We start from the raw sequence: 56,631 nt of genomic DNA, 5'->3' as shown, positions 1-56,631 counted from the left end.
GGCCGTGGGCGGTGAACGCATGGTACCCGCGCCCGGCCCCGGCAACATGCCTTTTGACACAAGTGCAGTCGCCGCCGGCCGGGTTACCCTCGGGCCCTTGTTTGCCTTACCGGAGCTTCTACCTTGACCACTCGACTTGCCCTTGCCGTGGCCATGTCCCTCGGCCTTGCCCTGCCCGCCTTCTCGGCCGGCGCCGCCACCCCGGCTGCCAGCACCAATGCCCAGCAGGCCAACCCGTTCTTCGCCGAAAGCCCGCTGCCGCTGCACTTCCCGCAGTTCGACAAGATCAAGGACAGCGACTTCGCCCCGGCCTTCGACGCCGGCATGGCGCAGCAACTGAAGGAAGTGGAGGCGATCGCCAACAACAAGGCCAAGCCGACCTTCGACAACACCATCATCGCGCTGGAAAAGAGCGGTGACATCCTCGACCGTGCGACCACCGTGTTCTTCAGCCTGGTCGGCGCCGATACCAACGACACCCGCAAGAAGCTGCAGGCCGACTACTCGGCGAAGTTTGCCGCGCACAGCGATGCGATCGCGCTGAACGGCAAGCTGTTCGCCCGCATCCAGGCGCTGTACGACACCCGCAGCCAGCTGGGCCTGGACGCCGAAGGCGTGCGCCTGGTCGAGAAGTACTACGACAATTACGTGCGCGCCGGCGCCAAGCTGTCCGAGGCCGACAAGGCCACGCTGAAGGACATGAATGCCGAACTGGCCAATCTGGGCACCAAGTTCAGCCAGAACGTGCAGTCGGAAGTGAACGCTTCGGCAATCACTGTCGACGACGTCAAGGAGCTGGCTGGCCTGTCCAAGGAGCAGATCGCCGCCGCCGCCGAAGCCGCCAAGGCCCGTGGCCTGGAAGGCAAGTACGTGATCACCCTGCTCAACACCACCGGCCAGCCGCCGCTGACCAACCTGGCCAACCGCGCCCTGCGCCAGAAGATCTACGAAGCCTCGACCACCCGCGGCAGCCGCGGCGGTGAGTTCGACAACACCGCGCTGGTCTCGCGCATCATGCAGCTGCGTGCCGACAAGGCCAAGCTGATGGGCTTCCCGAACTTCGCCGCCTACAACCTGACCAACCAGACCGCCAAGACCCCCGAAGCGGTCAACGCGATGCTCGGCAAGCTGGCTCCGGCCGCGGTGGCCAATGCCAAGCGCGAAGCCGCCGACCTGCAGGCGATGATCGACAAGGAGCAGAAGGCCGCGCGCAAGCCGACCTTCCAGCTGGAACCGTGGGACTGGGCCTTCTACAGCGAGAAGGTGCGCCAGGCCAAGTACAACTTCGACGAGTCGCAGCTGAAGCCATACTTCGAACTGAAGAACGTGCTGGAGAACGGCGTCTTCTACGCCGCCGGCCAGGAATTCGGCCTGACCTTCAAGCAGCGCACCGACCTGCCGGTCTACCACGATGACGTCACCGTCTACGACGTGTTCGACGCCGATGGCAGCCAGCTGGCGATCTTCATCTTCGATCCGTATGCACGCGCCTCCAAGCGTGGCGGTGCGTGGATGAACTCCTACGTCTCGCAGTCCAAGCTGACCGGCTTCAAGCCGGTGGTAGCCAATCACCTGAACATCCCGAAGCCGCCGGCCGGCCAGCCGACCCTGCTGACCTGGGATGAGGTGAACACCACCTTCCACGAGTTCGGCCACGCCCTGCACGGCATGTTCTCCAACGTGAAGTATCCGTACTTCTCGGGCACCTCGGTGCCGCGCGACTTCGTCGAGTTCCCCTCGCAGGTGAACGAGATGTGGGCCGACAACCCGGTCATCCTGAAGAACTACGCCAAGCACTACCAGAATGGTTCGGCGATGCCGCAGGCCCTGCTGGACAAGGTGATTGCCGCATCGAAGTTCAACCAGGGCTTTGCCACCACCGAATACCTGGGGGCGGCGATGCTGGACCAGAACTGGCACCAGATCGGCCCGGACCAGGTGCCGGCGGCCAAGGACGTGATGGCCTTCGAGCGCGCCGCGCTGGAGAAGGACGGCATCTACTACGCGCCGGTTCCGCCGCGCTACAAGACCCCGTACTTCAGCCACATCATGGGCGGCTACTCGGCCGGCTACTACGCCTACATCTGGTCGGAAGTGCTCGATGCCAACACCCAGAAGTGGTTCAAGGACAACGGCGGCCTGAGCCGCAAGAACGGCGACCACTTCCGCGCCACCCTGCTGTCCAAGGGCGGCAGCGTCGACGCGATGCAGCTGTTCCGCGATTTCGCCGGCCACGAGCCGCAGATCGAACCGCTGCTGGAAAAGCGTGGCCTGACCGGCGCCGGCAACTGATCGCCAGCGCAGTCGCCTGAAACGAAAACCGCCCGGGAGACCGGGCGGTTTTTTGTTGTGGTCGGGGTCAGAGCCCTCTTCTGCGAAAAGGGATCTGACCCCGGGGTCGGATCCCTTTCCGACGGAAAGGGCTCCGACCCCAGCCACGCCATCAACGCGGCGCCACGTACCCACCCGGCACGCCTTCCGGCGACAGCACCAGCTGCCACAGCTGCGCGTGCCGGCAGCGGAAGGTGGCCATCGACCCGGCCAGGTAGAAGCGCCACATGCGCCGGAAGTGCTCGTCGTAGTGCGCATCCAGCCGCGGCCACGCTGCTTCCACGTTGCGCCGCCATGCCTGCAGGGTCAGGTCGTAGTCGGTGCCGAAGTTGTGCCAGTCCTCCAGCACGAAACGGCCTTCGAACGCCTTGGTGATCTGCACCGCCGACGGCAGCATCGAGTTGGGGAAGATGTAGCGTGCAATCCATGGATCGGTGCGATGCCGTGAGACATTGGTGCCGATGGTATGCAACAGCAGCAACCCGCGCGGCGACAGGCAGCGCTTGGCCACTTCGAAGAAACTGGCGTAGTTCTTGTCACCGACGTGCTCGAACATGCCGATCGAGAAGATCGCATCGAATGGTTCGTCCAGTTCACGGTAATCCTGCAGGCGGATTTCGATCGGCAGGCCAGCGCACAACTGCCGCGCGAACTCGGCCTGCTCCTGCGATATGGTCACGCCGACGCCGCTGACACCGTAGCGCTCGGCGGCGAACTTCAGGGCTTCGCCCCAACCGCAGCCAATGTCCAGCACGCGCTGGCCCGGGCGCAGGCCCAGCTTGCGGCAGACCAGGTCGAGCTTGGCCTCCTGTGCGGCGTCGAGGTCGTCGGCGTTGCGCCAATAGCCACAGCTGTAGACCAGGCGCTGGCCGAGCATGGCCTGGTAGAGATCATTGCCGAGGTCGTAATGGCGGCGACCGACTTCGTAACTGCCCTGCCCCGCCTGCAGGTTGAACAGGCGCGCCTTCAGCGCGTCTGCCACTTCGCGCCAGCCGTGCACCCGTTCATCCAGGTGCGCCTGCATCAGGTGGACGAGGAATTCATCCAGGACATTGGCATCCCACCACCCCTCCATGTAGCTCTCGCCCAGGCCGAGCGAGCCGTGGCCCATGACCCGCGCGAAAAAGCGCGGGTCATGCACCTGGATGTCCTGTGGCTGGGTGCCGCCGATGCGGACCCCGGCTTCGTGGAGCAGGCCGGCGACCCGCTCCTGCAACCCTGTATCCACGCCACCTCCTCGACTGCGGTCAACCGCGTGCGAACAGCTCCACGTAGTCCTTGGCCACGTGCGGCAACAGCACCGCTGCCGGTACATCGGCGGTCTGGGTGCCGTCCGAGTATGGACCCACCTGGTACGGCGGGAAAACAAAGCGCAGCGCGGTGATCTGCCCCTTGTCGTCGGTCAGTGGCTGGAACTGGCTGAAATTGTCGGCCTGCGGGCCGGTTCCGTCGGCGATCATGCGCGATGCGTTGCGCAGCGATTCCTGCAGCTGGGCCGGGTCCATGTCCTCGCCACTGAGGCGGGTGGCCACGCGTTCGCGCAACTGGTCGGCGACGAAATCGCTGATCGCCTTCCAGCCCTTGGCATCGGCCACAAGCTTTTCGGCGCTGAGCATCTGCTGCTGCTGCGGCAGCCACACGAAGCGCGCCACCAGCGGTTCGCCGTGGGCGCCACCCGTGTAGCGGCTGCCGTCGGCACTGACCACCACCAGCTGCGGGGTTTCAAGCAGCTTCTCGAAGCTCAGCGACAGCTCGTAGGGCATGGTCGGCTTGTCGTTGCCCAGCCCGTCCAGCGCCTGCTGCAGGTCGCTGCGCGCACTCGTGGCATAGCTCTGCAGCGCGCGGGCCAGGCCCGGATAACGGTCGATACCGGCCGGGTAGCTGATGCCCACCACTTCGCGCTCGTTGTTCTCGATCACGTCGCGCAGATCCAGCGGCGCTTCCGTGGCCGGCGTTTCGCCCGCGGCCGTCGCCTCGGCGGCGGGCGCCGCGTCGGTCGCCGGTGCCGGCTCGCTTTCACGCTGGCAACCGGCCAGCAACAGCACGCCCACCACGCCGGCCAACACGCTGCCGCGCAGTGGCCGGTTGTTTCCAATCTTCATCGGGATCCCCTGTTCATGTTTGTACATCATCGCCTGCCATGGCTGAAGCGTGACCCGCTGGCGTTCAGCCAACGAGCAGGTCGTGGTACTCCTCGTGGCGCTGCAGGAAGGCTTCGGCGTAGGAACATGCCGGCACCACCTTGTATTTCTGCTCGCGCGCGAAACGCAGTGCCACGCGGGTCAGCTCACCGGCGATGCCACGGCCGGCGATCGGCTCGGGCACCTCGGTATGGGTGATGACCATGCGCCTGCGCTTGATCTGGTAATCGAGCACCGCCAGCTGTCCGCGCACACGTGCGGTGAAGCGGTGGTTGGCCAGGTCGTGCTCGACCTCATAGGCCAGACCGGGGGGCGTGACCGAAGCCATGGAACTGTCTCCTGCGGCGACTGCGTGGATGGTGCGCAGCCGGGCGCCATGATCGCGTGAAGCCTGAACAGGGGCAAGTCCAGTCCATTCACGTCAGTTTTCGCCCTCAAGCTGGAGGCGGGCCGGCCGCTATCGCCTATGGAGGGGTACGGCCAGGCTGGCACGACCCTTGCGACCGTTGACCATGCGCACCACCGTGGAGGCTCCCATGCACGCCAGCAATTCCCATTCCGATACCGACCGCGCCCTGCTGGAGGGCCTGCTGCAACTGGCGGTGGAAGGGCAGACCGAGGATCAGGATTTCCAGCGCATCGGCGAGGAAGTGTTCGCCCGCCTGCTGGATACCTACGGCCAGCAGACCGCAGCCTGACCCGGCCGGGGCGGATCGGCCCGATCCGCCCCGCTACCCGCATCAACCGCCGCCGAGGCGGAAGGTCGGGTTGGAGAGTTCGCGCAGGAAGTGGGTGAAGATGCTCGGCTGCATGGCCAGCATGAAGATCACGCCAAACGCCGCACCTGCCAGGTGCGCGCTGTGGTTGATGCGGTCGCCACCGCGCCTGTCCATCCAGATGCTGTAGCCGACGTAGAACGCGGCATAGATGATCGCCGGTGCCGGGATGAAGAACACCAGGATGATCGACCACGGCTTGATCAGGATGAAGGCGAACAGCACCGCCGATACCGCCCCGGACGCCCCGAGGCTGAGGTAGTTCGGGTTCTTCTGGTTCTTCAGGTAGCTGGGCAGGATCGAGACCAGCAGCGCGCCGATGTAGAACGCCGGGTAGGTCAGGTAGCTGCCGGTCAGCTGCACCATCACGCTCTCGATGAATCCCCCGAAGAAGAACAGGGTGATCATGTTGAAGATCAGGTGCGACCAGTCGGCGTGGATGAAGCCATAGGTCACCAGGCGGTCGTACTGGCGGTGACGGTCGATGGCCGGCGGCCACAGGATCAGGCGGTCGGCCAGCTTGCGGTTGTTGAACGCCATCCACGACAGGATGGCGGTGATGGCGATCAACAGCAGATTGACGGGGGTCATGTCAGGCTCAGGCGCTACGGTAGTTGTCGACCATACGATAGCGTTTCGCGTACCAACCGAAGGCCAACGCCGCGACGAAGGCGAAGCCGGCGAAGAAGAACATCAGGAACGCAGCCTCGCTCAGGCCCGTGCCCGCGATCTGGTGGGTGACCGTGTCGTTGCGCACCGCCGCGTTGGACAGCAGCACCCACAGGTTGCCAATGGTGGTGGTCAGGTTCCAGAAGCTCATCACCACGCCCTTCATCGCCTGCGGTGCCTGGCTGTAGGCGAACTCCAGGCCGGTGGCCGAGACCAGCACCTCACCGAAGGTCAGCAGCGCGTACGGCAGCATCTGCCAGAAGATCGACATGGCGTTGCCGCCGTCCATCACCACCTGGATGCCACCCACCACGATCCAGGCCAGGCCACTGAAGGCGATGCCGGCGGTCATGCGGCGCAGCGCGGTCGGTTCGAAGCCGAAGCGGCGCAGGGCCGGATACAGCACCAGGTTGTTGAACGGAATCAGGATCATCACCAGCAGCGGGTTCAGCGCCTGCATCTGCGAGGCGGTGAACCAGCTTGGCATCTGCATCTGCTGGCCCTGCAGGACCCAGGTCGAGGCCTTCTGGTCGAACAGCGAGAAGAACGGCGTGGTCAGCGCGAAGATCACCAGCACGCGCAGTACCGAGCGCACGCCTTCCACGGCTTCGGCCGGATGCTGGCCACGGGCGCGGTCCAGCTGCAGCCAGGTGCCGCCACCGATGCCGGCAAGGATGGCCACCAGCGCCAGGCACAGGCAGATCACGATGCCCAGCGAACCGACCAGGCCGAACGAGGCCACCGCCAGCGCCAGGCCAAGCACGGCGATCACCAGGCCCGGACGGCCCTGGCCAGCCACGCGCGTGGTCAGCGCGGTACGCACCACGTTGGCGAACGAATGCGGGTCCTTCGGCGGCAGCGGCACCAGCACGTAGCGCCTGCGGCCCAGCCAGAACACGAAGGTAGCGATGAACATCAGGATGCCCGGGATGCCGAACGCCCACTGCGGGCCCCAGTTCTTCAGCACCAGCGGGATCAGCAGCGAGGCGAACAGCGAGCCGAAGTTGATGATCCAGTAGAAGGCGTCGAAGACGATCTTGGCCAGGTGCTTGTTGCTCTGGTCGAACTGGTCGCCCATGAACGAGGCCACCAGCGGCTTGATGCCGCCGGCACCGAGCGCGATCAGGCCCAGGCCGAGGAAGAAGCCCTCGCGGCTGTTCTCGAACAGCGCCAGGCACAGGTGGCCGGCGCAGTAGACCAGGCTGAACCAGAGGATGGTGTGGTACTTGCCGAAGAACCGGTCGGCCAGCCAGCCACCGAGCAGCGGGAAGAAATACACGCCGATCATGAAGCTGTGCATGATGTCCTTGGCTTCACCGGCACGGCCTTCGGCAGTGATTTCCTGCAGCAGCAGCGAGGTGATCAGGAACTGCACCAGGATGTTGCGCATCCCGTAGAAACTGAACCGCTCGCAGGCCTCATTGCCGATGATGTACGGAATCTGGCGCGGCATCTTTCCCTGGCCGGCGATGGGGGCGACTGCGTCGTGGCTCATCCTGTAAGGCATTCCTGCAAAGCGAAAGGCGCAAGGTTACCGGAACCGGGGCTTGCGAAGCACGCTGCAGGGCTGCATGACAACGGTGCCAATCCATGGCAGGCAGTGCAGGCCCTGCCGGAAGTCACGGCACCTGCACGACAAAAGCGTAAACTTATCGTTATGCGCCCCCTCGCCCACGCCCGCCTCCTGCTCAGCTGCCTTGCGCTGTTGCTGGCGTTGCAGGCGCAGGCACGACCACAGGCGCCGGCCGCCGTTGCCAGCGAGAGCGACCCCAGGCAGCTGACGGTCGCCGCGCTGGAGCTGCCCAGCCGCGATGACGCGCAATGGAAGCAGCGCCGCGAGCAGGTCGCACAGCTGCTGACCGAGCTGCAGCCGGACGTGATCTCGGTGCAGCAGGTGCTGCAGCAGCAGGGCCGCAACCCGGCCTGCTGGCTGGCCAGCCGGCTGCGCTACAGCTGCGACTTCGTTACCGCCGATCCGCCCAGCCAGCCGCTGCGGCATGGCAACGCCATGCTGACCCGGCTGCCGGTCAGCGAGGACGGCGTGACCCTGCTGCATCCTCCCGGCACCTTCAGCGCGGCCGGCATGATGCGGCTGAGGCTGGGCGAGGCGCTGGTCAACATCTATGTGGCGCGGCTGCGCCCGGACCCGGACGAGGCCAGCGCCCGCCAGCACCAGACCAGCGACCTGATGACCTGGATCGGCGCCACCGCCGAAGGCATGCCGAGCCTGATTGCCGGCGATTTCTCGGCCAGCACGGTGGAACTGGTGCGCAGCACGCCGGGGTTCCAGCCGGCCCGGCGCAATCCCGGCGGCCGTGCCGAGGCGCCGGCGGCCAGTGGGGGCGGCAGCAGCGGCCACGGCCTGGATGTGCTGTTCCAGGTCAAGCATTTCGGCGGCATCCGCCAGCAGCCGATCCTGCTGCCGGCCGACGGCGACCTGCCCGGCCTGCGTCTGGGTGTGATGGCGACCCTGCGCCTGCAGGGCGATACGGCCACTGCGGAATAGGTAGTGCCGGCCGCTGGCCGGCTCCCCCGGTACTGCACGGTTGCCGGCCTGCGGCCGGCACTATCGAACGACTGCTGCAACAGAAAAGGCCGGGGTCTCCCCCGGCCTTCTCATGTCATCCCGTCACGCGATCAGGCGATCGCTTCCTGGTAACGGCGCTCGACTTCGTTCCAGTCGATGACGTTGAAGAACGCGCCGATGTATTCCGGGCGGCGGTTCTGGTACTTCAGGTAGTACGCGTGTTCCCACACGTCCAGGCCGAGGATGGGGGTGTTGCCTTCCATCAGCGGGCTGTCCTGGTTGCCGGTGCTCTCGACCACGACCTTCTTGTCCGGGGTCACGCTCAGCCACGCCCAGCCACTGCCGAAACGGGTCAGCGCGGCCTTGGTGAAGGCATCCTTGAACTTGTCGAAACCGCCCAGGTCCTTGTCGATGGCCTTGGCCACGTCGCCCACCGGGTTGCCGCCGGCATTGGGGGCCATCACGGTCCAGAACAGCGAGTGGTTGGCATGGCCACCACCGTTGTTGCGCACCGGGCCCTGCAGGTTCTCCGGCAGCGACTTGAGCTTCTTCACCAGCTCTTCGACCGGCAGGTCAGCGTACTCGGTGCCTTCCAGCGCCGCGTTGACGTTGTTGATGTAGGTCTGGTGATGCTTGGTGTGATGGATTTCCATCGTCGCCGCATCGATATGCGGTTCCAGCGCGTCGTAGGCGTAGGACAGCTTGGGCAGGGTGTAGGCCATGATGCATCTCCTGATTGCAAGGGCACCCGACGATGTCGGGCGGTGCGCGGTGAATGATGGGGACAGACCGCCAGATTACCAAGGGGGATGTAAAGGAAATTGCGTCCTGCCAGTGAGCACGACGGCAATTGTTACGCAGCAGTGACGCAGCGCGCTCCTCATGCACCGTGCAGCGCACAGGCGCTACAGTGCGTGTACTACCCTCGCCCGCCCCTGCCCATGCGCAACCCCCGGCTGCTGATCACCGCCATCGCCCTGCTGCTGCTCGGCCTGGTCGCCAACCATTTCCTGCAAAGGCCGCCAGCGCCGCAGTTCGCGCCCGACCTGCAGGGCACGCCTGTCGCGCGCGCGCCGGCCACCGCCTCGCCCGGCAAGGACAGCGGACTTCCCGCGTTCCTGCCCGCCGAAGCGCGCGCGACCATCGCCCTGATCCAGCGTGGCGGTCCATTCCCGCACCGCCAGGACGGCAGTACCTTCGGCAACCGCGAGCAGCAGCTGCCGCAGCGCGCGCGCGGCTACTACCGCGAATACACCGTCGACACCCCTGGCGCGCGTACGCGTGGCACGCGTCGCATCGTCACCGGCGGCGATCCGCCGGAAGCGTGGTACTACACCGACGACCATTACGCGTCATTCCGCAGCTTCACCGTACCGGCCCAGGGAGCGCAGTGATGAGCCACGATGATTTCGGCCTTGGCCTGCATGACATCAACAACGCCGGCGTCTACGCCATCGACAGCGACGACATCGGCGCACTGGCCGCGGCGATGCGCGATGCCGGCCTGAAAGTGATCCGCATCGATCTGGAGGGCGTCGCGGACAAGCGCACCCTGCTCGCCCGTTTGGCCGCACAGCTGGATTTCCCGGCCGGTTTCGGCGGCAACTGGGATGCGCTGTCGGACAACCTGCGCGACCTGCAATGGCTGCCGGCCAATGGCTACGCGCTGTTCCTGGCCGACGTGGACGCGCTGCGCGCCGGTCCGCAGAAGGACTTCGACACCCTGCTGGACGTGATGGACGAGACCAGCCGTGACTGGGTCGGCCGCGACGTACCGTTCTGGGTGTTCCTGTCGCAGAGCGCGTAAGGTCACTGCCTTGGCCGGCATGCACTGACGCCTTGGCAGAGGCCGACCTTGGTCGGCGCTTCTGTGCCAACCAAGGTTGGCATCTACCAAAGCGCGGGCCGGCCAGCACGTGGGCACGGCCCCTGTCTAGCGGCTCCCGTTGTCTTCCTGCAGTTCCTTCTTGAACGGGATGTCCGGCGGCGGTCGTGCCACGGCCGGCTGGTCCTGCATGTTGGGGTTGGTCAGGCCACAGCCGCCACCGGCCTGCAGGATCGAAATGACGCAGGAGATCCTTGTGTTGGTGCCCGGCAATGGAATCTCCATCGCCTTGACGCCCTTGCGCACCCATTCGGCCAGCAGCGATTCCTGCGGCACCCAGTATTTGTCGAACGAGGTCGGCGTGTAGTCGTACGGCGGGCGCTTCAGCCAGGTGCCGGACTGCGCAATGCGCTCCTTGCTCCAGCCGTCGTTGGCACCGCCGGGCGCACCGCGCGCGGCATGGCCATCGCCCTCCTGGCCAGGCACGCGCACGCTGCCATCGGCATTGAACAGGCCGCTGCCCTTGCCGGCGGTACTGGCCTGGCGGGTACCGTTGCTGCTGCCGTCGCGGTTGCGGCTGGAAGACCCCCAGTCATCGCCCTTGGCAGGTGTCGCCCAGTTGCCTGGATCAGGCGCCGGGCGCGCTCCCGCGTTTGCGGGTGTGCTGCTGGATGCTGACGGACGCGCGCTGCTGCTCGCCTGCGTCGCGCTGCCCTGGGCCGCAGTCGCGGGCGTCGCCGTGGCACTGCCACTGGAGGATGCCGGCGCTGCCACCGGTGCCGAGGCCACTTCACGTTCCCGCACCTGCACGTCGCGGCCAGTGGGCGCGCGTACGGCGGGCTCACGCCCGGCCACCGCCGCCATCCGCACCTGCGGATCGGCCACGGCCTGCACTTCACGTTCGCGCACCTGCACGTCCTGCTGCGGCACGCGCACCTGCACTTCCGCGCTGCGCAGCGGTTGGGGAGCCACCGGCGCGTCGACCGTACTGACTTCGCGTTCGCGCACCTGGATGTCACGCACCTGCGGCGTGCGCACGGCCAGTTCCGGGGTACGCACCGGGCTTGGTGTCGGCGGCGCCTGCACCGGCTGCACGCTGCGCTCGCGCACGGCGGGTGTGCTGTCACGCGGCACGACGCTGACTTCGGTGCGCGGCACACTGACCGGCGGCACCACGAAATCCGTGCTGGCCTGCGCCACTTCGGTGGCCTGGACGGGCGAAGGCGGCGGCGCGGCCACCGGCGCCGGCTCGGCGTCGGCCGGCGGTGGTGGAACGCTGGCGGTCGGCGCGGATGCCGGGGATGAGGCGGTGGTTTCGGCAGCCACCGGACGTGGCGCAGGGGCCGAGGCAGCGCCCGCCTCCTGGCCCGGCGCAACCCGACCTGCCGCCGCAGCCGCAGCCGCTTCGGCGCCCGGCTGATCGCCACCGCCTTCCTGCGACGCGCGGCCGACGAACTCCACCTGCACGCGCTCGCCCTCGGTGCCCTCTTCGTCCGGCGCGCTGGTACGGATCACCGCCACCCACAGCAACAGCACGAAGAACAGCAGATGCAGCAGTGCACTGACCAGTGCCGAGGTCCAGCGCATCCAGCGCTGGTCGCGCGGCGCGGCGTCCCAGTCCTGCCAGAACAATCGGCGCAGCGCCTGCCACGGCGACAGCCGCGGCGACTGGCCTGGCGGGCCCGGCAGCGGGCGCGGCAGGAAAACTGCGATCACCTCGCGGGCATGGAACGGCCGCAGCAGTGGCCCCAGCGAGCGCAGCCACAGCGCCCAGCCATAGGGCAGGCGCGTGGACTTCTCGAGGACGGCGCGGGGCTGCTGGCGCGCCAGCAGCAGGTCAATGAGTTGCTCGGCCCGGGTCAGAGGCACGCGTCAGCGATCAGGCGACGTTGCCGCGCGGAATGTAGGGCGCGTGGCCGCTGTCATGATCGGTCGCGTCACGCACGGCGGTCACGCCCGGCACGCGGCCCATCAGGGTTTTTTCGATGCCCTGCTTGAGCGTCACGTCGGCCATGCCGCAGCCCTGGCAGCCACCACCGAAGCGCAGCAGCACCACGCCGTCGGACGAGACTTCCTGCACGGCCACCTTGCCGCCATGCGAGGCCAGCTGCGGATTGACTTCGTTCTCCACCACCCAGTGCACGCGTTCGACCAGCGAGGCCGCATCGCCCGGCGCTTCGCCCTTGATGCGCGGCGCCTTGATGGTCAACTGCTGGGCACCGGCGGTGCCGGCAACGATGTCGATCTCGGCGCCATCGAGCCAGCCAACGCTGCCGGCGTCGACATAGAGGGTGAAACCATCGCAATCCACCGCCCACTCGTCACCGAGCAGGTCGGTCGGTTCGGCGAATTCCAGCCGGGCATCGGCGCGCGGCGTACCGGGGTCGACCGCGCTCAGGCGCACGCCCATGCCGGGCACGCCCTCGCGTTCGATCAACTTGCGGAAATGGGTCTGGGCAGTGTCGGAGATCTGGATCATCAGGCTATTCTAGCCAAGTAAGCGTCAGCCGCTCATTCGGTTTATACACCGTCCGGCGCATTGTTCAGTCAACACGAGGTGGAGATTCCCATGGCCGACCTGATTCCACTGGCCCAGGCCCGTTGCGTGCCGCGCAAAGGCAGCGACCACAAGCTCGGCGAGGCCCGCCTGGCCGAACTGCTGCCGCAGGTTCCCGGCTGGGAGCTGAGCGAGGGTGACCAGGCCCTGTCGCGTACCTTCCGCTTCAAGGATTACTACGCCACCATGGCCTTCGTGAACGCGCTGGCCTGGATCGCCCACCGCGAGGACCACCACCCGGACCTGGGCGTGCACTACGACCGCGCGGTCGTGCGCTTCTCCACCCACGATGTGGGCGGGCTGAGCGAGAACGACTTCATCTGCGCGGCCAAGACTTCGGCCCTGACGGAGCAACTGCCATGAACGTACGTTTGCTGAGCCTGTCCCTGATCGCTGCGACCGGCCTGGCCGGCTGTGGCGCGTCCGAACCGCCGTCACCGCCACCGCCGCCGCCGACCGAAGTGGCCGCGGTGAAGACGCCGCCGCCGCAGTACCCGCTGGAACTGGCCTGCATGGGCGTGGGCGGCACCAGCACCTTCAAGGTGACCATCGGCACCGACGGCAAGCCGAGCGAGGTTGCGCTGTTGACCGGGGCAGGCAACCCGCAGCTGGACGAACTGGCCAAGACCGCCGTGCAGGGCTGGCAGTTCAAGGCCGCCACCCGTAACGGCCAACCGGTGCCGGCCACCATCCAGGTTCCTGTCAGCTTCAACCCGCCACAGCCGAAGCCGGACCAGTGCTTCGCCATCGAAGAACGCCTGCGCCGCGGCGGCTGATCGCGCGCACCCCGACGGGGCCTGCCGACGTCCGCCTCGCCCTCGCCGCCCCGGCCCTGCCCGGGGCGGCTGTCTGTTGACCAGGATCGCGTGGGTTGATGCTGCAGATTCCCCCTGAAAACATCTGGATCGCACTGGCGGTCACGCTTGCCGCAGGCCTGGCCACCGCGATCGGCAGCCTGCTGGTGCTGTTCTCGCGCCGCCCCAGCCCGCGCCTGCTGGCGTTCGGCCTGGCCTTTGCCGGTGGCGCGATGGTCTATGTGTCGCTGTCGGAGATCCTCAACAAGTCCATTGCATCGTTTGCACTGGCGTATGGCGAGCGCACCGGCTTCACCTACGGCACCCTGGCCTTCCTGCTGGGCGTGATCGTGATCGTACTGATCGACCACTTCATTCCCAATCCGCATGACAGCTTGGACAAACAGGACCCTGCGTTCCGCGAGAACAGCCGCGAGTACCTGAAGCGGGTCGCGCTGCTGACCTCGGTTGCGATCACCGCACACAATTTCCCGGAAGGGCTGGCGACCTTCTTTGCCACGCTGGAAAGCCCATCGGTGGGCATGCCACTGGCCTTCGCCATCGCCATCCACAACATTCCCGAGGGCATCGCGATCGCGGTGCCGGTGTACTTCGCCACCCAGAACAAGTTCTACGCGTTCAGTGCCAGCCTGCTGTCCGGCCTGGCCGAGCCCGTGGGCGCGGCGCTTGGCTACTGGCTGCTGTCAGGATCGCTGTCGCACGCCACGTTCGGCTGGGTGTTCGGCCTGATCGCCGGCGTGATGGTGTTCCTGGCGCTGGATGAGCTGCTGCCGGCGGCCAAGCGCTATGCCAAGGGCCACGAGACGGTTTACGGACTGGTGGCCGGCATGGGCACGCTGGCGATCAGCCTGGTGCTGTTCAAGTGGTGAGGGGTTCCCGGCTCGCCCTGTAGAGTCCAGCCATGCTCGACTGGCTTTCCGCGCGGCCCGACCGAGGCGCAGTCGAGCGTGACTCGACGCTACAGGAGATCCTTACTTCAGCCGGTCCAGCGCCTCGACCAGCTCATCCGCCAGCGGCGCGTTCAATACGTATGGGCTCTTGCCGTCATCCAGCGCGAACTCCAGCGAGGCCGCATGCAGGAACAAGCGCTTCAGCCCGATCTGCTCACGAAGCCGCTTGTTGACCGCTGGATCGCCGTATTTGTCGTCACCGGCCACCGGATGCCCCAGATGCTGGGCGTGAACGCGGATCTGGTGGGTGCGGCCGGTCTCGATGCGGACTTCGCAGTACGAATGGCCACCGCGGCGTTCCAGCACCCGGAAGTGGCTGATCGATTCCTTGCCGATCGCATTGACCTGCACATGGCGCTCGCCGCCCTGGCGCAGGCCCACGTGCAGCGGGGCGTCGACCGTCATCACGCCGTCGGGCATGCGCCCGGCCAGCAGGGTCAGGTAGCGCTTGCGGATGCCGGCGCCGTGGTCTTCACGCAGCAAGGCCTGCAGTTCGCTCAGCGCCGAGCGCTTCTTGGCCACGATCAGCAGGCCCGAGGTGTCGCGATCCAACCGGTGGACCAGCTCCAGGGTCTGCCCCGGGCGCAGCGCGCGCAGGGTCTCGATGGCGCCGAAGCTGATGCCGCTGCCGCCGTGGCTGGCCACGCCGGTCGGCTTGTTCAGGGCCAGCAGGCGGGCGTCCTCGAAGACGATGGCCTGCTCCAGGCGGCGCATGAACGCCTCCGGCGGACCGGCCTTGTCTCCTTCCTCAGTGAGACGGACCGGCGGCACGCGCACCTCGTCACCGGCCTCGAGCTTGCGTTCGGCCTTGGCGCGGCCACCGTTCACCCGTACCTGGCCACTGCGCACCAGCTTGTAGACCAGGCTGCGCGGGGCGCCCTTCAGCTGGCCGAGCAGGAAGTTGTCCAGGCGCTGGCCGGCGCGGTCGGCGGGAACGGTGATCATGCGCACGGAAGGCTTGTCGCCAGCGGGTTTGGTGGGGTCTTGGACGGTCATCAGGCTGTTTATTCTGTTACACTCGGGGGGCGAGATAAGGGATTGATTTCGTTGGAAGTTACTCAGGGCCAGAAGCCCAGCTTCCGACGAATCCGGCACAGTGCGCGACCACCGCCCGCGGGGCGGCCATGTTAGCGGCTCACCGGCCTTCCCGGCCATCGCCGGATGCCTGACACGCAACCGTGCTGAACATGTCCCGCGTGGCGCTCCAGCCTGGCTGACAGCTGCCTGCGGCCTGTAACACCCCAAAACCCATAAGAGTGAAGCGCTCCCGCGGCCTGCCGTGGTGTCGTAGCGCTGGAAACCCAAGCCGCCCTCCCCGCGCTTGCGCGAATGGGCGGCGAACCGTGTCCAGAGGCGAAACCCCATGGCGTTCCGCGCGGTAGCCGCTTGCGAGGAACGCAACAATGAAGCGAATGCTGATCAACGCCACGCAGGCTGAAGAGCTGCGTGTTGCCATCGTGGATGGCCAGTCGTTGTATGACATCGACATCGAACAGCCGTCGAAGGAACAGAAGAAGTCCAACATCTACAAGGGCCGGATCTTCCGCATCGAGCCCTCGCTGGAAGCCGCCTTCGTCGAGTACGGCGGTGGCCGCCATGGCTTCCTGCCGCTGAAGGAAATCTCCCGCGACTACTTCCAGGCCGGTGTCGACCACAACAAGGCCGGCATCCGCGAGCTGCTGAAGGAAGGCCAGGAGATCGTCGTCCAGGTCGACAAGGAAGAGCGTGGCAACAAGGGCGCCGCCCTGACCACGTTCATCTCGCTGGCCGGCCGCTACATGGTGCTGATGCCGAACTCGCCCAGCGCCGGCGGCGTTTCCCGTCGCATCGAGGGCGAAGACCGGGCCGCGCTGAAGGACGCCCTGGACAAGCTGAACATTCCCGACGACATGGGCGTGATCATCCGTACCGCCGGCGTCGGCCGCGATGCGGAAGAGCTGCAGTGGGACCTGGACTACCTGCTCAATGTCTGGCGCGCCATCGCCGAAGCCGCACTGAGCAAGCCGGCTCCGTTCCTGATCTACCAGGAATCGCGCCTGATCGTGCGCGCCCTGCGTGACTACCTGCGCGCCGACATCGGCGAGATCCTGGTGGACACCGAGGAGATGTACGAGCACGCCCGCGAGTTCATGCAGCAGGTGATGCCGCAGACCCTGCGCAAGCTCAAGCATTACAAGGACGACATCCCGCTGTTCAACCGCTTCCAGATCGAGTCGCAGATCGAGGGCGCCTACGAGCGCAACGTGCGCCTGCCGTCGGGCGGCTCGATCGTGGTCGACCAGACCGAAGCGCTGACCGCGGTCGACGTCAATTCCTCGCGCGCCACCAAGGGCAGCGACATCGAGGACACCGCGTTCCAGACCAACCTGGAAGCGGCCGAGGAAGTGGCCCGCCAGCTGCGCCTGCGCGACCTGGGCGGCCTGGTGGTGATCGACTTCATCGACATGGCCTCCAACAAGCACCAGCGCGAGGTCGAGAACCGCCTGGCCAACGCGCTGAAGTACGACCGTGCGCGCGTCCAGGTTGGCCGCATCTCGCGCTTCGGCCTGCTGGAAATGAGCCGCCAGCGCCTGCGCCCGAGTCTGGGTGAATCCAGCCAGATCGTCTGCCCGCGTTGCGACGGCCACGGCCGCATGCGCAGCGTTGAGTCGCTGTCGCTGTCGATCATCCGCGTTGCCGAAGAGCATGCGATGAAGGAAAACACCGGGCAGGTGCTGGTCCAGGCGCCGGTGGAGATCGCCAATTACCTGCTGAACGAAAAGCGCAGTGCCCTGCGCGAGATCGAGCAGCGCCACGAGGCGCCGATCGTGATCGTCGCCGACGAGCAGCTGCACACCCCGCACTACACCGTCACCCGCCTGCGCGAGAACGAGCTGGGTGAAGAGAGCAACAAGCCCAGTTACCAGCGCGGCACCCCGCGCAAGCTGCCGGTGCATGCCCTGACCAAGGGCCAGCTGAACATCCCGCCGCCGGCGGTGACCCAGGTCAAGCACACCTCCCCCGCCCCGGTGCGCGAGGAAGTGGAGCCGGCCGCAGCGGCACCGGCCCCGGTCGTGGCAGCGCCGGTTGCAGCGGCCCCGAGCGGCGGCGTGATCGGTTGGCTCAAGCGCGTGTTCGGTGGCGAACCGGCGCCGGCACCGGCACCGGCGGCTCCTGTTGCCCGCCAGCAGCAGGACGGCGGCCGCAAGGACCGCAACAAGGATCGCAACAAGGACCGCAAGGATCGCCGCGACGACAACCGTGGCAACGGCAACGCTCAGCAGCAGAAGGATGGCGGCAACCGCAAGGAGCGCGGTGAGCAGCGCAAGGACAGCCGCAACGGCAACAACGGCAATGCCCAGCAGCAGCCGCAGCAGGGCAGGCAGAAGGAGCCTCAGCAGAAGGACGGCCAGCAGCCGCATCAGCAGAACAAGCCGCGCAACGAGCAGCAGGGCCAGAACCAGAACCAGCAGCAGCCGAAGCTGAAGCAGCCCAAGCAGCCGCGCCAGCCGCAGGACGGTGACAAGCCGGCCGAGAAGCCGCAGCGCAGCACCGCCGAGGCACCGGCCGAGGCCGTGACCGCGGCTGCCGCCGTGGCCGCCACGGCGGTCGCCGCCAATGGGGTGACCGCTCAGGAAGCCACTGCGCCGGTGGCGCCGGTTGCGCCGGCCGCCTCCGCTCCTGCGGAAGCCACTGCACCGGCCGACACCACTGCCAACGCCGGCAACGGGGCCGAGGCGATTGCCGTGACCGGTGAAGAGGCTGCTGTCGACGCCAACGGCGAGCAGGCCGGTGAAGGCGCGACCCGCCGCCGCCGTGGCCGTCGTGGTGGCCGTCGCCGCCGTCGTGGTGGCGCCGAGAACGCTGCCGGCGGCGATGGCCTGGGCGATGATCAGGACGACGCGGACGACAGTGATGACACCGATGCCGCTGATGTCGCCGAGCAGAGCAACGACAGCGTCGCCGGGACCACTCCGGTCGCCGCTGCGCAGCCGGCCCGTTCGCAACCGGAATTCGATTTCGATGACGAAGTCGAACCGACCGCTGCCGAATCCGGAAAGCCGGTCCGTGCCGCCGCCGCTGTTGTCGCCGCGCCGGTCGCGGTGGTGAGCGGCGCCGTGGTCGATGCCGCTGCACCGGTGGTGGCCGAGGTACAGGCCCCGATCAATACCGTGGCCAAGGCCGAACCGGCATCTTCGCCGGTGCAGACCAGCATGCTCGATGCCATCGACGCGGCGACCCCGGCCCAGCCGCTGGTGGCTGCAGCACCGGCGGTCGAAGCCAAGCCGGTCGTGGTTGAGGCTGCCCCGGCCGTTGAAGCCACTCCGGTGGTCGAAGTGAAGCCGGTCGTGGTCGAGGCTGCTCCGGTCGTGGAATCGAAGCCGGAGGTTGTTGCAGCGTCCCCGGTGGCTGAAGCCGAGCCGCTGGCCGTTGAGGCCGCCCCGGTGGTGGAGGCCGCTCCCGCGGTTGAAGCCAAGCCGGTTGTCGAGACCGCACCGGTCGCCGAACAGCCAGTCGCTCCGGTGGCAGTTGAAGCCGCACCGGTGGAAGCTGCGGCCCCGGTCGCCGATGCGGTGGTGACGCCGTCGATCGATCCGGTCGCCGATGGTCACGCCGATGCCGCCGCCCAGGCGGCCGAAGCCAAGGCCGACGAAGAAGACGAAGACGCCGCCAAGCGCACACCGCCGGCGAACTGATCGCGATCTGGTCGCGTGAAAAGGAACGGCGGGGATCGATGATCCCCGCCGTTTCTGTTTGTGCGCCGGGCGCGTGCAGCGCTCTGGTAGAGGCCAACCTTGGTTGGCGCCGTTGTTCGAGCGAACGCGGACACGTCCGTGCCAACCAAGGTTGGCACCTACCAGGACATCAGCGCGTCGGCGCGAACTGCAACCGGGTCCACACGCCGTAGTGGTCCGAGGCCCAGCGACCGCTGTCATCGGGCTGGTCGAACAGGAGCTTCGCTTCGCGCGCGACCATCCGGTCCTGCTGGAAGAAGATGTGGTCGATACGCGAAGGTGCCTGGTAATAGTGCCGGTTCAAGGTGCTGACCCCGGCCAGGTCGGTGTTGACGTGCACGCTGCCATAGCTGTCGCCGTAATGGCTGCGCAGCTCGCTCAGGTCACCTGCGTCCACCAGCGCATTGAAGTCGCCCGCGATCACCACCGGCGCGCCGGCCGAGGTAGCGGTGATGAAGCGCAGCAGGTCCTCGACCTGGGTACGGCGGATGCGCTGACCACTCTCGTCGTTGCGCTCGTTGAGATGCGTGGCGTAGACGTTCACCGGCGTGCCGTCGACGTCGATGCGCAGGTGGGCCACCGTGCGGTAGTCGTCCAATGGCAGCAGCAGATGGTCCCCCTGGGCGAGGATCGGCCGCCGGGTCAGCAACGCATTGCCGTAACGCTTCGGCGCACCCACCGGATCGGTGGACACGAATACGTACTTGTAGCCGAGTTGGCTGGCCAGCCACTGCGCCTGGTTGCGCACGTTGCGGCGCTGGATCACCTCCTGCAGCGCGATGGCATCGGGCTGCAGGCGCTTGAGTTCGGCCAGTATGGTACGGCGGCGGCTTGGCCAGTCTTCGCGGTCATGATGGAGGTTGAAGGTGACCATGCTCATGCCTGGCGTGCTGGCGATGTCCACCGCTGGCGATGCGAACTGCGGCACCGCCGCCAGCGTCAGCCCTGGCAATACCAATGCAATGGCCAGCCCCAGGGCGCGCACCGTCGCACGCGCTCCCTCCCCTTGTTGCTTCATCGTTACTGCCCCTTGCGCTCGGCGCGGCGCACCGCGCCCGGTACATCGATCTCGACCCGTGCCGGCAGCTGGTGCACGTGCAGTTCCTTGTTGATCCATTCGGCCGCTTCGCCGTTGATGGTCGCCTCGCCCGGATCACCGGCGTACGGCCACGGCAACACCACGCCACCGACCGGTGGCACCAGGCCCGGCTGCACCTCCAGCACCAGCTGCTTGTCGCTGCGCTGCAGGCGGTAATTGAGCTGGCCCTGCGGCGTGCGAAGGCCCTGCACGGCGATGCCCTCGCCCTGCAGCCAGGCCGTCGGGATGCCGGCGGCCAACACCAGCGCATCGTCCATGTCACGACTGTAGGCGAACATGTCCAGGGCCGAGCGCACGAAGTCCGAGGCGACCCAGGCATGCGGCAGGTCACCGACGAAGAACGGCTTGCGCGGCGTGCGCGAGACCACTTCGGCCCACTGGTTCCAGGCCTGCGGCGCACGGTCCTTGAAGAAGAACTCGGTCGCCTGCCAGGCGCGATCGCGCCAGCCCAGGCGAACGAAGGCGGCCACGTTGCGCCATTCGTACGGCGTGTAGTCCTTCCACTCGCGCTTGCCATCGCGGCGGGCCACGAATTCCTTCCAGTAGCGCTCGAAGGTCGCCTCCAACGCCTGCTGCGGCAGCCGGCCCTGCTCGCCGCCCGGCGCCAGCGCGATGGTGGTCGAGGTCGCGTCGAAATCGCCCAGCTCGGCCGAGCCCGGCAGGTAGTCGATGTTGTGCTGCTGCATCGCCGACAGCAGTGACGCCTGCAGATCATCACGGAACTGGTCACGCGACTCGGCGATCTGCATCGCTTCGACCTTGCCCAGCTGGGCCGCCAGCGATGCTGCGTCCTTGTAGCCGCGCAACGCCCAGAAATTATCCCAGTACGAATGCATCGGCTTGGCCGAATAGCCTTCGTGGCTGATCGAGGCCGGCATCATCCCGTAGAACGCCGGATTGCGCGCACGGTTCTCTTCGGTACGCTCGCTGGCACGCAGCTGCTCCATGTAGCTGTAGGCGCCCTGCACGTGCGGCCACATCAGCTCGGCGAAGGTGCTGTCGCCGGTATAGCGCCCATATTCGGCGATGCTGTAGATCAGCTCACCGTGGCTGTCGTTCTCCGGTACCGGGTCGCTGCCGCGCGCATCGACACAGCACGGCACCTTGCCGTTCTCGAACTGGTAAGGCGCATACCAGTTGATGTAGTCACGCACGGCATCGCTGCGCCCCATGCGCAGCAGGCCTTCGGAAATCATCGCGCCGTCGCGGATCCAGCTGCGCGCGTACGAGCGCGTGCCCGGCTGCAGGCGCGGGCCGACCCGCGAGATCAGCATGTGCGCCACGGCGGTGCGCAGGGTGTCGACCAGGGCCTGGCCTGCCGCCGGCACCTGCAGCGAGACCACGCCCAGCGCGTGCCGCCACTGTTCGGCCACCTGCGCCTGCGCCTTGGCCACGTCCAGCGCCTGCGGCGCCCAGCTCCCGGTCTGCGGCAGCACCACTGCCACTTCGCGGCTCTGCCCGGGTTCCAGCCTGATCGTATACAGCAGCGCACCGGACGCCATGCCGGTACTGTCCTTCACTGCCGTAGTGGCCGGATACTTTCCGGACGCAAGATGCATCGCATCGAGCTTGCCATCGAACGTGCTGGCGAAACGGGCATCGGGCACCTGCAGTGGATAGATGCGCGGCTCGCCGTTGATGCGTACCAGCTGTTCGCCCACGTCCAGCGCATCGATGCGGCTGAAGCCGCCGACGGTGTTGAGGAACTGGGTCGGCGGGTTGACCTGCCAGGGGCGGATCGCCAGCGCCAGGGTGTACTCGTGCGCCACCTTGTCCGGATTGCTCAGCCGGTAGCGGCCGATCAACTGCGCGCGCTCCGGCGTGCCCTGCACGAAGCTGGTCACCGCCAGGCCGGCCTTCTCGTGCACCCAGTCGACGTTGGCGATCGGAAGATAGTGGTCCTGCAGCGACTGGGTAGTGGCCACCTTCGACCAGTCCAGCAGCTTGCCGTCGAGGCGGATGAACGGCTCGATGCTGAAGCTGCCCTTGGCCGGCTCCAGCGCACCGTCCTCGCTGATCAGCGCCTGTTCCTGGCCGCCATCGAGGCCGAGCAGGGTCCAGTACGGCTGTTCGCCCACATACGCACGCGGCAGCGAACCGCGCGGCAGGTCGGCCGCCACCGAGGACAGGAAGGCGTTCGGCGTGGCGGCGAACGCCAGCGGCTTGAGCGTGATGTCACGGATGCCATAGCGCCAGTTCGGGCCATCGAGCAGATCGAAACGCACGTAGCGTGCGTCGGTGTCCGGCAGCGCCAGCCAGTCGCGGCCACCCGCACCGCCGGTCACCTCGCGCACAGTGCGCCAGTCCCGGCCATCTTCGGACGTCCGCACGGTGTAACGATTGGCTTCCAGGTTCGGCAGCCAGTCGATCACCGCACCGCCGATCTCGCGGCTCTTGTGCAGGTCCAGGCTGATGGTCTGCTGCTTGACCCCGCCGCTGATCCAGAACGTATCGCCCTTGCCATCGATCATGCGGTCCTGCAGCGCGGTGGCGGTATCGGCGATGACCGATGGCACCAGTGCCGAATCATCCTGCGGTGGCAGGCCCTGCAGGGTCAGCTTGTCGAAGCACACCGTGCCGCGGCCACCGACCTTGCTGTAGATCGTGAACTCGACCGCGGCGCTGCGCGCCATCTCCTTCTCGGGCGACGGCCCCCACGCCTTGTCGATCTGGCGACGCCGGTATTCGACCGGTGTCCACGCCTTGGGGAAGCTGTAGCCCGGGCGGTTGACCCACCAGACGTTGTCGCCGCTGGCATCGATCAGCTTGAACTGCAGGTCGTTGGCCGGCGAATCACCACGCAGCTGGAAGCCGAAACGGTAGTTGACCGGGTAGTCGATGTTCAGCGCGCGGCGGATGCCGACGTAGCCGGAGACCTTGTGGAAATCATAGTCCAGGCACAGGGCACGGCCGCCGCCGGCGCCGCTGACCGGCCGCAGCGAACCACTGACCTGGTCGGACAGCACCAGTTTCCAGGCGCCGATATCGTCGAAGTCGTCCAGCACCTTCGGCGCCGGCAGTGCCGGTGGTGCGGCGATCGCCAGGGAGGTCCACAACAGTCCCAGTCCAACGGCGATCGCTCGCTTCATCCCTTGACGCTCCCCAGCAACAGACCTTGGATGTAGTACCGCTGCAGCACCAGGAACAGCGCCAGCACCGGAACCACGGTGACCACCGCGCCAGCCATCATCATTTCCACGTCCATGATGTGTTCGCGCGAGAGGGTGGCCAGCGCCACCGGCAAAGTGTAGTGCTCCTGGTCGGTCAACACGATCAGCGGCCACATGAAATCGTTCCATGCGCCCATGAAGGTGAAGATCGCCAGGGTCACCAGCACCGGCTTGAGCATCGGCAGCACGATCTGGAAGAAGATGCGCAGCTCCCCTGCCCCGTCGATGCGCGCCGCTTCCAGCAGTTCGTCCGGGATCGAACGTGCGTACTGGCGTACCAGGAAGATGCCGAACACGCTGGCCAGCGCCGGCACGATCACGCCGCCGAAGCTGTTGACCAGCCCCAGCTGCTTCATCAGCAGGAACAGTGGCAGCATCGCCACCTGCGCTGGAATCACCAGCGCCGCCATCAGTACCTGGAACAGGCGCTCGCGGCCGACGAAGTTGAGCTTGGCGAAAGCGTAACCGGCCATGGTGTTGAGCAGCAGCGAGCCGATCGTGATGCCCAGCGACACCAGCAGGCTGTTGGCGAAGTTGCCGCCCATGCCGGTGCGCGCGAACAGTTCATGGTAGTTGTGCGTGGTGATGCTCGAAGGCAGCAGCGGCGGCGGGAAATGGCTGGCCTCGCCCTGCGGCATGAACGAGACCGAGACCATCCACAGCAGCGGTGCCAGGCTGACCAGGGCCAGCACCAGCAACGCACCATTGATCATCCAGGGGTACCAGCGCGACTGGCCGATTTCACGACTCATACCAACTGCCTCTTGCGGCCGAAACGCAGCATCACGGTGGTCACCGCCAGGATGATCAGGAACAGCAGGAACGCCACGGCGGAGGCGCGTCCCAGGTTCCACCACTTGAAGCCTTCCTCGAACATGAAATACAGCACGCTGACGGTGCTCTGCAGTGGGTCGCCGCGGGTCATCACGTAGGGTTCGGCGAACAGCTGGAAGTAGCCGGACACGGTAATCACCCCGACCACCAGCAGCACCGGCCCGAGCATCGGCAGGGTGATGTGCAGGAACTGCTTCCAGCGCGAGGCACCATCGATGCGCGCCGCTTCGTACAGGTCATGCGGGATCGCCTGCAGGCCGGCCAGGAAGATCACCATGTTGTAGCCGAAGTTCTTCCACACCGCGAACAGCATGATGGTCGGCATCGCCCAGTTGGGATCACCCAGCCAGTCGATCGGGCTGATGCCCAGATGGCCCAGGCCGTAGTTCACCAGGCCATAGCTGGTATGGAACAGGTAGCGCCAGATCACCGCCACCGCCACCAGCGTGGTCACCACCGGCGCGAACAGGGCCGTGCGGAACAGGGCCTTGAAGCGCGCGGCCGGTGCATTGAGCAGCATCGCCGCGCCCAGCGACACGCCGATCGACAACGGCACGCCGATCAGCACGAAGTAGGTGGTGTTCCACAGCGACTTCCAGAACATCGGCGTCTGCAGCAGGTCGATGTAGTTGCCCAGGCCGACGAAGCGCAGGTTGCTGCTATCGGCCAGTGCATAGAGGTCGAAGTCGGTCACGCTCAGTGCAAGCGCCGAGGCGACCGGCAGGCCGAAGAACACGCCCAGCACGATCAGCGAGGGGCCGGCGAAGATCCAGCCGGCCAGCGAAGTACGTTTCATTGCGCCCTCCCGGCAGCCACGGCGCTGCTCGATTGCGGCGACGGCGCGCGCTCCTGCAGGCGTTGTTGTTCATGCATCCAGCGGCGCTTGGCCAGCACCTTGTCCACGCGCTGGTCCAGCTCTTCCACGGCCTTGTCCTGCGGCAGGCCACCGCGCACCACCTTTTCGGTGACGATGCGCATTTCCTGCACGATGCGCTCCCATTCGAGCACCTTCGGCGTCGGCCTGACCCGCTCCAGCTGATCACGGAACGCGGCCGCCAGCGGGTCATTGGCCAGCGACGGCGTGTTCCACGCACTGCGGCGCGGCGGCAGGTCGCCAATGATCGAATGGAAGCGTGCCTGGATTTCCGGCCGCGACAGGAATTCGATCAGCTTCCAGGACGCCTCCTTCTGCTGCGACTTGCGGAAGATCACCAGGCTGGTACCACCGGCGATGCCCGCGCCCGGACCGTCCGGCCCCGGCAGCGCGGCGGTGCCCCACTGCCCTTCCAGTTCCTTCGGCTGCAGCTTCTTGAACTCGCGGATGTTCCAGGGGCCGGAGATGTAGAACACGTTGAAGCCGCGGAAGAATTCGTCCCAGACATTGGAGATCTGCGTCTCGGACATCTTCGGCGCCCAGCCCTGCTCGAACATGTTGGCGTAGAAGCCCAGCGTGCGGCGGAACCCCGGGCTGGAGAAATTGCCCCGGGTGTCGTCGTCACGCAGCAGCGGGTCGGGCTGCTGCAAGGCCAGCGACAGCTGCTGCTCGAACTCGTTGATCGGCATCAGCACCGCGTAGCGGCTCGGGCCCTGCATGCGCTTGATCGCCGCCATCTGCTCTTCCCATTCCTGCCACGTACGCGGCGGGTGGTCGTAACCGGCCTTGGCCAGCAGGTCCTTGCGGTAGTAGATCAGGCGCGTATCGACGTACCACGGCACGCCGACCAGCCCGCCGTGGATCACGTTGGTATCCCAGATGCCCTGGAAGTAGTCCTTCGGGTCGACCACGGTGGAGCGCTGCACGAACGGCTGCAGCGGGGTCAGCGCGTCGAGTTCGGCGAACTCCGGCACCCAGGTGTTGCCAAGCTGGCACACGTCCGGCAGGCCGTCGGCGGCGAACGCGGTCAGCAGCTTCTCATGCGCGGCGGTCCACGGGATGTTCTGCACATCCACCTTGATGCCGGGGTTTTCGGCCTCGAATTCGTGGATCAGCTCGCTGACCACCTCGGCTTCGCGGCCCATCGCCCAGAAGCGCACGGTGGTGGTGCCCGGTTCGGTACGGGCGCAGCCGGCCACGGCCAACGCGGCCAGGGCAGGCAGCGCCCAGCGGCGCAGGCGGTCGATCCAGTTCGGCATCGGGCTACTTGCCCTGGCCTGTGGTGCGGTTGGCATTGTTCTTCTGTTCCTGCGCGGCAGCCGCGCGTGATTCGGCGATACCCACCGCGCGTGCTGCCGCGGCCTTTTCGTCTTTCTGCAGTTCCAGCGGCTGGAACGACCCTTCCGGCGCCAGCCAGCCGCCACTGAACCCGGCCCGCTCCAGGCCCTTGCGGATGTACGGGTTCTTCTTCATCACTTCCCAGACGAAGTCATCGCGGTAGTTGGCGATCATGGTCAGGATCGGGCCCTGGTCGATGGCGATGTAGTCGCTGGCGACCCAGCCGCGATCGGGAACCAGACGACCGGTCTTGATCGGGATGTCGTAGTTGAAGCTGGGGTTGAACGAATCCAGGAAGCCGTAGCTGGAATAGATGTAGTCGCCAAAGCGCTTGTGCATCTCCAGCGTGGCCGGGATCACCTGCTCGGGGGCGAACACCACCGAGGCGATCGCAGCGGTCGGGGCGATGGTGCCATCATCAAAGTTCTCGCGCAGGCCGGCGCCGCGCGAGGAGTAGTGGCGGAACTGGCGCTGCTCGCCGCGGTACTCCTGCGTGGTGTTCTGCGGACCATCGCTGGCGGTCAGGCCCCACACGTTCTCGCCATACTCCTTCCACTGCATCGGGTTGGCGATGGCATATTCGCGCTGGGCCAGCGCGGCCGACCGGCTGTTGAGGAAATAGGTGCTGCCGCGCTCGCGCATGTAAGCGTCCTGGATGTCGCGGAAGTCGATCCAGACGTGGCTGTACTGGTGGCCGAACAGCGGGCCGAAGGACAGGTATTCCTGGCCCTGGTAGACGCCCCAGTCGTTGTCGTAGGTACGCGTCCACACCGTCCACGCGTCCGGGCTGACCGGGTGCGTCGGCGAGCCCAGGGCGAGGATGTACACCATCATCGCCTCGTTGTAGCCCATCCAGTCGTGGTCGATGAAACCGCTCTCCGGGAACCAGCCCATCGAGATCAGCGGTGCACGCTGCTGCAGCCACGGCCAGTCGACCTTCTTGTACAACGTATCGGCGATCTGGCGGATTTCCTTCTCGCGCGGATCATCACCGTCGTAGTACGACTGCGCGAACAGCACGCCCATCATCAGCAGCGCGGTATCCACCGATGACAGCTCGACCCAGCTGTCGTAGCGACGGCCTTCCTGCATGTCCAGGAAGTGGTAGTAGAAGCCCTTGTAACCGGCCTTGCCGGTGCGCTGCGGGCCCATCGGCACGTCGCGGAAGAACTTCAGCGTGGTCAGCGTGCGGTCGATCGCCTGGTTGCGGCTGACCCAGCCGTTCTCGATGCCGATCGGATAGGCGGTCAGCGCGAAGCCGACCGAGGCGATGCTGGCGAACGGCCGCGACGGGTAGCGGTCCGGGGTCAGCCCGTTGACCTCGTTGGTGGTATCCCAGAAGAACTGGAAGGTGCGGCGCTCGATGTCATCGAACAGCGGCGGCAGCTCAGGCTTCATGGGCCGAGGCGGTGCATCGGCCTCGATCAGGATCACCGGCGGGCGCGGTTTGGCAGGTTCCTGCTGGGCCGGCTGGCAGGCGGCCACGGCCAGGCTCAGCGCTGCGGCGGACAACAGATGGCGTGCCTGCATGGCGCGGTTCCTCCGGTGGTCTGATCGATGGGAAAGCATACCGTCCAATGATCTGAAATCGTTTACAAGGTGTGTGCTTAAAAAACCACGAAAAACGTGGCCTGACACCGCGATCATTGCCCACGCCGCTGCCCCCTGGCCGGCAGCGGCGTGGGCAATGGACCGGCACGGGGCCGGCCATTGCCGTTTTCACCGATGCCGCCAGCGAGCCGGCGGCATCGGGTCATGCATCACCGCCCGGGCTTAGAAGCGGAAGCCCACTTCGGCCTTGACCTGGCGCGGAGTACCGATGATGTCGCCGGTCTCGTTGTAGCTGGCCTGCAGCTTGCCGTTGGTCTTGACGTAGTTGTAGGTGGAGAAGTTGTCGAAGTTGAACACGTTGATGATGTCCAGGCGGGCGTACAGCTCAGTGTTGCCCGGCATCTTGAACGTCTTCGTCGCCTGCAGGTCGACCGAACGGTAGCCGAAGATCTTGCCGCCCACCAGGAACTTGCCGGTTGCGTTGGGCACGGCCGCCTGCGGAGTCGGCAGCGTGTAGCCGCTGGCCTGCATCACCGGGTACCAGTCGTTGACGGCGGTCGGGGTGGCCAGGGTGATCTTGCCGCCGAAGGTGATGCCCCAGAAGCCCGCGTACGAACCGGTCACCACCAGGCGGTGGCGCGGCGCGCCGTTGGAACGGATGGTCGGGTAATCACCGATCAGACCGCGATCAAAGGCGTACTTCTCGTTGATGTCACGGTTGTGGCGCGCGGTGGTCCAGGTATAGGCGATCGAGGTGCCCCAACCGCTTTCCTTGGTGAACGGCTTCTGTGCCGACAGCAGGACCTGGGTGGCACGGGTCTTGATGCCCTGCTGGCCGATGATCAGGCTGCCGAAGCCCGGCACGTTGCAGCTCCAAGCCTGGCTCAGGCCCGGGGAGGTGCCACCACACAGGCGCGGATCATCGAAGAACTGGCCGGTCGGGTAGCGGTTGCCCAGGGTGAAGGCGAAGCCGTCGTAGCTCAGGGTTCGAGCGATGGTGGCGTCGGTCAGCCAGTCGCCGATCTGGTTGCTCATGCCCAGGCTGAACTGATCCGAGTACGGCGCCTTCAGCTTGTTGTTCAGCAGGTCCACTTCCAGGCCGGCATTGCTGGTCGCGCCGACCAGTGCCTGCAGGTTGCCGATGCCGTTGAGCAGGTTCGGGTTCCAGTCATAGCAGGCGGCCTGGCCGTTGATGCAGGCGCCGGTGGCCGGGTTGCGGAAGTAGATGGTCGGCTGCGGCAGGGCCAGCTTGGTGGTTTCCAGCTGCAGGTTGTCGAACAGGTCACGGTCGTAGGAACGGCCGGCACCACCATGGATCACGTGCTGCTCGTCGGCATTGATGTCATACGAGAAGCCCAGGCGCGGCTGCCAGGCATCCTTGAATGCCTTGCGGTTGTGACCGTTGCTGATGTAGTCGCTGATGTCCAGGCCGCCCAGTGCCAGCGAATCGGCATAGGTCTGGCCGGCCGGAGCGCGCGGATCCTGCGAATAGATGGCGTCGACCACCTGCTGCGGGGTCACGAAGTCCAAGTAGGACGGGGTCTTTTCGTAGTCCCAGCGCAGGCCGATGTTCAGCTGCAGGTGGTCATTGACCTGCCAGTCGTCCTGGATGAACACGCCGTACTGCTTGGACTTCGAACGCACTTCGCCGGACACGCCGGTCACGCCGGTCACCGGCTTGACGAACTGCGCCTTGTACGGAATGGAATCGGGGAAGTCCGGATCACCCAGCGAGTAGGTGAAGGTCGGGTTGATCTGCGCCGCATCGGACGCGTACAGGTCGATCTGCTTGTACTTCACGCCCATCTTGATGGTGTGGTCGCCCGCCCACTGGATGCCATCCAGGGTCAGGTTGTCTTCGATCGACCAGCCCTTCTGGCCCTTCACCTGCGAATCCAGTGCCGAGGCGCCACCGATCTTCACGATGGTGCGGTCTTCCGGGCCGTCCGGTGCGGTGTAGGTGATGCCGTTGGCCAGCGTCAGCGGGGTCGGATTGTTGAACGAATCTTCGTGGGTGACCATCAACTCGTTGTAGTAGCGCTCACCGCTGTGGTTCCAGCGCAGGGCATAACGACGGTCGGTGTTGACCACTTCACGGCCGGCTTCCGGCGAGGTCTGGCCGCTGAACTGCGACTGGGTTTCGTCGCGGTCCTGGAAGGTCAGCTCGATGCGGTCGTTGTCGGTCGGCTCGAAGTCGATCTTGCCGAAGATCAGATCCTGCTGGAACGGCTGGCTGGCCGGGCCGAGGCCGGCGGCACCGGCGGGCGGCAGCAGGCCGGCAGCGCCGGTGACCGCGCCATCCGGCGCGATGGTGACCGGCAGGTCGAAGCGCTTGGCTTCGTAGGTCACGAAGAAGTGCGCCTTGTCCTGGATGATCGGGCCGCCCAGGGCGAAGCCGTATTCCTTCTCGGCCGAGACCATCTTTTCCTTGCCACCCTGGCGCTCTGCCGGGGTCTTGGCACGCATGTCTTCATCGGTGTAGCGGTAGAACGCCTCGCCCTTGAACTCATTGGTGCCGGACTTGGTCGCAGCCGTCACGGCGGCGCTCGACACCTGGCCGTACTCGGCCTTGTAGTTGCCGCTGATGACCTTGTATTCACCGATGGCGAGCTGCGGGAACGGGTTGCCTGCGCTGCCGGACTGGCCGGCCACGCCGCCGCCCTTGACGTAGCTCTTCTGGCCCACACCGTCAATGTACACGTTGGTGCCGTCGGCGTTGGTCGCACCGCCGCGCAGCGAGGTGTTGCCCTTGGCGTCACGGGTGAAGATCATGCCCGGCACCGCGTCGGCGAACTCCAGGAAGTTGCGCGACACCTGCGGGGTGGTCTGGATCTGCTGCAGGCTGACGGTCTTGCCGACTTCGGAGGTGCGCACTTCCTGCAGCAGGGTCGGCGCGACGACGTTGACGGTGTCCAGGTTGGTGGCCGCGGTCGAACCGGGGGTGCTGCTGGCGGCACCGGCAAAGTTCAGCGTCGCGGTCGAGGCCACGGTGACGGTGACCTTCTGGGTCTGGCCGTTGGCGACCACGTCATAGGTACCCGGGTCCAGGCCCATCAGCGAGTAGCTGCCGTCGGCGCGGATGGTGCCACGGCGGACGGTACCGGTGGCCACGTTGGTGGCGGTCACTTCGGTACCTGCCTGGGCGCCGGCAACCTGGCCGCGCAGGCTGGCGTTGGCCGACTGCGCCATGACGTTGGGGGCGGCGGCCAGCATCAGGCAGCTGACCAGTGCGGTGCTCAGCAGCCGGCGCGCCGGCATGCGGAAGGTGGTATGCATCATCAACTCAATCTCCGGGTGGCGGTAACCGCTTGCGCGGTCCCTGCGATCAGTCAAAAAAAAGAAGGAACGCCTCTGGCTTCAATGGCCGGATGGCGGAGTGGTGGAATCGCGAACTATCAAGCGGGGAACCAGGGTCTGCTTGTCCCCTGTCCCATCCGTGGAGGTGCCGTCCATCAACTGCATCAGACGCGTCATGGCCCGGTCGCCGAGCTCGGCGATGCTGACCTGCATGGTGGTCAGCGACGGGTGGACGAAACGCGCCAGTGGAATGTCATCGAAACCTGCCAGGGCAACATCGGCCGGCACACGGACACCAGCCTGCGTGAACGCATACAGGCAGCCCAGGGCCATCATGTCGTTGGCGGCGAACACGGCATCGGGCAGCGCTCCGGCTGCCAGCAACTCCTGACCGGCGCGATGGCCGGAAGCTTCGTCGAAATCACCGGGCAGCTCGATGCCTTCGGCGCCACTGCCAAACGCCACCAGCGCGTCACGGAAGCCGCGCAGGCGCTCGCGCGCGTCGAAGTTGAGGTCCGGGCCAGAAATGAAGGCAATGTGGCGGTGGCCGGCGTCCAGCAGGTGGCGGGTCATCGCCATCGCACCGGCGTGGTCGTCGATGCTCAGCACCGGATGGTCCTGCCCGGGCAGATAGGTGTTGATCAACACCGTCGGCAGCGACTGCGGCAGGTTGTCGGTCAGGAAGCCCGGGCTCTCGGCATAGGGCGAGAGCACCAGCAGGCCGTCGACGCGGCCGCGCATGGCACGCAGGGCGGCGCCCTGCTGTTCCTGGTCGCCGTGGTAGCTGGACACCAGCAGGTGCTGGCGGCGGTTGCGGGCCACGCCGTCGATGCCGCGCATCAGTTCGGAGAAGAATTCGCCGTACAGGTCAGGCAGCACCACGCCCACCGTATTGGTGCGGCGGCTGCTCAGGCTGCGAGCGGCGGCATGCGGGGTGTAACGCAGCCGTGCGGCCACCTCCAGCACAAGCTGGCGGACCGGTTCGGCGACATTTTCATGCCCGTTGAGCGCGCGGGAAACCGTGGCCACGGAGACCCGGGCTTCGCGTGCGACGTCTTTGATTGTGATAGCTGCCTTGTTCACGAAGCCGCCCTCCACGGCTTGGACCTACCAGCATTGGCGCGGAATGTAAGCGTTTCCATCTGGGCTTGTAAACAGTCCGTTAGGCGAATGTCCCGAAATGGACATGAAAACCTGTCCGTGGCCAGGCCCTTGCGGACCCGCCAGGACAGTGCGGGACAAGGGCTCAGCCCTGTTCTGACGGGGTATGTGCGCGGATGGACAGCGCGTGGATATCGGTGTCCATCATCGACCCCAGCGCGGCATAGACCGCGCGATGCCGGGCCAACGGAGCCAGTCCGGCGAAGCGTTCACTCACCACATGGACGTTGAAATGGCCGCGCCCGTCGCGCGCGCCGGCATGGCCAGCATGGCGATGGCTGTCATCCTCGATCTCGAGCACGCTGGGTGCCAGCGCTTGCTGCAGCGCATCACGGATCCGCTCGATCCGTTCCGCGTTCACGGCAGGACCTTGCGGAACGGGCGTACCTGCACGCGGGTGTAGACGCCGGCAGCCACGTACGGGTCGGCATCGGCCCAGGCCTGGGCCTGCGGCAACGACTCGAACTGCGCGATCACCACCGAGCCGCTGAAACCGGCCGGGCCCGGGTCTTCACTGTCCACCGCCGGGCACGGGCCGGCCAGCAGCAGGCGTCCCTCGTCGCGCAGCGCGTGCAGCCGCGCCAGGTGTTCCGGCCGCGCCTGCAGCCGCTGCGCCAGCACATCCTGGCCGTCATACCCTTCGATCACATACCACACCGGCATTTCCTCGCTTGCGTTGTCGGGTCCGCAGATTCTAGCCAATGCAGCCCCCGCCCCGGTCCGGCTGGACACTGGCGCGGCAAAGGCTTACCCTAGACTCCATTGCACGTGGCTGGATGCAGCGGCCCGTCGGTTTTTGCGGCCAACGCAGCCCCCGACGACCGTCCCGCTGCTTCAAACCGGACCACCCGGCCGGGCCACGTAGACGACCTCCCCGTAGTTCTGTCGCTGCCGTTTACCGCGGCGCGTCCCGCTGTTTGATATGTGTGGAATCGCGCCGATCCCGGCGTGTCTGGCGCCTTGGGGCTCCGTGGCGTTGGCCCGGCGAACCCGGTGCCGCGACTGGTCCGTTGCAATCCTGATCTCCATTAGATGACTTCCGAACTCGCGCTCGACGCGAACCCGCCAACCCGGCCGCCCGCCCCCCAGCAGCAGGAAATGCCGCTGGCCGTGGTGCATGGGCAACCGGTCCTGCAGATTCCGCAGGACCTGTACATCCCGCCGGACGCGCTGGAAGTCATCCTGGATGCCTTTGAAGGCCCGCTGGACCTGCTGCTGTACCTGATCCGCCGCCAGAACCTGGATGTACTGGACATTCCCGTTGCCGAGATCACCCGGCAGTACGTGGAGTACATCACCGTGATGCGCGAGCTGCGCTTCGAGCTGGCGGCCGAATACCTGGTGATGGCCGCGATCCTGGCCGAGGTGAAGTCGCGGATGCTGCTGCCGCGCCCGGTCAGCGAGGAAGGCGATGAAGCCGACCCGCGCGCCGAACTGGTGCGCCGGCTGCAGGAGTACGAACGCTTCAAGCAGGCCGCCGAGAACATCGACGCCCTGCCCCGCCAGGACCGCGATACCACCGTGGCACATGCCTTCATGCCCGAACGTGCCACGGTGAAGCTGCCGCCGCCGGTGGACCTGAAGGAAATGCTGCTGGCCCTGCACGACGTGCTCAAGCGTGCCGAGCTGTTCAGCGGCCACGCCATCAAGCGTGAGGCACTGAGCGTGCGGCAACGCATGGGCGAAGTGCTGGGACGCCTGGAAGATGGCAAGTTCTATCGTTTTGAAGGGCTGTTCACCGCCGAAGAAGGCAAGCTGGGCGTGCTGGTCACGTTCCTGGCGGTGCTGGAGCTGGCCAAGGAACAGCTGCTGGACATCGTCCAGGAAGAACCGCTGGCGCCGATCTACGTGAAGTCGCTGGCGGCCGGCAACACCAATGCCCCGCTGCAGTTCAGCAGCGAGTTCGACGACAACGACGACGACGCCAATGCAGACGAGTGAGCGCTGACTGCCGATGGATCAATCGCTGATCAACCGCATTGTCGAGGGTGCCCTGCTGGCTTCCAGCCAGCCGCTCACCCTGGCCCAGCTGAAGGACCTGTTCCCGGAAGAGGAACCGGCACCGCCGGGCAGCATCGAACGTGCGCTGGAACGCCTGCGCGAGGCCTGCGAAGGCCGCGGCGTGGAACTGGTCGAGGTCGCCTCCGGCTTCCGCTACCAGGTCACCGGCGAAGTGCATGGCTGGATCAGCCGGCTGTGGACCGAACGCAAGACCCGCTACACCCGTGCCACCCTGGAAACCCTGGCGCTGATCGCCTACCGGCAACCGATCACCCGCGGCGAGATCGAACAGGTGCGCGGCGTGGCGGTCAGCAGCAACATCATCCAGGCGCTGGAAGAACGCGAGTGGATCCGCGTGGTCGGCCACCGCGACGTGCCCGGCAAACCGGCGCTGTTCGGCACCACCAAGGGCTTCCTGGACTACTTCGGGCTGAAGCGGCTGGACGAACTGCCGCCGCTGTCGGAGCTGAAGGACCTGGGCGAGCTGGAACCGCAGCTTGCCCTGGACCGCGATGCGCCGGCCGTCGCCGGTGCCGAGGGTCCGGACATCTCGGCCGGCGCCGATGGCGCTGCCGCGAACGATGATGCCAGCCTGGCCGGCAGTGACACCCCCGATTCCGCCAATGCAGCCCCTGCGTCGGCCACCGATGAGCAAGCACCTTCGCCCCTCGATGATGGGCACCCCGATTCCGCGCCGGGCGAGCGCGCGGTGCCCCTGAACGAACGCGAAGACAACGCCGTCGCGATGACGACCGTGGCTGTTGACCAAGCCGATTCCGAACCAGAGGCCGACCTCGAAACCGTCGGCCGGAGCAAAACTGATGAGTGACACCCCCCGTAACAAGCTCTCGCTGAAGCGCGAAGCCACCTCCGAACAGTTCAAGCTGGAAGAACGCCTGCACAAGGTGCTCGCCCAGGCCGGCCTCGGCTCGCGCCGCGCGCTGGAACAGCGCATCGCCGAAGGCCTGGTCAAGGTCAACGGTGAAGTCGCGCAGACCGGCATGTCGGTCAAGAGCGGCGACAAGATCGAACTGGATGGCCGCGGCTTCGTCGCCACCGCCCTGGCCGAGCCGTCGCGCGTGCTGGTCTACAACAAGCCGGAAGGCGAAGTGACCACCCGCGATGATCCGGAAGGCCGCCCGACCGTGTTCGAGTCGCTGCCGCCGCTGAAGGGCGCGCGCTGGATCGCCATCGGCCGCCTGGACATCAACACCACCGGCCTGCTGCTGGCCACCACCGACGGTGAGCTGGCCAACGCCATGATGCACCCGTCGTTCGAGGTCGAGCGCGAGTACGTGGTGCGCGTGCGTGCGCCGGAAGGCGAGGAAAAGGTCTCTGACGCCATCGTCGACCGCCTCACCCGTGGCGTCGCGCTGGAAGACGGCCCGGCCAAGTTCGATGAGATCGAACGCATCGGCGGCACCGATTCGCACGACTGGTTCCGCGTCGTGGTGAAGGAAGGCCGCAACCGCGAAGTGCGCCGGCTGTGGGAGTCGCAGGGCTGCCAGGTCAGCCGCCTGAAGCGCACCCGCTATGGCAAGGTGAGCCTGCCGCGCGAACTGGCCCGTGGCCATTCGGTGGAACTGGGCACCACGCAGGTTGAAGCCCTGCGCGCCCAGCTGAAGCTGGAAGAAGGCGCACCGTCGGCACTGACGCTGCAGCCGGTGATCGGCCAGCGCCGCGCGGCCAAGACCACCGTGCGCGTGCGCGAAGGTGGCCGTGGCAACGCCTACGTCAACGGCCACAACACCGCCGACGAAGGCCGCGAGCTGCGTCGTTTCGACAACGTCCGCGAAGACCGCGGCCGTGGTCGCGGCGGCAAGGGTGGCGGCTTCAAGGGCGGCCTGACGGTCAGCGGTGAAGCGGCAGCCAAGCAGTCGCAGAAGCCGTTCAAGCAGCGCGCCCAGAAGAATGATCGTTCGCTGCCGGAAGGCAATCCGGCCGCGTTCCGCACCTGGTACGTGCCGGATGGCGTGAGCACCGGCCCGAGCGGCCATCGCAACGCCGGCCCGGGCGCACGCGGCCCCGGTGCCCGTGGTCCGGGTGCAGGCGGCCAGGGCCGTCCGTACGGCAAGCCGAAGGGCCCGGGCGCAGGCGCCGGTGGCGGCCAGGGCCGTGGCGGCTTTGGTGGTGAAGGCCGTGGCGGCGCAGGCGGCCAGGGTCGTCCGGCCGGTGCGGGCAACCGCTCGCAGGGCCAGGGCAACAAGCACCCGTACGGCCATCCGGGCAACGCGCCGAGCTTCCCGTCCGACCACGCCACGCCGGGCTTCAACCCGTATGGCAGCCCGAAGCCTGCACAGGGCGCCCGTCCGGGCGGTCGCGGTCCGGGCGGTGGCAACCACCGTGGCCCGGGTGGTAACCGTGGCCCCGGTGGTCCGGGTGGCAACCGAGGCCCGGGCGGCCCCGGTGGCAACCGCGGTCCCGGCGGCCCGCGCCGCAGCGGCCCGCGCGGCGGCTGATCGGCAGCCACGTTGAAATGCAGAACCCCGGCTCCGGCCGGGGTTTTTCTTTGAAAAGGGGACGGAGGGGATTAAGTCGTTTTCGCCACGCCGTGCGTCGAAGGGCGAAAGCGACTTAATCCCCTCCGTCCCCTTTTGCGTGGCGCTGGAACGCGGCGGGCGTGGTGCCGGTCATGCTGCGGAAAAAGGCGATGAACGGACTCTCGGCGGAAAAACCAGTGTCCTGCGCAACGTGCCCGATGCGATGGCCAAGCAGCAGCAGCTCCATGGCGCGCATCAGGCGCCATTGCTGGCGCCAGGCCTGGTAGCCCATGCCGGTGTCGCGTTGCATCAACCGGCCGACCGTGCGCATGCTCAGGCCCGCACGCGCAGCGAGCTCACCCAGTTCAGGCGGCAGCTGCTCGGCCGGCGGCAGGCAGCGCGCGATGCGTGGATCGCGTGGCAGCGGCAGGTCCATCGGCGCCACCGGTGCGGCGGCGATCTCCAGCACGCACAACGCCAATTGATGGTGCGCGCGCGGCGCCCGCCAGTCATGGTCGAACGGCGCCTGCGCGATCGGTTCCAGCAATGCCTGCAGCAGGGGGCCGACGCCGATGATCGCCGGCTGCTGCGGCAGCCGTGCCGACAACGTGGCATCGAAATACAGCGAGCGGTAGTCCACGGCCTGGCGCATCTGTGCGCGATGGCGCAGGCCGCCGGGAATCCATGCCGCGCGCGAGGGCGGCAGCAGGCTGATGCGGTCGCCGAAGGTCAGCCGCGTGCAGCCCCGCCGGGTGTACAGCAACTGCGCGCGCGCGTGCTGGTGCCAACCCGAATCATGATCGGCCAGCGACGACGCGATGCCCAGCACCGGTGCGCTCCAGGCATCCGCATCGAAGTGCGCATCCGGTTGCAGCCACGCCATGTCCGATTTCATCCATTTCCTGGCCGGACCGACAGAGTGCGCCACTACGCCGGCCACCACAATACGCGGCCCTGTTTGCGGAGCACCCGCATGTCGCGTCGCCTGTTGTTGCTCACCATCGCGCTGCTGATGTTCCCCCAGTTGGCGCAGACCCTGTACAGCCCGGCCCTGGCCGACCTCGCCGGGCGCTTCGCACTGCCCCCCGGCGCCGCCAGCCAGGCCATGAGCCTGTACCTGTTCGGTTTTGCCGCCGGTGTCCTGCTATGGGGGCGGCTGGCCGACCATGTCGGTCGTCGCCCTGCCCTGCTCTGCGGCCTGGCCGTGTTCGTACTGGCCGCCTGCGGCGGCCTGCTGGCCAGCACGTTCGGCCAGGTCCTGCTGGCCCAGGCACTGGCCGCACTGGGTGCGGCGGCGGCCTCGGTGGTAACCCAGACCGTACTGCGCGATCACCTGAAGGGTCCGGCGTTGGCGCAGGCGTTCTCGTGGATCGGCATGGCGCTGGCCTTGAGCCCGGCGATCGGGCTGGCACTGGGTGTGCTGCTGGTGGACAGCCATGGCTATGCCGGCGTCCAGGCCGGCCTGCTGCTGATGGTCAGCCTGCTGATGCTCGGATGCGCAACGGGCCTGCGCGAGAGCCGCCCTGCGGAAGTCGCGCACACTCCCATGCTGCCACTGTTGTGGCAACTGCTGCGTGATCGCTGGATGTGGTCACAGGCGCTGCTGGTGATGGCGTTCAACGTGGCGATGTACAGCTGGTACGCGCTGGGCCCGTTCGTGTTCGAACGCCTGCACTGGCCGCTGGCCTGGTTCGGTGCCAGCGGCGCGCTGCTGGCGCTCGGCTCGGCGCTGGGTGCATGGGGCAATGCTCGCCTGCTGCGCGCAGGCGTTGCCTCTGCCACGCGCATCCGGCTCGCCGCAGGGCTGGTGCTGGCCGGTGGGCTGTTGGCTGCCTTGCTGCACAATCAGCCGGCACTGGTCGCGGCGATGGTACCGGTGGTGGCCGGGTTCGGCCTGGCCATTCCCAATGTGCTGGGCCAGGCCCTGCGCGGATACCCGCACTGCCTGGGCAGCGCCGGCGCCCTGTTCGGCCTGCTCTACTACCTGTTGATCGGCGTGGCGATGGCCGTGGTCGGCGCACTGCAACTGCTGGCGCCGACACTCATCGTGTGCGGCGTGCTTGCCCTGTGGCTGCAGCGGCCGGCACGGCTCAGCGCCGGCTGATGGTGAAGGCGGCGCCGTCCACGCCCAGATCCCAGCCCTTGCCGGTGCCGGACAGGGCCAGCGAGATGTCGCCCTTGGTCATCACCTGCGCGTTGCTGGACTTCACGGCACCCGCATGCGCGCCAACCGAGGCGTAGGTGCCCAGCAGCTCGTTGACGCTGACGGCGCCGGTGAAGCTGCCACGGCCATTGGTGATCTTCGACTTGCCCACGGTCAGGCCGCCGCCCTTCACTTCGATACGCACCGGCAGGCTGGTGCCGTTGCTGCAGCTGACCGTGCCGTTGCCGGAAGCGGTCTTGTAGATCAGTGACCAGCCGGACAGGTTGTAGCGCAGCTGGCAATCGAGGTTGCCGGCGGCGTGCGCGGCCGGGGCCAGCGTGGCAGCGGACAGGGCCAGCAGCAGGGCGAAGGGCTTGTTCATGGCAGGACTTCCAGTTCGGTCGGACTGCCGGCGAATCTAGCAGCGCGCGCGTGCACGCTGGATGCAGGCGCGCGCGCTGCGTGGCAGGCATTCAGCCGCCGTCGTGCTGTTTCAGGCCTGCTCGTCCAGGTGGAAGGCATCAGCATCGAGCATCGCCGGGAAACGCGCGCGATGTGCAGCCAGTGCTTCGGCCGAAATGGTGGTGGTCACCACCTGTTCGCGTTCGCGGATCTCCACCTGCGGCTGGCCGAGGAAGTCGATCACCGCGCTGTCGCCGGCGTAGTGCAGCTGGTTGCCGTCCACGCCGACGCGGTTCACCGCCGCCACGAAGCACAGGTTCTCGATCGCCCGCGCACGCAGCAGGGTCTTCCATGCATAGGCGCGCGCCGACGGCCAGTTGGCGACGAAGATCTGCAGGTCGAAATCCAGCTGCTGCGGGCGTTCGACGTTGTAGCGGTTGCGGCAGAACACCGGGAAGCGCAGGTCGTAGCAGACCTGCGGATTGATCCGCCAGCCCTTCCATTCCACGCTCAGGCGCTCACGGCCGGCGGCATAGCGCTCGTGCTCACCGCCGTAACGGAACAGGTGCCGCTTGTCGTAGTACTGCAGGCCGCCCTCTGGCGTTGCGAACAGCAGGCGGTTGTAGACGCCGTTGCCCTCGCGCAGCTGCACGCTGCCGATCACTGCCGCGTTCAAGACCTTGGCCTGTTCGCGCACCCAGGCCACGGTCGGCCCGTCCATGCCTTCGGCCTGGGCGATGGCGTCGTTGGAGAAGCCACTGGTGAAGGTCTCCGGCAGGATCACCAGATCGGTGCTGCCGGCCAGCGGTGCCAGCAACGCACCGTAGTAGGCGCGGTTGCCGGCCGGGTCATGCCAGCGGGTGTCGCCCTGGACGAGGGAAATGCGCAGGTCCTGCATGTCCGTGTCTCCGCTCACAGCAGGCGCAGGCGTTCGATCGCCGCGTCCATGGTCGCTTCGTTCTTGGCAAAGCACAGGCGCACCAGGCGCTGGCCGGCCGGCGGAGTCTCATAGAACGGCGACAGCGGAATGGCGGTGACGCCCTTCTCGATGGTCAGCCACTTCACGAACTCATGGTCCGGCAGGTCGCTGATCGCCGAATAGTCAACCAGCTGGAAGTAGCCGCCCGGCACCGGAAGCGCCTTCAGGCGGGTGCCAGCCAGCTGCTCACGGAAGCGGTCGCGCTTGGCCTGGTAGAACGCGCCCAGTTCCAGGTGGTGTTCGGGTTCGTCGCGGATCATCGCGGCGAAGCCATGCTGCGCCGGGCCGAAGCTGGTGAAGGTGTTGTACTGGTGCACCTTGCGGAACTCGGCGGTCAGCGCCGGCGGGGCGATCGCATAGCCGATCTTCCAGCCGGTGCAGTGGTAGGTCTTGCCGAAGCTGGAGATGACGAACGCGCGCTCGCGCAGTTCCGGGTAGCGCAGCGCCGATTCATGGCGACGGCCGTCGTAGATGATGTGTTCGTACACCTCATCGGAGATCAGGTAGATCTGCGTGCCGCGCAGCAGTTCGGCCAGCGCCTGCATGTCCTGCGCCGACAGCATCGCGCCGGACGGATTGTGCGGGGTGTTGACGATCAGCATGCGGGTGCGCGGGGTGATCGCTGCGCGCACGCGGTCCCAATCGACCGCGAACGTCTGCGGATCGAGCGACACATGTACGGCCCTGGCACCGGCCAGGTCGATCGCCGGTTCGTAGCAGTCATACGCCGGGTCCAGCACGATCACTTCCTCGCCGGCACGCACCACGGCGTGGATGGCGTTGAAGATGGCCTCGGTGCCACCGCTGGTGACGGTGATCTCGCTGTCCGCATCGACCTGCGCGCCGTAGCAGTCCAGCACCTTCTGTGCGATGGCCTGGCGCAGCGGCGCCACGCCGGTCATCGGCGGGTACTGGTTCAGCCCGGCGGCCATCGCCCTGGCGGTCTCGTCGATCAGGCGCTGCGGCGCCGAAAAGTCCGGGAAACCCTGGCCCAGGTTGACCGCGCCGTGTTCGGCGGCGAGCTGGGACATCACAGTGAAGATCGTGGTACCGACCTTGGGCAGCTTGGTGGTGGGTTGCATCGGCCTGGGCTGTGGGGGAACAGACCTGCGAGTTTACGCAATCCGCGCGTCGGTAGTGCCGGCCGCCGGCCGGCAACCTCGGCTGGCAGATAGCGAAATTGCCGGCCAGCGGCCGGCACTGCCATCGGCATTCACCGCTACAATTGCCGCCGCACTCCGGCATGAAGACCTTTGCCCCTTGAACACCCCTGCATTGCTGGCTGCCAGCGGCCTGAGCTTCTCCCGCAATGACGAGCCGGTGTTCGGCCCGCTGGACTTCCATGTGGACGCCGGCGAAGCCCTGCTGGTGCAGGGCGGCAATGGCGCCGGCAAGACCACCCTGCTGCGCGTGCTGGCCGGCCTGGCCCGGCCCGGTGCCGGCCAGGTGCGGATCGACGGCAAGCCGGCCAGCAATGCCGAGCGCGGGCGCTATGTCGCCTACCTCAGCCACCTGCCAGCGCTGAAACCGGACCTCGGCACGCTGGAAAACCTGCATTTCCTGTGCGGCCTGCACGGACGGCGTGCGCGGCAGATGCCCGGCAACGCGCTGGCCATCGTCGGCCTGGCCGGTTATGAGGACACCCTGGTACGGCATCTGTCGGCCGGACAGAAGCGGCGGCTGGCACTGGCGCGCATCTGGCTGTCGCCGGCACCGTTGTGGCTGCTGGACGAACCCTATGCCAACCTCGACCTGGAGGGCATCACCCTGGTCAACCGGATGATTTCGGCGCACCTGCGCGCCGGTGGCGCTGCGCTGGTCACCACCCACGGTGCCTATGCCGCACCGCCGGTGCGCACCCGCCAGCTCGACCTCGGCGGTGCCGCGTGATCGCGCCGGGCACCGAACCGGGCCTGTGGCAGACCGCAGGCGCCCTGCTCAGGCGCGACCTGCGCCTGCTCTGGCGCCGCCGCGGCGATGCGCTGCAACCGCTGCTGTTCGCGGTGCTGGTGGTGGTGCTGTTCGCCCTGGCCCAGGGCCGCGAACCACAGCTGTTGGCCGCCACCGCCGGTGCAGTGCTGTGGCTGGCCGTGCTGCTGGCCGGACAGCTGTCGCTGGATTCGCTGTTCCGCTCCGACGCCGAGGATGGCTCGCTGGAACAATGGCTGCTGGCGCCGGTGCCGCTGGCCTGGCTGGTGCTGGTGCGCGTGCTGCTGCATTGGGCCACCACTGCGCTGCCGCTGATCGTGGTCAGCCCGCTGCTGGCCGAAATGCTGCATCTGCCGCATGACCAGCTGCCGATGTTGCTGGCATCGTTGCTGCTGGGCACGCCGTTGCTGAGCCTGATCGGTGGCGTGGTCGCCGCGCTGACCGTAGGCATCCGACGCTCTGGTATTCTCGTGGCGCTGCTGTCGTTGCCGCTGTACGTGCCGGTGCTGGTGTTCGGCGCAGGCAGCCTGGCGGCAGCCGGACGCGGACAGGATCCGGTCGGTGCGCTGCTGATGCTGGGCGCCGGCCTGCTGGTCGCGCTGGTGCTGGCGCCGCTGGCCACTGCCGCTGCAATACGTATTTCTCTGAGTTGACCGAGCTGAGAGCCAATCCACCCCTGCTGGATAGCCGCCACGCATGAATCCGATTGTCCGCTGGTTCCACCAACTCGGTTCGCCCCCCACGTTCGACCGTTTCGCTGCCCGCTGGTCGCGGGTGTTCTACCTCGCGGCGGTGCCGGTGCTGCTGGTCGGCATGTGGCAGGCGCTGCTGGTGGTGCCACCGGAAGCCAAGCAGCTGGACAGCTTCCGCATCCTCTACATCCACGTGCCCAGTGCCTGGATGAGCCTGTTCGTCTTCGCGCTGATGGCGCTGTATGCGGCCATCGCACTGGTCTGGCGGATCAAGGTCTGCGAGATCCTGGCCATGGCCTGCGCGCCGATGGGCGCCGGCTTCACCCTGATCACCCTGTTGACCGGCAGCATCTGGGGCAAGGGCACCTGGGGCACCTGGTGGGACTGGGACCCGCGCATGACCAGCGAACTGGTACTGCTGTTCCTGTACCTGGGCGTGATCGGCCTGTACCACGCCATCGAGGACCGCCGCAGCGCCGCGCGCGCCGCTGGCCTGCTGGCCATTGTCGGTGTCAGCCTGCTGCCGGTGATCCGCTACTCGGTGGACTGGTGGGGCGGCCTGCACCAGCGCCAGTCGATCAACGTATTCGGTGAATCGGCGATCAGCAGCGCGATGATCGCGCCGCTGTGGTGGATGGTGATCGGCACCAAGTTCTGGTTCGCCGGTTCGGTGCTGGCCAAGGCCCGCGCCGACAATCTCGACCGCGAGGCCGGCAAGGCCTGGGTCGGCGGCCGCGTCGATGCCGGACGCCCGGCCCGGGAGGCCCAGCCATGACCCACCTGCCCTATGTGATCGGTGCCTACGCGGTGTTCGTGCTGGTGCTCGGCGCCGATGCCATCGGTTCGTGGCTGCGCCTGCGCGTGGCGCGCCGGCTGGCACTGGCCCGCCAGCAGCGCCAGCAGACCCGCGCCGGCAGGCAGGACGCAGCGACGCCGTTGTCGACGGAGCTGGAACGATGACCCCGGTACAGCGCCGCCGCCTGGTGTGGGTGCTGCTGGCCCTGCTCGCCTCCGGCCTGGCCACCGCACTGGTGGCGATGGCACTGGAGCGCAACATCGCCTACCTGTACACGCCGTCGGAAGTGCTGCGCGGCGATGTCGATGCACAGTCGCGCTTCCGCCTCGGTGGCATGGTGGTGAAAGGTTCCTTCAACCGACCGGTCGGCTCGCTGGAGGCGCGCTTCGAGGTGACCGACGGCGACGCGCAGCTGGCGGTGACCACGTCGCGGATCCTGCCGGACATGTTCGCCGAAGGCACGGCGGTGGTCGCCAGCGGCCGCCTGCAGGACGGCACCTTCGTCGCCGACGAGGTGCTGGCCAAGCACGATGAGAAGTACGTGCCGAAGGAAGTGGCCGACAAGATGGGCGACGCCCATCGCAAGCACGACGTGCCGATGACGGCACCCGAGGTGCGCTGAGTGCTGCCCGAACTGGGTCAGATCCTGCTGCTGTGCGCGTTGCTGGCCTCGCTGCTGCAGGCCGGCCTGCCGCTGGTCGGTGCGCATCGCAACAACACCGCGTGGATGGCGGTGGCACGGCCGGCCGCGTTCGCACAGCTGCTGTTGCTCGCCGGCGCTTTCGCGGTACTGACCGCCGCGTTCGTGCAGCAGGATTTTTCGGTGCGCTACGTGGCCGAGAACTCCAATTCGCTGCTGCCGATGGTCTACCGCTACTCGGCGGTCTGGGGCGCGCACGAGGGCTCGCTGCTGATGTGGGCGCTGGTGCTGGCGCTGTGGACCGGCGCGGTGGCGCTGTTCTCGCGGCACTTGCCCGCACCGGTGCAGGCGCGCGTGCTGGCGGTGATGGGCGTGGTCAGCGTCGGCTTCCTCGCCTTCCTGATCTTCACCTCCAACCCGTTCCTGCGCCTGAACCCGGCACCGCTGGAAGGCCGCGACCTCAATCCGCTGCTGCAGGACCCGGGGCTGATCATCCATCCGCCCATGCTGTACCTGGGCTACGTCGGCTTCGCGGTGCCGTTCGCCTTCGCGGTTGCCGCACTGCTGGAAGGCCGCGTCGACGCACGCTGGCTGCGCTGGACGCGGCCATGGACCAACGTCGCCTGGGGCTTCCTGACCCTTGGCATCGCGCTGGGCAGCTGGTGGGCCTATTACGAGCTGGGCTGGGGCGGCTGGTGGTTCTGGGACCCGGTGGAGAACGCCAGCTTCATGCCGTGGCTGGTCGGTGCGGCATTGATCCATTCGCAGGCCGTCACTGAAAAGCGCGGCACCTTCGGCAGCTGGACCCTGCTGCTGGCGATCGCCGCCTTCGCGCTGTCGCTGCTGGGCACGTTCCTGGTGCGCTCCGGCGTGCTGACCAGCGTGCATTCGTTCGCCGCCGATCCCTCGCGCGGCTTGTTCATCCTGGTGTTCCTGTCGGTGCTGGTCGGTGGCAGCCTGCTGCTGTACGCGCTGCGTGCCAGCCAGCTGAGCGTGGATGCCGAGGACCCACGCCGTGGCTTCACCGCCACCTCGCGCGAGACCCTGCTGCTGGCCAACAACCTGCTGCTGGCCACCGCCTGCGCGATGGTGCTGCTCGGCACGCTGTACCCGCTGCTGGCCGATGCGCTGTCGCTGGGCAAGATCTCGGTCGGCCCGCCCTACTTCGGCAGCCTGTTCCTGCTGCTGATGGCACCGATGATCCTGCTGCTGCCGTTTGGCCCGCTGGTGAAATGGCAGCGTGACCAGCCCTCGCGCGCCTTCGCGCTGCTGGCACCGTGGCTGGGCCTGGCGCTGCTGCTGGGCGCGCTGGCCTGGTGGCAGGCGCCGCAGAACGGCTGGAAGGCCGGCATCGGCGTGGCCGCTGCGGCCTGGGTCGCGCTCGGCACCGCACGCTTCGTCTGGCAGCGCCTGCGCGGCAATGGCCGCTTCACCGCCGAAATGCTCGGCATGATCGTCGCCCACGCCGGCATTGCCGTGTTCCTGGCCGGCGCGCTGCTGGTGGAGGCGCTGAACGTGCAGCGCGAAGTGGCGCTGGCACCGGGCCAGCAGCTGGTGATCGGTCGCCACGAAGTGCGCTTTGAGGGCGTGGACCATCGCGAAGGCCCCAACTTCATCGCCGACCGCGGCCGCCTGCGCGTGTTCCGCAACGGCCGCGAGCTGGCCCTGCTGCACCCGGAGAAGCGCCAGTACGCCAGCGGCGGCCAGGTGATGACCGAGGCCGGCATCGATGCACGCTTCAATGGTGATGTCTACGTGGCATTGGGCGAGCCGCTGGGCAACAATGCATGGGCGGTCCGGGTGCACATCAAGCCGTACGTGCGCTGGATCTGGCTGGGCGCGCTGTTGATGGCCCTGGGCGGATTCATCACCGCCGCCGATCGCCGTTTCCGTCGTCCGTAGGAGTTCCCATGTCCGAGTCCCCCACCCCGCGTCCCTCCCGCCCGCTGCCGCCGGTAGCCATCGTGATCGGCGTGCTGTTCTTCTTCGGCCTGCTCGGGCTGATGATCTACGGGGTGATGAAATCAGGCGATCCGCAGCGCGACGTACTGCCGTCGGCACTGATCGACAAACCGGCGCCGGCATTCGCGCTGCCGGTGCTGCACGACCCGGAAATGATCGTGCACAGCGACGACCTGCGCGGCGCGCCCTACCTGCTGAACGTGTGGGGCAGCTGGTGCGCGGCCTGCCGCGAAGAACACCCGGTGCTGACCCGCTTCGCGGAAAGCAAGCGTGTGCGCGTGATCGGCTACAACTGGAAGGACGACCCGACCGACGCGCTGCACTGGCTGGAACAGCTGGGCAACCCGTTCATGGTCGTGCTCAGCGATGTCGAGGGCCGTACCGCGATCGACTGGGGCGTGACCGCCGCACCGGAAACCTTCCTGGTCGATGGCAGCGGCATCGTGCGCTGGAAGTACAGCGGTGCGATGACCCAGCGCGTGGTCGACGAGAAGCTGATCCCGGCGCTGCAGAAGATCGAGAAGGCCCAGGGCAGTGCCGGCAACACCCTGCATACGGCGCCCTGAACCCATGCGCTGGCTGCTGGCGTTGCTGCTCCTGATGCTGCCGCTGGCCGCGCTGGCCCAGCAGCCGCTGCACGATCCGCAGCCGCTGCAGTTCCGCGATGACGCCGAGGAACGCCGCTTCCATGACCTGGCCGCGCAGCTGCGCTGCGTGCAGTGCCAGAACCAGTCGCTGGCCGATTCGAACGCGCAGATCGCCCAGGACCTGCGCCGCGAGGTGCTGCAGCTGATGCAGCAGGGCCACGACGACGCACAGATCAAGCAGTTCCTGGTCGCGCGCTACGGTGAGTTCGTGCTCTATCAACCACCGTTGCAGCCGGGCACCTGGCTGCTGTGGGGTGGCCCCCTGCTGGTGCTCGGCGCCGGTGCACTGGTAGTGCTGGGCATCGTCCGCCGACGTGGACGCACCGTCGGCGCGGCGCCGGCCGGCAAGGCCGATGAAGGAGACGAATGGTGAACCATTGGCTGCCGATGCTGGCCGGGCTGGTCGCCGCGCTGATGGCAGCGCTGGTGCTGTGGCCACTGCGCCAGCGCGGTCGGCGCGGTTTCGTGGTCGGCGTGCTCGCGCTGGGCGTGGCCGGTGCCTGCCTGTATCTGCTGGTCGGTGACCCAAGGGCGGCACAGGTACAACCGACCCCGTCGGCAGCCACCCTGCGCGATGGCGTGCAGGCACTGCAGGACGCACTGGAGCGCGACCCGCAGCGTGCCGACGGCTGGGCATTGCTCGGCCGTTCGCAGGCCGAACTGGGCAACGCCGCAGCCGCGGCGGATGCCTTCGCGAGGGCCGCCGCATTGGCACCGGAAGATCCGGGCGTGCTGGTGGAAGCCGCGCAGGCGCGCGCGCAGGCTGATGCCGGCAAGCAGTTCGATGACACCGCAATGGCCTGGTTGCAGCAGGCGCGCGCACAGGCTCCCGATGCCGAGCGCGCCAGCTGGCTGCTGGGCATCGCCCTGCGCCAGCGCGGAAGGAACGCCGAGGCCGCGGATGTGTGGAGCGGCCTGTTGCCACGACTGGAGCCGGGCGCCGCGCAGGCGCTGCAGGCACAGATCGCCCTCGCGCGCGAGGCCGCTGGCCAGGCGCCCGATGCTGGCGCTGCGGCGCCACCGGCGCTGCTGCAGGTGCGCGTGCAGCTGCCGGCACTGAAGAACGCCGAGTGGCCAGCCAGCACCCAGGTGTTCGTGCTGGCCCGTGCCGTCGGCGGCCCGCCGATGCCGGTGGCCGCTCGCAAGCTGCCGCTGAGCGGATTCCCGGACACGGTCGGGCTGGGCGACGGTGACAGCCCGATGCCGACCGCACCGCTGTCGGCCCATCGCGAAGTGGAAGTGGTGGCACGCATCTCGCGCAGCGGCAGCGCCAACCGCAGCGAGGACGACCTGCAGAGCGTTCCGGTGAAGGTAAGCCTGCCCCACGACGGTGTTGTGGAGCTGCGCTTCCCTTGACCTGTAGAGCCGAGCCCATGCTCGGCTGCCCGGCGCCGGCAACTCAACCGCAGCCGAGCATGGGCTCGGCTCTACAGTAGATCCACGCCATGCGTGGATGCGACGGTCCGGTCCGCGTCCATCCATCCATGGAAACCAGCGTGTCGCCAGCTCCACATGCAGCCCCGCTAGAATGACTGCATGACCGAATTCATCCCGCCCGGCACCCGCTTCCACGCCCTGCCCTCGCCGTTCCCGTTCAAGCGCGGTGGCGCCCTGCACGGCGCACGCGTGGCCTACGAGACCTGGGGCACGCTGGCCGCTGACGCCAGCAATGCGATCCTGATCGTGACCGGCCTGTCGCCGGATGCGCATGCGGCGGCCAACGAGGCCAATCCGGCGCCGGGCTGGTGGGAAGCGATGGTTGGCCCCGGCAAACCCATCGATACCCGCCGCTGGTTCGTGGTCTGCGTGAATTCGCTGGGCAGCTGCAAGGGATCGACCGGCCCCGCCTCGATCAACCCGGCCAGCGGTGAGCCCTACCGCCTGGACTTCCCCGAGCTGTCGATCGAAGACGGCGCTCGCGCCGCGATCGAAGTCGTGCGTGCGCTGGGCATCGCGCAGCTGGCCTGCGTGGTCGGCAATTCCATGGGCGGGATGACCGCGCTGGCCGTGCTGATGCTGCACCCGGGCATCGCGCGCAGCCACGTCAACATTTCCGGCAGTGCGCAGGCGCTGCCGTTCTCGATCGCGATCCGCTCGCTGCAGCGCGAGGCCATCCGTCTCGACCCGCGCTGGAATGGCGGCCACTACGACGATGCCGAGTACCCCGAGTCCGGCATGCGCATGGCGCGCAAGCTGGGCGTGATTACCTACCGCTCGGCACTGGAATGGGATGGCCGCTTCGGCCGCGTGCGGCTGGATTCGGACCAGGCCGACGACGATCCGTTCGGGCTGGAATTCCAGGTGGAAAGCTATCTGGAAGGCCACGCACGGCGCTTCGTGCGTTTCTTCGATCCCAACTGCTATCTGTACCTGAGCCGTTCGATGGACTGGTTCGACCTGGCCGAGTACGCCGACGGCGACGTGCTGGCCGGGCTGGCGAAGATCCGGGTGGAGAAGGCACTGGCCATCGGTGCCAACACCGACATCCTGTTCCCGGTGCAGCAGCAGCAACAGGTCGCCGACGGCCTGCGTGCCGGCGGTGCCGATGCGCGCTTCATCGGCCTGGAATCGCCACAGGGCCATGATGCCTTCCTCGTCGATTTCGAGCGTTTCGGTCCGGCCGTGCGCGGCTTCCTCGACGCGCTGTAAGTGGCGTGGCGGCGTAACCTCGCGCTGGCCGCCTTCGGCGCGCTGACCGCCTTGATGATCAGCGGTGTGCTGCCGTTGTGGCTGGGTGGCTGGTGCCTGCTGGCCAGTGCGGTGTCGTTCGGTCTCTATGGCCATGACAAGCGCGCGGCGCAGCGAAAGCGATGGCGCATTCCCGAGCGCACCCTGCAGCTGCTGGCCTTCGCCGGAGGCTGGCCCGGCGCGCTGCTGGGCCAGGCGCTGTTCCGCCACAAGCATCGCAAAGCCGCATTCCAGTGGGTGTTCTGGCTGTGCGTGCTGGCCAACGTGGCCTCGATCGCGGTGATGCTGCGCGAGTTCTCCCATTGACCGGCCTGTAGAGCCGAGCCCATGCTCGGCTGGCTTGCTTCCGGAGCCGAGCATGGGCTCGGCTCTACAGTAGATCCACGCCATGCGTGGATGTGCCGACCAAGGTCGGCATCTACCGAAGCACTTCGCGCTCCAACACCCCATCGCGCAACCGGTACTGCGCATCGACCACGCCTTCGGGCAGGTCGTCGTGGGTGATCATCAGCAGGCTGCGCCCGTCCAGCAACCCGGAAAGGTCCTGCAACAGCGCACGTGCGGTATCCACGTCCAGGCCTTCGGTGGGTTCGTCCAGCAGCAGGATCGGCGCATTGCGCAGCAGCGCGCGCGCCAGTGCCAACCGCCGCGCCTGGCCGGCCGACATCGTCGCGCCGTTCTCGCCCACCCAGGCCTGCAGGCCACCGTTGCGCTCGGCCCAGTCCCCCAGGCGCACGCGACGCAGGACCGCCCACAACGCGGCATCACGGGCGTCGGGATCCCCCAGCCGCAGGTTCTCGGCCACGGTACCGGCAAACACCGGTGCGTTCTGCGGAAGCCAGGCCAGCTGGCGGTGCCACTCGGCCTGGGCGACGTCGCGCAGGTCGCGTCCGCCATAGGTGATTCGCCCCTGTTGCGGATCCCACAACCGCAGCAGCAGGCTGGACAGCGTGGTCTTGCCACTGCCGCTGTCGCCACGGATCGCGATGCGTTCTCCCGGCGCCAGGGTCAGCTGCAGGCCGGACAACACCGGCCGTGCGGCACTTGGCCACTGGAAGTGCACGTCATCCCAATGCACGTGCGCCGCCTGGGGTACCGGCTGCGGCGTCTGCGGATCCTCCACCGTCGGCGGTTGTTCGACGATGGCCTGCAGGCGGTCAGCAGCAACGCGCCCGGACTGCAGCGACTGCCAGGCCAGGCCCATGCCGGCCCAAAGTTCGATCAGCGCCACGGTCAGGAAGACGAGGCCCGCGGCCATTTCCGGCGCGATGTGCTGCTGTTCGGTGGCGTGCAGAGCCAACGCCAGCATCGCCACCAGGCCCAGCCCCGCCACCAGGCCGTGCAGGGTCGAGGCCGCGATCAGGCGCCAACGCCGACGACGATCACGCGAGGCCAGCTGCTTGGCGGCCACGCGTACCTTCAGCTGCCAAGCCGCATCGGCATGCAGCGCAGCCAGGTCACCGGCCCCCTCCAGCCCTTCGAATGCAGCGGTGCGCAACGCCGCGCGGTGCGCGGCACGATCGGCCTCTTCGTCGTCATGGCCACGCACGCCCAGCCACGGCACGCCGAAGGCGACCAGCAGCGCCAGCACCGCCAGCAGTACCGCCGCCGAGGGCAGGATCAGCGCTGCCGAGGCAACCGCCACCAGCGACAGCGCGCCCAGCGCCACCAGCGGCCCGATCGCACGCACCAGCAGCCCATCCACTTCGCCGATGTCCCCCAGCAGCCGCGCCAGCAGCTCGCCGGTGCGCGTGGCGCCCAATCGTGCCGGCGCCAGTGGCAGCGCGCGGCGGAAGAACCACACGCGCAGGTCGCGGGCGATGCGCAGCGTGGCATCGTGGCCGACCAGCTTTTCGAAGTAGCGCGACACGATGCGCGCCATGGTCAGGCCACGGATGCCGGCCGAGGGTGAGAAGAAGTTGAAGCCCTGGCCGAGGCCGGCCGCACCGGCCAGCGCGGCCGCCGTGAGGAAACCACCGGACAGGCCCAGCAGCGCCGTGCCGGCCAGCATCGTGGTCCACAGCAGCAGCAGGGTCAGCAACAGGCGCGGCCGGTGCCGCAGGAATATCGCGCGCAGCGAATCAGGCGAACGGCTCATGCGCGCACCGCCTGTGCCGGCTCGACCAGGCGGCCTTCCGGCAACAGCAGGCAACGATCGGCCCAGGCGATCACCGCCGGGCTGTGGGTGGCGACCACTACGCTGCGCCCGCGTGCATACGCGGCCAGACTGCGCAGCAGCGCCGCCTCGGTATCGGCATCGAGGAACGCGGTGGGTTCGTCCAGCAGCAGCACCTGCGGGTCGCGCAGCAGCAGGCGGGCCAAGCCGATGCGGCGCGCTTCGCCACCGGACAGGCCGAAACCACGCTCGCCGATCACCGTATCCAGCCCCTGCGGCAGGCGCTGTGCGAACTGCAGTACCTGCGAGGCCTCGGCCACCGCGCGCAGGCGCGCATCGCTGGCGCCGGGATCGGCCAGGCGCAGGTTGTCGGCGATGCTGCCGTGGAACAGGTACGGTCGCTGGCTGGCATAGGCCACCTGCACGCCGGGGCGCAGCTGCAGCTTGCCGGCACGCGGCGGCAACCAACCGGCCAGCGCCTCCAGCAGCGTGCTTTTGCCGGACCCGCTGGGACCGACCAGGGCCAGGCGCTGGCCCGGCTCCAGCAGCAGGTCCAGATCCCGCAGCACATCCTGCGGCGCCCCCAACGGGCGCAGTACCAGTCCTTGCGCCTGCAGTGGCGGCAAGGCGGCCTCGGCCGGCTCCACCGCCAGCGGCGCAACCTCGTTCTCGATCAGGCCCTGCTCGTCCGGCAGCGACTGCAGCAGGCGTTCCACTTCGGCGGCGGCGGCCAGTGCATTGGCGCGATCGTGGTAGTGCGCAGCCAGCCGTCGCAGCGGCGCATAGAACTCCGGCGCCAGCAGCAGGCAGAACAGGCCCGCACCCAGCGTCGGCACCGCTGCATGCAGCGACATCATGCCCAGATAGCTCAGGCCCAGGTACAGCGCCACCATCGCCACGCTCACCGAGGCGAAGAATTCCAGCACGGTGGACGACAGGAAGGCGATGCGCAGCACCTTCAGGGTGCGCACGCGCACGCCTTCGGCGGCGGCCTCGATGCCGGCCAGTTCGGCTTCGCCGCGGCCATACAGGCGCAGCAGGCCCAGGCCCTTGATGCGGTCGGCGAAATGGCCGCTCATGCGCGCCAGTTCGCCCAGCTGCGCGCGCCCGGCGGCTTCAGCGCCCCAGCCCACCAGCATCATGAAGAACGGCACCAGCGGCGCGGTGAACAGCAGGATCAGCGCCACCACCCAGTCCACCCAGGCGACAGCGGCCAGGATCAGCAGCGGCACCACCACCACTTCGGTGCGCACCGGCAGGAAGCCGCTGTAATAGCTCTCGATCGCATCACCGTGATGCAGCATCAGTTCGCCCAGTTCACCGGTGCGGCGCTGCCGCAGCCAGAGCGGGCCCTGGCCCAGCAGGCGCGCGAACACGCGTTCGCGCAGTGCCAGCCGGGCGGCGTCGGCCACGTCACCGGCGGCGGCCTGGGTGGCGCTGCCCAGCAGGGTGCGCAGCACCAGGATCACCGCCAATCCCGCCAGCACCGGCAGGCCAGAGGCCAGCGGCACGCGCTCCACCAGCACCTGCTGCACCAGCCAAGCGATGGCGGCAGCCTGGCCGATCAACAGCGCGCCGGACAGGCTGATGCACAGCGCGGCCAAGCGCTGGCGGCCCCGGGCGGAGCGTGCCAGGTCGGCCAGCCAGGCCGTGCGCACACGCCGCTGGCGGGCGGTTTCAGCTTCCGGGGACAGGCCGTCAGGGGTCGTTTCGGCAGCGCTCAAGAGGTCTTCACGGGCAGCGGGGGAGACACGGCATTGTAGGCGCAGGCAATAGCCCGCCCCTGCGGCCGGCGGTCGCAGTCTTCATCAGGTTGGCATACGATCAACCGGGGCACCTGTTCATACATTGATCTGGATCAAGGCTGTTTGAAGTAGTCGGTCACATCATTCACGTCGTAGACCACCCTTCCCGCCACCTGCAACGGCACTATCCAACGAGGTAGCCAGGCCATGATTGATCAGACAGTCGTAGAACTGTCGCGGCTGCAATTCGCGCTGACCGCGATGTACCACTTCCTATTCGTACCGCTCACCCTCGGCCTGTCCTTCATGGTGGCCATCATGGAGAGCGTGTACGTGATGACCGGCAAGGAGATCTGGCGCAGGATGACCCTGTTCTGGGGCGTCCTGTTCGGCATCAACTTCGCCATGGGCGTTGCCACCGGCATCGTCATGGAATTCCAGTTCGGCATGAACTGGTCCTACTACAGCCACTACGTGGGTGACATCTTCGGTGCGCCACTGGCGATCGAAGGCCTGATGGCGTTCTTCCTGGAAGCGACCTTCGTCGGCCTGTTCTTCTTCGGCTGGAACCGCCTGAGCAAGGTCAAGCACCTGATGGTGACCTGGCTGATGGCGCTGGGGACCAACCTGTCGGCGATCTGGATCCTGGTGGCCAATGGCTGGATGCAGAACCCGACCGGCGCGGTGTTCAACCCGGAAACCATGCGCATGGAAGTGGTCGACTTCATGGCGGTGGTGTTCAACCCGGTGGCGCAGGCCAAGTTCGTGCACACCGTCAGCGCCGGCTACGTGACCGGTGCGGTGTTCGTGATGGCGATCAGCGCCCTGTTCCTGCTGCGCAACAAGCACAAGGACCTGGCCCGTCGTTCGTTTGCGGTGGCCGCGGCGTTCGGCCTGCTGTCATCGCTGTCGGTGGTCGTGCTGGGTGACGAGAGCGGTTACGCCGCCAGCGAACACCAGAAGATGAAGCTGGCCGCGATCGAGGCGATGTGGGAGACCGAGCGTGCGCCGGCCGACTTCACCGCCTTCGGCATCCCCAACCAGGAGACTCACCAGAACGACTACGCGGTGAAGATCCCCTACCTGATGGGCCTGATCGCCACCCGCTCGTTGAACCAGCCGATTCCCGGCATCCTGGAACTGGTCGAGCGCGCCGAACACCGCGTGCGTGGCGGCCAGCTGGCCTACGGTGCATTGGAACGCCTGCGCGCCAACAAGAACGACGTTGAAGCGCGCGAGATGTTCGACCGCCACTGGCAGGACCTGGGCCACGGCCTGCTGCTCAAGCGCTATCGCGATGACATCCTCAACGCCACCCCGCAGGAGATCTCGCAGGCGGCGATGGACACGGTGCCGCGCGTGATGCCGTTGTTCTGGACCTTCCGCGTGATGGCCGGCCTGGGCTTCTACCTGATCGCCTTCTTCGCACTGGCCTTCTACTACTCGTGCCGCAACAACTTCCAGGACAAGCGCTGGTTCCTCAAGCTGGCCCTGTGGACGCTGCCGGCACCGTGGATCGCGATCGAGTGCGGCTGGTTCGTGGCCGAGTATGGTCGCCAGCCGTGGGCGGTCGATGGCGTGCTGCCGACCTTCTATGCGGCGTCGGGCCTGGCCCTGCATGAAATCGTGCTGACCCTGGCCGGCTTCACTGCCATCTACACCGCGCTGATCGTGGTCGAGATCAAGCTGATGCTCAAGGCGATCCGCAAGGGTCCGGACGAGGTGCTGCCGTCGCTGCAGTCGCCCCAGCCGCATGCTTCCCACAATGCCTCGGCGCCGGCCGCCGGCCAGGCCTGAGGCAGGAGAACCAAGATGGATTTCATTCTTCTGGACTACACCACGCTGCGCGTGATCTGGTGGCTGCTGCTCGGCATCCTGCTGATCGGTTTCGCCGTGATGGATGGTTTCGACCTGGGCGTGGGCACCCTGCTGCCCTTCGTCGCCCGCAACGACGCTGAGCGCCGGCTGGTGATCAATACCATTGGTCCGGTCTGGGAAGGCAACCAGGTGTGGCTGATCCTGGGCGGCGGCGCGATCTTCGCCGCCTGGCCGCCGCTCTACGCGGTCAGCTTCTCCGGGTTCTACCTGGCGATGTTCGTGATCCTGTTCGCCCTGATCCTGCGTCCGGTCGGCTTCAAGTTCCGCAGCAAGATGCCCAGCGAGCGCTGGCGCAACACCTGGGACTGGGCGCTGTTCATCGGTGGCTTCATACCGGCGCTGATCATGGGCGTGGCGGTGGGCAACGTGGTGCTGGGCGTGCCGTTCCACTTCGATGACAGCATGCGCATCTTCTACACCGGCTCGTTCTTCGGCCTGCTGATGCCTTTCGCACTGCTGGCCGGCCTGCTCAGCGTGTCGATGCTGGTCGCCCACGGTGCCGCCATGCTGGTGCTGAAGACCGACGGCCCGGTGGCCGAGCGTGCGGCCCGCTTCGGCAGCATCGCCGCGATCATCGCTTTCGTGCTCTTTGCGGTCGGCGGCGCCTGGGTGGCCTTCGGCCTGCCGGGTTACCAGATCACCTCGCAGGTGGTCACCGACGGCGCCACCAATCCGCTGCTGAAGACCGCCGAACTCGGCGCCGCCGGTGGCTGGATGCGCAACTACAGCACGATGCCGGCCACGATCCTGGCCCCGCTGCTCGGCCTGGCCGGCCTGCTCGCCAGTGCGGTGCTGCTGCGTGCCCGCCGCGGCGGCCTGGCCTTCATTGCCTCCGGTGCGGCCATCGCCGGCATCATCCTGACCGTCGGCTTCGCCATCTTCCCGTTCCTGCTGCCGTCCTCG

Annotated in this window: 51 protein-coding genes (1 of these 51 only partly in view); 26 read left to right on the top strand and 25 right to left on the bottom strand. The window is 67.3% G+C overall.

Features of this window, described 5'->3' with window-relative positions:
* The first annotated feature begins 123 nt into the window (after positions 1-123).
* Positions 124-2,292 carry a M3 family metallopeptidase gene (locus E5790_RS17015; protein WP_014647732.1) on the top strand — a complete coding sequence of 723 codons (2,169 nt, stop codon included), beginning with the start codon at positions 124-126 and terminating at the stop codon, positions 2,290-2,292.
* 151 nt (positions 2,293-2,443) lie between these two features.
* Here the strand turns inward: E5790_RS17015 and cfa are convergent, their stop codons facing one another.
* From cfa to E5790_RS17000, 3 genes are read right to left on the bottom strand one after another with little or no spacing between them, the layout of a single operon-like run.
* Positions 2,444-3,559 (bottom strand): cyclopropane fatty acyl phospholipid synthase, encoded by a 1,116-nt coding sequence (gene cfa, locus E5790_RS17010; protein ID WP_049405890.1) that lies wholly within the window; start codon positions 3,557-3,559, stop codon positions 2,444-2,446.
* Positions 3,560-3,578: 19 nt separating this feature from the next.
* Entirely contained in the window at positions 3,579-4,460 is an 882-nt protein-coding gene (locus tag E5790_RS17005; RefSeq protein ID WP_046431642.1) for a DUF3298 and DUF4163 domain-containing protein, read from the bottom strand.
* Positions 4,461-4,497: 37 nt separating this feature from the next.
* Positions 4,498-4,800 (bottom strand): GNAT family N-acetyltransferase, encoded by a 303-nt coding sequence (locus tag E5790_RS17000; protein WP_006455911.1) that lies wholly within the window; start codon positions 4,798-4,800, stop codon positions 4,498-4,500.
* Between the two features lie 208 nt (positions 4,801-5,008).
* Between E5790_RS17000 and E5790_RS21945 the strand changes: the two genes are divergently transcribed.
* Positions 5,009-5,170 (top strand): hypothetical protein, encoded by a 162-nt coding sequence (locus E5790_RS21945; protein WP_014037806.1) that lies wholly within the window; start codon positions 5,009-5,011, stop codon positions 5,168-5,170.
* 42 nt (positions 5,171-5,212) lie between these two features.
* Here the strand turns inward: E5790_RS21945 and E5790_RS16995 are convergent, their stop codons facing one another.
* Positions 5,213-5,839 carry a rhomboid family intramembrane serine protease gene (locus tag E5790_RS16995; RefSeq protein ID WP_014647735.1) on the bottom strand — a complete coding sequence of 209 codons (627 nt, stop codon included), beginning with the start codon at positions 5,837-5,839 and terminating at the stop codon, positions 5,213-5,215.
* 7 nt (positions 5,840-5,846) lie between these two features.
* The gene (locus tag E5790_RS16990; protein WP_014647736.1) at positions 5,847-7,412 is read right to left on the bottom strand and encodes an oligopeptide:H+ symporter; all 1,566 of its coding nucleotides are present in this window, start codon (positions 7,410-7,412) and stop codon (positions 5,847-5,849) included.
* Positions 7,413-7,574: 162 nt separating this feature from the next.
* On the opposite strand from E5790_RS16990, the gene E5790_RS16985 reads away from it, so the two are divergent.
* The gene (locus tag E5790_RS16985) at positions 7,575-8,423 is read left to right on the top strand and encodes an endonuclease/exonuclease/phosphatase family protein (protein ID WP_049405898.1); all 849 of its coding nucleotides are present in this window, start codon (positions 7,575-7,577) and stop codon (positions 8,421-8,423) included.
* 131 nt (positions 8,424-8,554) lie between these two features.
* Here E5790_RS16985 and E5790_RS16980 read toward each other — a convergent pair whose 3' ends face one another.
* Positions 8,555-9,166 (bottom strand): superoxide dismutase, encoded by a 612-nt coding sequence (locus E5790_RS16980; protein WP_005410310.1) that lies wholly within the window; start codon positions 9,164-9,166, stop codon positions 8,555-8,557.
* 219 nt (positions 9,167-9,385) lie between these two features.
* Between E5790_RS16980 and E5790_RS16975 the strand changes: the two genes are divergently transcribed.
* A complete protein-coding gene (locus E5790_RS16975) occupies positions 9,386-9,838 on the top strand; it encodes a ribonuclease domain-containing protein (protein WP_041863621.1) in 453 nt (150 codons plus the stop codon).
* Positions 9,838-10,251 (top strand): barstar family protein, encoded by a 414-nt coding sequence (locus E5790_RS16970; RefSeq protein WP_014647739.1) that lies wholly within the window; start codon positions 9,838-9,840, stop codon positions 10,249-10,251. The genes E5790_RS16975 and E5790_RS16970 overlap by 1 nt, the downstream gene beginning before the upstream one ends.
* Positions 10,252-10,377: 126 nt before the next feature.
* Here the strand turns inward: E5790_RS16970 and E5790_RS16965 are convergent, their stop codons facing one another.
* Positions 10,378-12,138: a hypothetical protein gene (locus E5790_RS16965; protein WP_111206008.1), complete on the bottom strand. Its 1,761-nt coding sequence runs from the start codon at positions 12,136-12,138 to the stop codon at positions 10,378-10,380.
* Positions 12,139-12,148: 10 nt separating this feature from the next.
* Complete coding sequence (locus E5790_RS16960; RefSeq protein ID WP_014037813.1) at positions 12,149-12,748, bottom strand: NfuA family Fe-S biogenesis protein; 600 nt, start codon at positions 12,746-12,748, stop codon at positions 12,149-12,151.
* 90 nt (positions 12,749-12,838) lie between these two features.
* Here E5790_RS16960 and E5790_RS16955 point away from each other — a divergent pair, with 90 nt between their 5' ends.
* From E5790_RS16955 to zupT, 3 genes are all read left to right on the top strand, one after another.
* Positions 12,839-13,189, top strand: coding sequence for a 4a-hydroxytetrahydrobiopterin dehydratase (locus E5790_RS16955; protein WP_014647741.1), 351 nt, complete (start codon positions 12,839-12,841; stop codon positions 13,187-13,189).
* On the top strand, positions 13,186-13,602 hold the full coding sequence (locus E5790_RS16950) for an energy transducer TonB (RefSeq protein ID WP_014647742.1): 417 nt from the start codon (positions 13,186-13,188) through the stop codon (positions 13,600-13,602). Before E5790_RS16955 ends, E5790_RS16950 begins: the two co-directional genes overlap by 4 nt.
* Positions 13,603-13,700: 98 nt before the next feature.
* On the top strand, positions 13,701-14,510 hold the full coding sequence (zupT, locus tag E5790_RS16945) for a zinc transporter ZupT (RefSeq protein WP_014647743.1): 810 nt from the start codon (positions 13,701-13,703) through the stop codon (positions 14,508-14,510).
* 102 nt (positions 14,511-14,612) lie between these two features.
* Here zupT and E5790_RS16940 read toward each other — a convergent pair whose 3' ends face one another.
* Positions 14,613-15,587, bottom strand: a complete 975-nt coding sequence (locus tag E5790_RS16940) for an RluA family pseudouridine synthase (protein ID WP_041863625.1) — start codon at positions 15,585-15,587, stop codon at positions 14,613-14,615.
* Between the two features lie 407 nt (positions 15,588-15,994).
* Here E5790_RS16940 and rne point away from each other — a divergent pair, with 407 nt between their 5' ends.
* Positions 15,995-19,267 (top strand): ribonuclease E, encoded by a 3,273-nt coding sequence (rne, locus tag E5790_RS16935; RefSeq protein ID WP_111206007.1) that lies wholly within the window; start codon positions 15,995-15,997, stop codon positions 19,265-19,267.
* A gap of 169 nt (positions 19,268-19,436) precedes the next feature.
* Here rne and E5790_RS16930 read toward each other — a convergent pair whose 3' ends face one another.
* From E5790_RS16930 to E5790_RS16885, 10 genes are all read right to left on the bottom strand, one after another.
* The gene (locus tag E5790_RS16930; RefSeq protein ID WP_111206006.1) at positions 19,437-20,324 is read right to left on the bottom strand and encodes an endonuclease/exonuclease/phosphatase family protein; all 888 of its coding nucleotides are present in this window, start codon (positions 20,322-20,324) and stop codon (positions 19,437-19,439) included.
* Positions 20,325-20,326: 2 nt separating this feature from the next.
* Positions 20,327-23,494 carry a discoidin domain-containing protein gene (locus E5790_RS16925; RefSeq protein ID WP_111206005.1) on the bottom strand — a complete coding sequence of 1,056 codons (3,168 nt, stop codon included), beginning with the start codon at positions 23,492-23,494 and terminating at the stop codon, positions 20,327-20,329.
* Entirely contained in the window at positions 23,491-24,327 is an 837-nt protein-coding gene (locus E5790_RS16920) for a carbohydrate ABC transporter permease (RefSeq protein WP_006456347.1), read from the bottom strand. Before E5790_RS16920 ends, E5790_RS16925 begins: the two co-directional genes overlap by 4 nt.
* Complete coding sequence (locus tag E5790_RS16915; RefSeq protein ID WP_005410323.1) at positions 24,324-25,205, bottom strand: sugar ABC transporter permease; 882 nt, start codon at positions 25,203-25,205, stop codon at positions 24,324-24,326. Before E5790_RS16915 ends, E5790_RS16920 begins: the two co-directional genes overlap by 4 nt.
* Positions 25,202-26,542 carry a sugar ABC transporter substrate-binding protein gene (locus E5790_RS16910; protein WP_049442423.1) on the bottom strand — a complete coding sequence of 447 codons (1,341 nt, stop codon included), beginning with the start codon at positions 26,540-26,542 and terminating at the stop codon, positions 25,202-25,204. Before E5790_RS16910 ends, E5790_RS16915 begins: the two co-directional genes overlap by 4 nt.
* Positions 26,543-26,546: 4 nt before the next feature.
* Positions 26,547-28,151, bottom strand: coding sequence for a glucoamylase family protein (locus E5790_RS16905; protein ID WP_014647750.1), 1,605 nt, complete (start codon positions 28,149-28,151; stop codon positions 26,547-26,549).
* A gap of 243 nt (positions 28,152-28,394) precedes the next feature.
* Positions 28,395-31,451, bottom strand: a complete 3,057-nt coding sequence (locus E5790_RS16900) for a TonB-dependent receptor (RefSeq protein ID WP_111206003.1) — start codon at positions 31,449-31,451, stop codon at positions 28,395-28,397.
* A 78-nt stretch (positions 31,452-31,529) separates the two neighbouring features.
* A complete protein-coding gene (locus E5790_RS16895) occupies positions 31,530-32,567 on the bottom strand; it encodes a LacI family DNA-binding transcriptional regulator (protein WP_111206002.1) in 1,038 nt (345 codons plus the stop codon).
* Between the two features lie 148 nt (positions 32,568-32,715).
* On the bottom strand, positions 32,716-32,991 hold the full coding sequence (locus E5790_RS16890) for a BolA family protein (RefSeq protein WP_014647753.1): 276 nt from the start codon (positions 32,989-32,991) through the stop codon (positions 32,716-32,718).
* A complete protein-coding gene (locus E5790_RS16885) occupies positions 32,988-33,287 on the bottom strand; it encodes a YciI family protein (RefSeq protein ID WP_014037825.1) in 300 nt (99 codons plus the stop codon). The genes E5790_RS16890 and E5790_RS16885 overlap by 4 nt, the downstream gene beginning before the upstream one ends.
* 375 nt (positions 33,288-33,662) lie before the next feature.
* On the opposite strand from E5790_RS16885, the gene E5790_RS16880 reads away from it, so the two are divergent.
* Genes E5790_RS16880 through E5790_RS16870 form a run of 3 tightly spaced genes read left to right on the top strand, consistent with a single transcriptional unit; the run spans position 33,663 to position 37,090 of the window.
* The gene (locus E5790_RS16880) at positions 33,663-34,571 is read left to right on the top strand and encodes a ScpA family protein (protein WP_014647754.1); all 909 of its coding nucleotides are present in this window, start codon (positions 33,663-33,665) and stop codon (positions 34,569-34,571) included.
* A 13-nt stretch (positions 34,572-34,584) separates the two neighbouring features.
* Complete coding sequence (gene scpB / locus E5790_RS16875) at positions 34,585-35,460, top strand: SMC-Scp complex subunit ScpB (protein ID WP_136191779.1); 876 nt, start codon at positions 34,585-34,587, stop codon at positions 35,458-35,460.
* Positions 35,453-37,090: a pseudouridine synthase gene (locus E5790_RS16870; protein ID WP_126411172.1), complete on the top strand. Its 1,638-nt coding sequence runs from the start codon at positions 35,453-35,455 to the stop codon at positions 37,088-37,090. The genes scpB and E5790_RS16870 overlap by 8 nt, the downstream gene beginning before the upstream one ends.
* A 115-nt stretch (positions 37,091-37,205) precedes the next feature.
* On the opposite strand, the gene E5790_RS16865 is transcribed toward E5790_RS16870, so the two are convergent.
* Positions 37,206-37,994: a helix-turn-helix transcriptional regulator gene (locus tag E5790_RS16865; RefSeq protein ID WP_049442508.1), complete on the bottom strand. Its 789-nt coding sequence runs from the start codon at positions 37,992-37,994 to the stop codon at positions 37,206-37,208.
* Positions 37,995-38,084: 90 nt separating this feature from the next.
* Between E5790_RS16865 and E5790_RS16860 the strand changes: the two genes are divergently transcribed.
* Positions 38,085-39,215 carry an MFS transporter gene (locus E5790_RS16860; RefSeq protein WP_014647758.1) on the top strand — a complete coding sequence of 377 codons (1,131 nt, stop codon included), beginning with the start codon at positions 38,085-38,087 and terminating at the stop codon, positions 39,213-39,215.
* On the opposite strand, the gene E5790_RS16855 is transcribed toward E5790_RS16860, so the two are convergent.
* The 3 genes from E5790_RS16855 to E5790_RS16845 all read right to left on the bottom strand — a co-directional run bounded on the left by E5790_RS16855 (position 39,202) and on the right by E5790_RS16845 (position 41,717).
* Positions 39,202-39,636: a hypothetical protein gene (locus E5790_RS16855; protein ID WP_014037831.1), complete on the bottom strand. Its 435-nt coding sequence runs from the start codon at positions 39,634-39,636 to the stop codon at positions 39,202-39,204. The two genes, E5790_RS16860 and E5790_RS16855, sit on opposite strands and share 14 nt — an antisense overlap.
* Before the next feature lie 111 nt (positions 39,637-39,747).
* A complete protein-coding gene (locus E5790_RS16850; protein ID WP_111206000.1) occupies positions 39,748-40,554 on the bottom strand; it encodes an amidohydrolase in 807 nt (268 codons plus the stop codon).
* A gap of 14 nt (positions 40,555-40,568) precedes the next feature.
* Positions 40,569-41,717, bottom strand: a complete 1,149-nt coding sequence (locus E5790_RS16845; RefSeq protein WP_032960092.1) for a pyridoxal phosphate-dependent aminotransferase — start codon at positions 41,715-41,717, stop codon at positions 40,569-40,571.
* A 178-nt stretch (positions 41,718-41,895) separates the two neighbouring features.
* Here E5790_RS16845 and ccmA point away from each other — a divergent pair, with 178 nt between their 5' ends.
* The 11 genes from ccmA to E5790_RS16790 all read left to right on the top strand — a co-directional run bounded on the left by ccmA (position 41,896) and on the right by E5790_RS16790 (position 50,295).
* Entirely contained in the window at positions 41,896-42,525 is a 630-nt protein-coding gene (gene ccmA, locus E5790_RS16840) for a heme ABC exporter ATP-binding protein CcmA (RefSeq protein WP_111205999.1), read from the top strand.
* Positions 42,522-43,217 carry a heme exporter protein CcmB gene (gene ccmB / locus E5790_RS16835; RefSeq protein ID WP_014647762.1) on the top strand — a complete coding sequence of 232 codons (696 nt, stop codon included), beginning with the start codon at positions 42,522-42,524 and terminating at the stop codon, positions 43,215-43,217. The genes ccmA and ccmB overlap by 4 nt, the downstream gene beginning before the upstream one ends.
* A 43-nt stretch (positions 43,218-43,260) precedes the next feature.
* Positions 43,261-44,031 (top strand): heme ABC transporter permease CcmC, encoded by a 771-nt coding sequence (gene ccmC / locus E5790_RS16830; RefSeq protein WP_032960090.1) that lies wholly within the window; start codon positions 43,261-43,263, stop codon positions 44,029-44,031.
* A complete protein-coding gene (ccmD, locus tag E5790_RS16825; RefSeq protein WP_019660476.1) occupies positions 44,028-44,216 on the top strand; it encodes a heme exporter protein CcmD in 189 nt (62 codons plus the stop codon). Before ccmC ends, ccmD begins: the two co-directional genes overlap by 4 nt.
* The gene (gene ccmE, locus E5790_RS16820; RefSeq protein ID WP_075076334.1) at positions 44,213-44,674 is read left to right on the top strand and encodes a cytochrome c maturation protein CcmE; all 462 of its coding nucleotides are present in this window, start codon (positions 44,213-44,215) and stop codon (positions 44,672-44,674) included. Before ccmD ends, ccmE begins: the two co-directional genes overlap by 4 nt.
* Complete coding sequence (locus E5790_RS16815; protein ID WP_111205998.1) at positions 44,675-46,594, top strand: heme lyase CcmF/NrfE family subunit; 1,920 nt, start codon at positions 44,675-44,677, stop codon at positions 46,592-46,594.
* Between the two features lie 8 nt (positions 46,595-46,602).
* Positions 46,603-47,220 carry a DsbE family thiol:disulfide interchange protein gene (locus E5790_RS16810; RefSeq protein ID WP_014647766.1) on the top strand — a complete coding sequence of 206 codons (618 nt, stop codon included), beginning with the start codon at positions 46,603-46,605 and terminating at the stop codon, positions 47,218-47,220.
* Positions 47,221-47,224: 4 nt separating this feature from the next.
* Positions 47,225-47,674, top strand: a complete 450-nt coding sequence (locus E5790_RS16805) for a cytochrome c-type biogenesis protein (RefSeq protein WP_005417657.1) — start codon at positions 47,225-47,227, stop codon at positions 47,672-47,674.
* Entirely contained in the window at positions 47,668-48,657 is a 990-nt protein-coding gene (locus tag E5790_RS16800) for a cytochrome C biogenesis protein (RefSeq protein ID WP_111205997.1), read from the top strand. The genes E5790_RS16805 and E5790_RS16800 overlap by 7 nt, the downstream gene beginning before the upstream one ends.
* Before the next feature lie 180 nt (positions 48,658-48,837).
* Positions 48,838-49,950: a homoserine O-acetyltransferase gene (locus tag E5790_RS16795; protein ID WP_111205996.1), complete on the top strand. Its 1,113-nt coding sequence runs from the start codon at positions 48,838-48,840 to the stop codon at positions 49,948-49,950.
* Complete coding sequence (locus E5790_RS16790; protein ID WP_014647770.1) at positions 49,951-50,295, top strand: DUF1294 domain-containing protein; 345 nt, start codon at positions 49,951-49,953, stop codon at positions 50,293-50,295.
* 112 nt (positions 50,296-50,407) lie between these two features.
* Here E5790_RS16790 and cydC read toward each other — a convergent pair whose 3' ends face one another.
* Both cydC and cydD read right to left on the bottom strand, forming a co-directional pair.
* Positions 50,408-52,087, bottom strand: a complete 1,680-nt coding sequence (cydC, locus tag E5790_RS16785) for a thiol reductant ABC exporter subunit CydC (RefSeq protein WP_111205995.1) — start codon at positions 52,085-52,087, stop codon at positions 50,408-50,410.
* Positions 52,084-53,829, bottom strand: a complete 1,746-nt coding sequence (cydD, locus tag E5790_RS16780; RefSeq protein ID WP_111187912.1) for a thiol reductant ABC exporter subunit CydD — start codon at positions 53,827-53,829, stop codon at positions 52,084-52,086. The genes cydC and cydD overlap by 4 nt, the downstream gene beginning before the upstream one ends.
* Before the next feature lie 228 nt (positions 53,830-54,057).
* Between cydD and E5790_RS16775 the strand changes: the two genes are divergently transcribed.
* On the top strand, positions 54,058-55,647 hold the full coding sequence (locus E5790_RS16775; RefSeq protein ID WP_005410352.1) for a cytochrome ubiquinol oxidase subunit I: 1,590 nt from the start codon (positions 54,058-54,060) through the stop codon (positions 55,645-55,647).
* 15 nt (positions 55,648-55,662) lie between these two features.
* Positions 55,663-56,631, top strand: the 5' portion of a protein-coding gene (gene cydB / locus E5790_RS16770) for a cytochrome d ubiquinol oxidase subunit II (protein ID WP_014647773.1). It continues 183 nt past the right edge of the window; only the first 969 of its 1,152 coding nucleotides appear in the window; the start codon lies at positions 55,663-55,665; its stop codon lies beyond the right edge, outside the window.

Origin of the sequence: Stenotrophomonas sp. PAMC25021 (assembly GCF_004795795.1) — a bacterium.
Classification (GTDB): Bacteria; Pseudomonadota; Gammaproteobacteria; order Xanthomonadales; family Xanthomonadaceae; genus Stenotrophomonas; species Stenotrophomonas muris.
Note: the sequence above shows the minus strand (reverse complement) of the source record. Positions and strands in the feature narration are given on the sequence as shown.

What these genes read in the sequence shown, in the direction of transcription:
- E5790_RS17005 (WP_046431642.1), bottom strand. Translation starts at nt 4,460, where the DNA reads ATGTACAAACATGAACAGGGGATCCCGATGAAGATTGGAAACAACCGG.
- E5790_RS17000 (WP_006455911.1), bottom strand. Translation starts at nt 4,800, where the DNA reads ATGGCTTCGGTCACGCCCCCCGGTCTGGCCTATGAGGTCGAGCACGAC.
- E5790_RS21945 (WP_014037806.1), top strand. Translation starts at nt 5,009, where the DNA reads ATGCACGCCAGCAATTCCCATTCCGATACCGACCGCGCCCTGCTGGAG.
- E5790_RS16995 (WP_014647735.1), bottom strand. Translation starts at nt 5,839, where the DNA reads ATGACCCCCGTCAATCTGCTGTTGATCGCCATCACCGCCATCCTGTCG.
- E5790_RS16990 (WP_014647736.1), bottom strand. Translation starts at nt 7,412, where the DNA reads ATGAGCCACGACGCAGTCGCCCCCATCGCCGGCCAGGGAAAGATGCCG.
- E5790_RS16985 (WP_049405898.1), top strand. Translation starts at nt 7,575, where the DNA reads ATGCGCCCCCTCGCCCACGCCCGCCTCCTGCTCAGCTGCCTTGCGCTG.
- E5790_RS16980 (WP_005410310.1), bottom strand. Translation starts at nt 9,166, where the DNA reads ATGGCCTACACCCTGCCCAAGCTGTCCTACGCCTACGACGCGCTGGAA.
- E5790_RS16975 (WP_041863621.1), top strand. Translation starts at nt 9,386, where the DNA reads ATGCGCAACCCCCGGCTGCTGATCACCGCCATCGCCCTGCTGCTGCTC.
- E5790_RS16970 (WP_014647739.1), top strand. Translation starts at nt 9,838, where the DNA reads ATGAGCCACGATGATTTCGGCCTTGGCCTGCATGACATCAACAACGCC.
- E5790_RS16960 (WP_014037813.1), bottom strand. Translation starts at nt 12,748, where the DNA reads ATGATCCAGATCTCCGACACTGCCCAGACCCATTTCCGCAAGTTGATC.
- E5790_RS16955 (WP_014647741.1), top strand. Translation starts at nt 12,839, where the DNA reads ATGGCCGACCTGATTCCACTGGCCCAGGCCCGTTGCGTGCCGCGCAAA.
- E5790_RS16950 (WP_014647742.1), top strand. Translation starts at nt 13,186, where the DNA reads ATGAACGTACGTTTGCTGAGCCTGTCCCTGATCGCTGCGACCGGCCTG.
- zupT (WP_014647743.1), top strand. Translation starts at nt 13,701, where the DNA reads ATGCTGCAGATTCCCCCTGAAAACATCTGGATCGCACTGGCGGTCACG.
- E5790_RS16940 (WP_041863625.1), bottom strand. Translation starts at nt 15,587, where the DNA reads ATGACCGTCCAAGACCCCACCAAACCCGCTGGCGACAAGCCTTCCGTG.
- rne (WP_111206007.1), top strand. Translation starts at nt 15,995, where the DNA reads ATGAAGCGAATGCTGATCAACGCCACGCAGGCTGAAGAGCTGCGTGTT.
- E5790_RS16930 (WP_111206006.1), bottom strand. Translation starts at nt 20,324, where the DNA reads ATGAAGCAACAAGGGGAGGGAGCGCGTGCGACGGTGCGCGCCCTGGGG.
- E5790_RS16925 (WP_111206005.1), bottom strand. Translation starts at nt 23,494, where the DNA reads ATGAAGCGAGCGATCGCCGTTGGACTGGGACTGTTGTGGACCTCCCTG.
- E5790_RS16920 (WP_006456347.1), bottom strand. Translation starts at nt 24,327, where the DNA reads ATGAGTCGTGAAATCGGCCAGTCGCGCTGGTACCCCTGGATGATCAAT.
- E5790_RS16915 (WP_005410323.1), bottom strand. Translation starts at nt 25,205, where the DNA reads ATGAAACGTACTTCGCTGGCCGGCTGGATCTTCGCCGGCCCCTCGCTG.
- E5790_RS16910 (WP_049442423.1), bottom strand. Translation starts at nt 26,542, where the DNA reads ATGCCGAACTGGATCGACCGCCTGCGCCGCTGGGCGCTGCCTGCCCTG.
- E5790_RS16905 (WP_014647750.1), bottom strand. Translation starts at nt 28,151, where the DNA reads ATGCAGGCACGCCATCTGTTGTCCGCCGCAGCGCTGAGCCTGGCCGTG.
- E5790_RS16900 (WP_111206003.1), bottom strand. Translation starts at nt 31,451, where the DNA reads ATGATGCATACCACCTTCCGCATGCCGGCGCGCCGGCTGCTGAGCACC.
- E5790_RS16880 (WP_014647754.1), top strand. Translation starts at nt 33,663, where the DNA reads ATGACTTCCGAACTCGCGCTCGACGCGAACCCGCCAACCCGGCCGCCC.
- scpB (WP_136191779.1), top strand. Translation starts at nt 34,585, where the DNA reads ATGGATCAATCGCTGATCAACCGCATTGTCGAGGGTGCCCTGCTGGCT.
- E5790_RS16870 (WP_126411172.1), top strand. Translation starts at nt 35,453, where the DNA reads ATGAGTGACACCCCCCGTAACAAGCTCTCGCTGAAGCGCGAAGCCACC.
- E5790_RS16865 (WP_049442508.1), bottom strand. Translation starts at nt 37,994, where the DNA reads ATGGCGTGGCTGCAACCGGATGCGCACTTCGATGCGGATGCCTGGAGC.
- E5790_RS16860 (WP_014647758.1), top strand. Translation starts at nt 38,085, where the DNA reads ATGTCGCGTCGCCTGTTGTTGCTCACCATCGCGCTGCTGATGTTCCCC.
- E5790_RS16855 (WP_014037831.1), bottom strand. Translation starts at nt 39,636, where the DNA reads ATGAACAAGCCCTTCGCCCTGCTGCTGGCCCTGTCCGCTGCCACGCTG.
- E5790_RS16850 (WP_111206000.1), bottom strand. Translation starts at nt 40,554, where the DNA reads ATGCAGGACCTGCGCATTTCCCTCGTCCAGGGCGACACCCGCTGGCAT.
- E5790_RS16845 (WP_032960092.1), bottom strand. Translation starts at nt 41,717, where the DNA reads ATGCAACCCACCACCAAGCTGCCCAAGGTCGGTACCACGATCTTCACT.
- ccmC (WP_032960090.1), top strand. Translation starts at nt 43,261, where the DNA reads ATGAATCCGATTGTCCGCTGGTTCCACCAACTCGGTTCGCCCCCCACG.
- ccmD (WP_019660476.1), top strand. Translation starts at nt 44,028, where the DNA reads ATGACCCACCTGCCCTATGTGATCGGTGCCTACGCGGTGTTCGTGCTG.
- ccmE (WP_075076334.1), top strand. Translation starts at nt 44,213, where the DNA reads ATGACCCCGGTACAGCGCCGCCGCCTGGTGTGGGTGCTGCTGGCCCTG.
- E5790_RS16810 (WP_014647766.1), top strand. Translation starts at nt 46,603, where the DNA reads ATGTCCGAGTCCCCCACCCCGCGTCCCTCCCGCCCGCTGCCGCCGGTA.
- E5790_RS16805 (WP_005417657.1), top strand. Translation starts at nt 47,225, where the DNA reads ATGCGCTGGCTGCTGGCGTTGCTGCTCCTGATGCTGCCGCTGGCCGCG.
- E5790_RS16800 (WP_111205997.1), top strand. Translation starts at nt 47,668, where the DNA reads ATGGTGAACCATTGGCTGCCGATGCTGGCCGGGCTGGTCGCCGCGCTG.
- E5790_RS16795 (WP_111205996.1), top strand. Translation starts at nt 48,838, where the DNA reads ATGACCGAATTCATCCCGCCCGGCACCCGCTTCCACGCCCTGCCCTCG.
- cydC (WP_111205995.1), bottom strand. Translation starts at nt 52,087, where the DNA reads ATGAGCCGTTCGCCTGATTCGCTGCGCGCGATATTCCTGCGGCACCGG.
- E5790_RS16775 (WP_005410352.1), top strand. Translation starts at nt 54,058, where the DNA reads ATGATTGATCAGACAGTCGTAGAACTGTCGCGGCTGCAATTCGCGCTG.